Raw genomic sequence first — 57,671 nt, 5'->3', positions numbered from 1 at the left:
GGTGTGATCCAGACGCCTTCCCCGGTGTGCGGACGTCTCGGGCCTGACCGCCACACCGCGGTCACGAGCGGCGTGGCTGACCGCCCGGGCGGCTGTACACACGGGTTCAGCGCCGCGGGCAGGCCGTTCCTGGCGCCATCGACCGGATGGGCCTGGGCGACCACCGGACCATGGCCGCGACGATGAGCTCCACCGGCGTCGATGACGCGACGCCGAGGCGTGCAAGCCTCGGCCGCTTCCGCCCGTAGCGTCCCGGCCGACGCCACCTCTGCCACCGGGCAGGTCCGGACGTCGGCTCCCGTTCTCGCTGTGCGAGGCCGATCCCCGCCGTGGTGAAACGGCGCCGGCCATCCGCCTCGCCCGAACGACGGTGGCGCCTCCTCGAAGAAGCCGACCGAAGCCTCTGGCCCAGGCGTTACCGCATTGAGGAGGGCATGGTGTTACTGGAACGCAGGACTGAACTGGCGAAGGCGGCAGCCGCCCTGCGGCAGGCCGTAAGCGGAAGCGGATCGCTCCTTGTCGTCCGAGGCCCGCTGGGCACGGGCAAATCGTCGTTCCTGGAAGCTCTCGCCCAGCTGGCGCAGGAGGAGCGGACCGGGCTCCTCAGAGCCCAGGCGTCTGCCGCGGAGGAAGGCTTGGCGCTCGGCGTGGTGCGCCAATTGGCGGACTCCGGCCGCCATGGCGTCCCGGTGAGGTCCACGAGGCCACGGGCCACCCCGGCCATGGTGGCCAAGTCCGGTGGGAAAACAACGGCCCCCGGGCAGCTGCCCCGCACCACGCCCGAGCACACGCCGGACCTGATATCTCTCCTGGACACAGTGTCGGCGGACAGAGCCCTGCTCGTGCTGGTGGACGATCTGCACATGGCCGACACGGAGTCGTTGCGGGCGCTGGCTCGGGAAGTGGCCCGGCGGCACGACCGGCGGCTGCTGTTCGTGTTCTCGGTACTGCCGGGCGACGTGCGCGCCGAACGGCCCGCCATGAAGGACCTGCTCGGGACCGCGGACCGGACGGTCGTCCTGTCCGCCCTCGGCCCCATCGGCACACGGGCCCTGATCAGGGACGCGTTCGAGACGACGGCGGAAGAGGAGTTCGTCGGCGCCCTGTATGAGCGGTCCGGCGGCAATCCTCTGTTGACGCGGGTTGTGATGGATGAGGTGCGGTTCCGTGGGCTGAGCCCGACCGCCGCGAACGCCGACGCCGTCCGGGCGCTGCGCCCCGACCACCTGTACCAGCGCCTGGCCGGTTTCCTCCGGTCCCAGCCCGATCATGTACGACGCACGGCCAACGCGTTGGCCGTGCTCGGCCGGACCGTGGACCTACCGGTCACGGCCCAGCTCGCCGGGCTGGACGCGCACCGGCACGCGGAGGCGGTCCGTGTGCTGGGGCTCCTGGGCTTCCTCGACGAGCGGTCCGGTGCCCGGGCGGGCGGAACGCTCCTCTGGGACGCTCTGGTGGACAGCATTCCCACCGAAGAGCTCACCGCCCTGCGGAGCATGGCCGCAAAGCTCCTGCACCGAGCGGGGCATCCGGCCGAAGTCGCCGCGGAGCAGCTGCTGTCCGCCCCTGCCCCGCACACCCCCGAAGCCGTCCGCATCCTCCGCGAGGCCGCGGACAGCGCACTGCGCTGGGGCGCGCCCCGCGACGCGGCACGCTATCTGAGGCAGGCCCTGCTGGACAGCTCGGCCGTCGGCTCCGTCCGCACGGATCTGCTGACCGATCTGGCGTCGGCGGAGCGCAGCTTCGCCACCATGTCCGCGCTGCGCCACGTCGCCGAGGCCCTACCGCTGCTCGGCACCGCCCGGGATCGCGCGGCAGCCGTGACACGGCTGGGCCCGCTGCTGATGGAACCGGCGGAATTCACCATCGACTCGTTGCTGCGCGACATAGCCGATGGCCTGGACGGACCGGGCGCGGACGACCCTGTGACGAGCGAGCTGGCCCTGCGCCTGGAGGCCCGCAGACACGCCCTGGCCGCCCATGACCCCTCCCATGTCCCCGAGGCCATGCGCAGGCTCAGGGAGCTCGGCCCGCGCCCGCCGCTGCGCACAACCGGTCAACGGGAGCTGGTCGCCTCGCTGGCGCATATCGCGTTCGTCACCAACAGCACAACGGCCGGTCAATCGGCGGCCTTGTGCGCCCAGTTGCTGGAGCGGGAGCGGCCGGGCCCGGAGCACATCCACACCACGCTGCCGCTGGCCGTGAACGTCCTGGCCGCCGCGGGGCGTACGGAAGGGATGGCCGACTGGCTGCGCGTGGCCGGTCGACGGGCGCACCGTCAGGGCGGAGAGGTGGAGCGGGCGGTCATACGGGCCGAACAGGCCATGATCGCGCTGGCTGTCGGCAATGTGGCCGACGCCAAGCAGGAGATGCTGCGGGCCGATGTCCTCGCCGGTCCGGAGGCGAGCGGTCTGCCCGCGCTCTGCACCGCCATCCTCGCCATCGTCGCGCTGCACAGCGAAGAGCCGGAGTTGGCGGAGGAGTTCCTCACCCGTCATCGGCTCGGCCACACCAACCAGTATCTGGCCGCGCTGCTGCATATGGCGCGCGGCCTGCTCGCGGCCCGGCGCCACGAGCCGCGGAGTGCCCTCACCCACTTCCGCACGGCCGGCCAGCGGATGGAGCGGATCGGATGGCTCAACCCCGTCCTGCTGCCATGGTCCTCGTGCGCCGCCCTGATGCATCACCGCCTCGGCGAGCCCGACCAGGCGCTGAGTGCCGCTCGGCTGGAGGTGGAACGGGCACGTGAGTGGGGCACCCCGGCGGCGGAGGGCCACGCACTCGTCGCACTGGGCCGGATCATCCCCGGACGCCGGGGGGCCCACGTGCTGGAGGAGGCCGTCGCCGTACTGGAGAGGGGCAGTAACAGCCATGAGCTGTGCCGGGCGCTGTACGCCCTGGGAAGCCACGAGAAAACGAGCCGGATACGGTCGACGGACACTTTGAAACGGGCTTACGACCTGGGTATGGAATGCGGCGCCGACTGGATGGTGCAGAAAATCGGCGCCAAGCTGGAAAGGGAATACACCAGCACCAAAATGGAGGAATCCCGGCTGACCCGGGCGGAACTCAGAGTGGCGCGGCTGGCGGCCGAGGGCAGCAGCAACACGGAGATCTCGGAGCAGCTGGGCATATCATCCCGGATGACCGAGAAGCACCTTACGAATTGCTACCGCAAGCTGGGCATTCCGGGACGTCGCAGCTTGCGGGAGGCCCTCGACAACTCGGCGAGCGGGTACACCTGAAGCCCGAACAGGCGGTTGGCGCGGTGAGCCGTGGCGGCACGCGTGGGGGGGCACACCCGACGGGCGGGTGTGCCCCCCGCGCGCTCTCCGGCGTCGCTCAGCCGGCGGTGGTCTCCACCCGCACCAGCGCCATCGCCGTGTCCAGTGTGGCCTCCACCTCCTGCGGAGTGTCACCGACCGCGATGATGTGGCCGAGGCGGTCGTAGGCGTCCCTGGGCGGCCGGACCGCGCGGCCGGGCGTGCCGGTGGTGACGACGGCCACCACGCCGGGCACCCGTTCGGCGGCCGCGGTTCCCGTGATGGCCACCAGCCGGCCGACGTCCCCCGCGGTGAGGAAGCGCAGCCCCGCCTGGCGGGAACGAGCCGGCTCCAGGTACGTCGGCAGTCCGGTGGCAGCGCGGACCTGCTGTTCGAGGAGGTCGAGCCCGGTCGCGGCGCGGACGATCTCGGGGATCATGCCACCGGCGAGCCGCCCGTTGATCTCGATGACCACGGGTCCCACCGGGGTCAGCCGCATCTCGATGTGGGCGGGGCCGTGCTCGAACCCGACGGCCTTGAGCGCCTGCCGGGCGGCCTCCGCCAGTTCGGCCTGCCGCGCCGCTGGCAGACCTGCCGGAAAGAGGTGCCCGGTCTCCACGAAGTGGGGCAACGGGGTCATGGTCCGCCGGGTGACCCCCACGCACACGGCCTCGCCCCCGGTGCAGAACATCTCCACGCTGTACTCCGCACCGCCGACGAACTCCTCGACGAGCGCCTCTCCCGCGCTCTTCTGCCCGCGCACGTTCTCCGTGACGGCGAGGACGCGGGCGGCGTGCTCCACGGCGGTGGCCTCGTCCGGGCACCACCGCACGTCCTGTGAGCCGGATCCGTCGACCGGTTTGACGACACAGGGCACGCCGACACGCGCGACCGCCTCCGGGACCCCGGCGATGTCCGCGACGACGGCGTGTGCGGGCTGGGGCACACCCGCGTTCCGCAGGGCTGCCCTGGTCAGGGCCTTGTTCCGGCAGGCGGCCGCCGTCGCGGGAGCGTGGCCGGGCAGACCCAGCGAGCCGGCCAGGCGCGCCGTGTGCTCCAGATAGAAGTCGCTGGTCGTGGTGGCACCGGCGACGGTACGTCCGCCGGCGGCCCCGCGTACCGCGTCCAGCACGGCCGTGGGGTCTTCGGTGTCGCAGGTGACGGTGGGGCAGCCGGCGGTGCCGAACGCGGCGTAGCGGCCGGGGTCCGCCGTCAGGAGGACGGGTGCGAAGCCGAGCCGGGTCGCGGTGCGCAGAGCGAGCGTTCCCGTGCCGGTGGTGTTGGATTCCAGGAAGACCAGCACCGGACGGTCGTGGCGTGGGATGGACGCGTACGACCAACTGGTCACGGTCGTACCGAACGCCACCCGTGCGGGTGCCTGGGCGATCGGGCCGGACGGCTGGTGCCGGTAGACGCTATCGGCGTAGCGGTCGCCACGGTCAGGCATGATGCCGACCAGACGGGTGCCCGGTGCGGCACGGGCGGCCAGGTGGGACAGGACTCGGTAGACGGAGCCGGAGGTGTTGCCGGCGAAGATCTTCTGTTCCCGGGCGAGGCCGTGGGTGGCATCGAACGCCTCGTCGTCGGAGAGCCAGTGCACTTCGTCGATGAGCCGGTAGTCGATGTTGTCGGGGAACAGGCTGTTGCCGAGGCCGCTCTGCTTACGGGTCGCCATGTCGGGCTGGCCGAACAGGACGCTGCCGACACAGTCCACTCCGACGACCTTGAGGTCCGGGAGCCGCTCGAGGAGCGCGGCGGAGGTTCCGCACAGCGAACCACCGCTGCCGACGGAGCCGACCAGGACATCCACGGTCCCCAGGTCGTCCATGAGCTCTTCGGCGAGGGCGCGGTAGGCGGCGGGGTTGTCCGGGTTGCTGTACTGCCGCGGCCAGTAGGCGCCGGGCAGGTCCTGGACGAGCTCCGCGAGGCGTTCCAGCCGGGCGCTCTGCCATCCCTGGGACGTCATCGCCTCGACGATGTGGACCGTACAGCCCATCGCCGTCAGTTTGGCGAGGGTGACGGGGTCGATGCGGGGATCGCTGACGATGTGGACGGGATGGCCCAGGTAGGTGCCGACGAGGGCGATGCCGAGCGCCATGGTGCCCGAGGAACTCTCCACGATGGGCGCCCCGTCCGTCAGGGCACCCGTGCGGCGGGCCTGGAGGATCATGCGGCGGGCGACCCGGTCCTTCATCGCGTACGGGTTGTGCATTTCGAGCTTGGCGTAGACCTCCACGCCCTCCGGGACATCCATACGCAACCGGACGACCGGAGTGTTGCCGATGGCGTCGATGAGGGTGTCATGACGCATGCGTGCTCCCTGGGAAGGCGCCTGATGGGGTGGCGGATCGGTAGACGGACACGGTGCCGGGCAGCCGGGCACAGGCGGCCTTGACGGCGGCGAGCGTGTCGCGGTGGCCCGGGGCGGTGGCATCCAGCAGGACCCCGGCCATGGTGCCGCTGTGGGCGCACATCACTCCCAGGGCACCGAGGTCGTCGGCCATGCGGAGAAGAGCGTCGAGGTTGTGCTTGGGCAGCCATCGCTGGTTGAGCCGGGCGCTGCGGGTGGCGACGGCGCCGACGCCCTGGAGGTCGCTGTCGCGTACCGCCGCGGCGAGTTCGTCGACAAGGTGTGCGTACCCGGCTCTCAGCACGGGCGGGACCCGTCTGTCGCGCCGGTTGTAGGCCACCGTGTCGAGCCGGCCGCCCTCGTCGACCGCGACGACGGTGGTGGGCGGCAGGATTCCCAGGCGGGCGCGGAACCGGACGGCGCGGTGCTCGAACACGACGATCCCGGGGTGCATGACGCCGTCCGTGGGTTCGATGGGACGCAGCCAGTCCTCGACGGTGGCGGGCGAGGTGTCCAGACCGAGGACGGTACCCACGGCCCGGGCCGTCGCGACGAGGTCGGCGGACGAACTGGCGAGGCCCTTGCCGATGAGCAGATCGCTGTCGAGGACGAGGGATCCGCCGCCGTTCGCGCACCGGGCGTCGAGCATGCTCCGCGCCAGGCGGAGCGACTTGGTCTTGTGGGTGGGGTAGACCCGCAGCGGGCCGACCCGGTCGTACCGGAACCACGCACGGGTGCCGCGGGTGATGGGGAACGTGACCAGGAAGTCGGTGCCGTCGGGCAGGACGCCCTGGAGCAGTTCTCCGAAGGTGCCGCAGGCGGCGGCGGTGCCCTCGTTCAGGTCCACGCCCGCACGCCGGGCGACGAGTGCCGGTTCCGTCATGACGACCGCTGACCGAGGTCGGTGAGCAGGGTGCCGAGGCGGCCGGTGGCCTCTGCCCGACGGGCGGCACGCTCGGCCCAGGCGGAGCCGAGGACGTCGAGTTCGGTGTCCTGCCCGGCGAGCAGCTCTCGTACCCGGTCGGGGTGGGCGGAGCCCGCCGACCGCTTGGCGTGCAGTCCGCGGTCGACGTCGAAGGCCGCCGTGAGCAGGTCGCCGGCATCACCGATAGCACCCATGCCGTCGAGGTCATAGCCGGACTCGGCGGCACAGTCGCGCAGCAGCGCGGCGTCGGGCTCACCGGAGGTCAGGCCCTTGCGCACGGCGTGTCTGACGTACCGTCCGGCGATGATCTGGGCCGTGCGCCAGGGAATGCCCTGGTCGAGGGTGAGCCGGTTGGCGAGGGTGAATCCTCCCAGATGGTCCTCGGCACATGCGGCGCGCATGCGGTCGGCGCGGAAGGTGGCGCCGTCGACGACGGCGTGGGCCAGGCGCAGCACGGAGCGCATCGTGTCGACCTGGACCCGCAGCTGGCCGCCGGATTCCTTCGAGACCTCGACGGTGTTGGTGTACGGGGTGTTGCGCTGTCCGGAGGCGATGTCGGTGGCGCGGCCCACGACATGGGCACAGCGGCCGCGGATGCGTTCCAGGACGGGGAAGTTGCGCTTCTGCGGCATGGCGGCGGAGATGCCGGCCAGTTCGTCGGGCAGGTCCAGAAAGCCGAACCCGCTGCCGGCCCAGGTCATGAGGTCGGTGGTGAAGCGGCTGAGGACGACGGCGTAGTGAGCGAGGTCCCCCGCGATCAGGGTGGTCCAGGTGCGGGAGGCGACGGCCACCAGGGCGTGCGGCTGAGGACGTGCGAATCCGAGGAGATCGGCCATCCGGGCGCGGTCCCACGGCAGTTCCTGCCCGGCCATGGTGCCGGCGCCCAGGGGACAGGCATCGCATTCGTCGTAGGTGTGCAGCATGCGGCGCAGCGCGCCGATCGTCTCGGCGGCGAGCGCGGCGAGGTGGAAGCCGGGGCTGATGATCTGGGCGGCCTGGCCGTGGGTGTACCCCGGCATGGGGGTGTCGGTGTACCGACCGGCGAGGTCGAGGACCGCCCGTGCGAACGCGGTCAGGTCCTCCGCGACGGCCGCGAGGTCCTCGCGGGCGGCCATCAGCTGGGCGCATGCCTGGAGGTCGTTGCGGCTGCGGTCGACGTGCCAGGCGGGGAAGGGAGGGGTGTCACCGGTCTGGACGTGCCGTTCCACCGCGAAGGAGATATCGGACATGTTCTGTTCGGGGTCGGCGCGTACGGCGTCCGGACCCAGGGTGTCGAGCCGGGTGCCGAGGGCGGCCGCGTCCACGGCGCCGACCAGGTCCATGCGGACGTATTCCAGAAGGAGGACCTTCTCGATGGCGAGGTAGTGGCCGAGGAGATGTTTCACCTCGTAGGTGAACTGCGGTGCGAGCACTTCCGTGTGCCAGACGTCGTGGGGGATGCCGTCGATCCGGCCGGTCACTGCCATACCGTCCTCCCGGGGCACATGCGCTGCAATACGGTGGCGAGTCCGGCCACTGTCGGGTCGGCGAAAAAGGCCCGAAGCGTCGCCTCGGGGTCGTACGGGGCGATGCGGGACAACAGGCGCAGGGCCTGGAGCGAGTGGCCCCCGAGGCCGAAGAAGTCCTGGTGGACGTCGACGACCTCCACGTCCAGGAGATCCCCCCACACCGCGGCCACGTACTTCTCGGCCGGTGTCCGGGGGGCGGCCGCGGCAGGCCGTCCGGCCGGGGGGCGCGCCTTCGTCGCGGAGCGGCGGAGGCCGAGGACGGCTCCCAGCCCGGACAGCCGCATGCCCGGGGTGTCCAGTGCGGCGGGGAGCAGGCGCAGGTAGTCGGACAGCAGTGTCCGGGCGGTGGGACGGTCGAACAGGGCCACGTCGTAGACGATCCGGAGGGTGTCGTCGGTGATGTCCAGCAGCAGATCCTCCTCGCAGGAGGACACGGGCGCTCCCAGATCGCCCGCGGGAGCGTGGTTGAAGGCGAGTTGGTACAGGGGCGGGACTCCGGGCAGGCGCGGAGCGGGCAGCAGTTCGACGAGGGTCTGGAACGGAATGTCGTATCGCTCGTCGGCGCTGAGGGCGGCGTCCAGCCGGCGGACGAGCACCGTGATGTCGGGGTCGCCGGTGGCGTCGACGCGCAGGACACGCATGTTGACCAGGGTGCCGACCATGGGCAGTGTCTCGGCCTCGGCGCGCCCGGCCACGGGCAGGCCGAGGCTGATGTCCACGGCGCCGGAGTGGTGGTGCAGCAGGGCGGTGTACGCGGCGAGGAGCAGCACCACGGGGCGGGTGCCGTGGTGGCGTGCACCGGCGTTGATGGCGGCGAGGACACCGGCAGGCAGCGGGGCGCGCACCTCGGCACCGCGGAAAGTGCGAGTCGGGGGCCGGGGCCGGTCAAGCGGCAATGTGTGGACCGGTGGCAGCCCGGCGAGGCGGGAGCGCCAATGAGCGGCGAGCTCCGCGCGCCGGGCGGACGTGAGACGAGCGCGCTCGCGCCTGGCGTGATCGCTGTAGGTGCGCGGCAGGTGCGGGAGTTTGGGCTCACGCCCCTCCTCCACGGCGGCACAGATCTCGATGAGCTCGGCGTGCGCGTTGAAGCGGGAGGCGCTGTCGTAGACGGTGTGGTGGGCGGCGAGGATCACCGACCACGCCCCCTCCCCCAGCCCGAGGATCGCCGCCCGCCACAGCGGCGGCCGCTCCAGGTCGAACGGCCGGCGTGCCAGCGCGGCGCGCAGGGAGTCTCTCGCCTCCTCCTGTTCGGTGCGGTCGAGTCCGGTCAAGTCGACCCATTCGACGGGCAGTTCCACTCGAGGGCGCACATCCTGGGTCACCTGCCCGTCGAGGACGCGGAGTCCTGTGCGCAGCGGCTCGTGGCGTGCCGTCAGGAGGGCGAGGGCTTCGCGGATGTCGGACGCGGCGATGTCCGCGTGCAGGGGGAACTCCTCGACCACGCAGTACGTCGGTGGATCGTGGGTGAGCCGGGACGCGAACCAGGCACGCTCCTGGGCGTAGGAGGCCGGCGGCGGCCGGTCTTCGCCGGGGGCGGATCGGCCGCCACCGGTGACCACCGGCTCGCGTCCCGTCATCGGCGGCGCTCCGCGGTGCGGCGCTCCGGCACGGGCGCGAGGTCGTGCGGACCCGGCCTGGCGAGGTTCTCCGCGCGTGGCCGCTCGGCCCCGGTCCTGAACGAGGGCTGGTGGCCGAGCCGTCGGACGCCCTCGCGCGGCAGGTCGGTGGTGAGGCCGCCGAGGGCCGCGGCCGTGTCGGCGGCGAGGACGCCGCCGCTGTCGGGCGCGGCGTGGGCCGACAGACCGGGGCCGGCGAGGGCGGGGGTGCCGGCGGCCTGGGCCTCGTGGCCGGCCGCGGACAGCGACCGGGCCAGCGGGACCATCGGCAGCGGGTGAGAGCGGTCAGCCCGCGTCACGGATCGAACGCGCACGGTCGTCCTCCTTTCCTCGGGCGCCGGGCCCCCGGGCGCCGGGGCGGGGGCGTTCCGCCGCGCGCAGGGCGGTACCGACGATCTCCGCGATCCGCGGCTCATGTTCGCCGAGGAAGAAGTGGCCACCGTTGAAGACCCGGAGGTCGAAGGCGCCCGTGGTGTGGTCGCGCCAGTCCTCGGCGTCGGCGATCCCGACATGGTCGTCGCCGTCCCCGGTGAGCGCGACGATGTCGCAGTGCACGACGGCTCCGGGTCCGGCGTCATAGGTCTCGGCGGCCGTGTAGTCCGCGCGCAGCGACGGCAGGGCCAGCTCGACCAGGTCGGGGTCGTCGAGGACGAGGGCGTCCGTGCCCGCCAGCCGCCGCACCTCGGCGATCAGGCCGTCGTCGTCGAGGAAGCGGATCCCGCGGTCGGTGCCGCACGGTGGGGCGCCACGGCCGGAGAGGAACAGGGTGTGGGGCGCGCGGGCGCCCTCGCGCCGGCGGAGAAGTGCCAGTTCGAAGGCGACAGCGGCACCCATGCTGTGGCCGAACAGGGCGAAGGGCCGCCCCGCCACCAGTCGTTCCAGGTCCGCCGCGACCCCACGGGCGAGGTCCCGCACACTGTCCAGGCACGGTTCGTGCAGCCGGTCCTGGCGCCCCGGGTACTGCACGGCGAGGACGTCGGCGCTCGCGGAGAGACGCCCCGACAGGGAGAAGTAGCTGCTCGCGGATCCTCCCGCGTGCGGCAGGCAGACCAGAGCGACCTCGGCGTCCGGACGCGGGTGGAATCTGCGGAACCACGGACTGGCGGGGGTGACGGGCGGTGCCATGGCGGGGTCGGTGTCCCTTCGGCTTGTCGGTGCTGGCCGTGATGCGGCGGGTGCGCGTGGTTGTCCGGCTGGTATCCCCTCGTCACAGGCGCTCAGGGCGAATGCGTCCAGGGCGGTCCACGCCAGGACGAGGACGCCGAGGCGCGATCACGCCGGACGACGTCCTCGGGGGCCTCCGCCACGCCCCGCTCCACGCACGCGCGGGGCCGCGCCCTCGCCCCCACCGGCTCGCGACAGCCCGCGGCGGGTCCACTCGCGGCGGCCGTCGACACGGCCGGTCCGGATCTGCTCCTGATACCGCGTCAGCGGATGCTCGTCCATACGTCGCGGCCCCTTTCCGTGCGACGGCCTGGTACGTGGGACACCGGCCGTTCCTGGGTCAGGTGAGGTAGTCCTCGGGTCCGCCGTCGCGGACGGTGTCGAGGGTGAAGCAGTGGAAGCCGCCGCCGAACAGCCGCCGGTGCCGATGGCGTACCGGGACGACGGTGAACTTCGCGTCCTCCAGGGTCCGGACCAGTTCCGGGCTGGCCTCGTTGACCAGGACCGTCTCCGAGTCGACGGACAGCACGTTGAGGTCGATGAAGGGGCTGGTCAGGATGAGCGCGTCGGCCTCGTACCGGGGGAAGTTGTTCTGCCGGGGTGTGGGGGCGACGATCCGGTCCCAGCGGCGCAGCGCGGGCGGCAGCGCGTCGGCCACCGCGTCGGAGCGGACCAGCAGCAGACCGGGGCGCAGGGCCAGCACCATGCTGTCGATATGGCTGTCGCTCAGCTTGTGCACCCGGTGGACGCGGAAGCGTCCTTCGAGGTGGCGCTCCAACCAGGTGACGGCGAGCGCGTGGTGCTCGGTGGAGACGTTGGCGACGATGTCCCGCCCGAGCCGGAGGCACTGGGCCGCGTCGAACATCATCTCCACCCCCACGTCCCAGGGTGAGGGCCGCGGGTCCTCGACGGGCTCGGTGGGCCCGCCGGCAGTCGCGGTGCCCGCGTACGACAGGTCGAAGGAGGCATCGGTCATGAGCGGGCGCGGCATAACGGTCCAGCGGGCGCCGCGGCGGAAGTAGTCCTGGAAGAGCGGCTTGAGGAGTTGTGTCTCGAAGTAGCGGGAGCGGATCATCGGTGAGGTCTCGATGATCTCGTCGCCGACGATGAGCGTGTTGTCGCGGACGTTCAGCGGCGGGACGACGGACGCGGACCAGGCGGGGGTCGTGACCTCCGCGGTGTCCGCGGGCAGCGTGAGCGGCCGGTGGACGGTGACGCCGAGGGAGCGCAGGGTGTCGGCGAGCCCTTCCAGGTCCTCGTTCAGCTCGTCCACGTACCGTCGGGCCACCGGCGTGTGCCACCGGCCGGATTCGCCACGGCGGGCGGTCAGCCGAGGGTAGTACCACTCGGACCGTCCGGATCCCCGCTGTTCGGCATTGTCGTGCATGAGATTGTCGTGGAAGAAAAGGTCGAAGGAGAGTTCCCGCTCGTGGGAGACATAGTTCTCCGCGGATCCGACGACCACTTCCCGCAAGGGCGACCATTCGTCAAAGCTGTTCAAACGCACGCAGGGCACCGCCTACTCATCGGGGTATCCCCGATACTCCGGGAGAGCGCGGGCCCACCGCACCAGTACTCACCGCAGTTACGGACCTGGATGAGTCTCCGCCCCGGCTTTTCCTGGTATGAAGCCGAAGGGCTTTGCGAAAACCACCACCATGCGGAGGGTCATGAAGAACGAGCATGAAGACGACCCGGTTCTCGACCGGTTCCATTTCCTCGTCAACGCACCCGCACTGTTCAATGCCGTCACCACCGCCGCCGAACTGCGCGTCTTCTCCTTCCTGTCCGGGAAACCGGGGGCCCAGGCGGAGGAGATCCGCGCTTTCAGCGGGCTGCCCGCCCATCAGCTGCGCGTCCTGCTACAGGCGGTGTGCACGACCGGGCTGCTGGAACGCAGGGACGGCGGCTACCACAATTCCGCCGTCGCCGAGGAGTTGCTGGCCCCGGACGGGCCGGACAGCTGGCGCCACATCCTGACCGGCTGGAAGGAGGTGTACTATCCGGCGTTCGCCCATATGACGCAGGCGTTGCGGGCCGGCACCAACACCGCGCTGCACATCCACCCCGGCGACGAGCCGACCCTCTACGAGCGGCTTGCGCACAATCCACCGCTGGAGGAGGTCTTCCACCGGGCGATGACCGCGTTCACGCTCCGCTCGGTGGACGCGCTGATCGAGCAACCCGTGTTCGGGGACGTCCGGCACGTCCTGGACGTGGGTGGTGGCGACGGCAGCACGTCGGCGCGGCTGGTCGCGCGCCATCCGGGGATGCGGTCGACGGTGTTCGACATGCCGAGCGTGTCGCGACTCGCGGACGGCGCACAGGACGCCGGACATTCCGCCGGGCGACCGGACCGGGTGGACCTCCTCGCGGGCGACATCTTCACCGACCCGTTCCCGGACGGTCCGGACGCGGTGCTGTTCAGCCATGTCCTGGAGATCTTCGACGAGGAGGGCATCATGCACCTGCTGGGCAAGGCGTACGCGTCGCTGCCGCCGGGCGGGAAGGTGCTGCTCTACGGCTACAACGTCTCCGACGACGAGACGGAAGGGATCTTCGGCGCCCGGCTTGGGCTCTACTTCAACGTGCTCGCCAGCGGCCGGGGCATGGCCTACCCGGCCCGGGACTACGAACGGTGGCTCGGCCGGGCCGGGTTCGAGGAGGTCAGGACGGTCGGCGGGCTGCCGTACGAGCACGGGCTGAGCCTGGGCGTCAAGCGTTGACAGACGCAGACCGCAGGATGGCCATGGCACCCGCCTTGTCGGAGCCGGCCGCCCCCGTCTGACGAAGCGACGGCCGGCCGCCGGGGCCCGATCGTCGGCACTCGGTCGCCGGTCGCCGGTCGTCGGGTCATCAGCGCCAGTCTCGGCGCCGTGCGGTCGTCCTCCCGCTCGCCGCGCGGCGGAGGGACCGCCGTACGGCCGTAACTGTGGTGATTGTGGATGTTTCCCCACGACGACGACGGCAGGTTGGGGCGGTATCCGCCGCCTCTCGTTCTCATTTGAGGAGTGCCGTCATATGAGTGGCCAAGACCCGATCCTGAAGAAATGTCGCCCCGTGCCGCCTCCGGCCACCTGTGACGGTGGCGCAGGGGTGCCGAGCGACGTCCTCCCACGGGTCGGGGGGCGATGATGACGGAAGCACCGCGCCGGTATCGTTCGCCGCAACAAGACAGTGCCCGCTGGGACGACTTCCCGGTGCGCGCCGGTGACATCGTTATCAGCAGCCCGGCGAAGTCGGGTACGACGTGGGTGCAGATGATCTGTGCGCTGCTCATCTTTCAGACGCCTGATCTCCCGAAGCCGCTGTCAGCCCTGTCACCGTGGCTGGACCAAGCGTTCACCCCGCGGGAGAAGGTGTACGCGGAACTCGCCGAGCAGGAACACCGCCGCTTCATCAAGACGCACGTCCCGCTCGACGGTCTACCGCTCGACCCGCGCGTCAACTACCTTGTGGTCGCCCGGCACCCTCTCGACCGGGCACTGTCGCTGTACCACCAGGCCGCCGGCACCCGCGCCGAGTGGCTGCACGCCTTCCAGGACCACCCGGACGCACAGTCCTCCAGCCCCTCCTCGCTCACGCTTCCGCCGCCGCGCGAGTGGCTGCTGAAGTGGTGTCAGCCCGATCCGGCCGACGGCTGGGAACAGGACGTGGCCGCTGCCGAGCTCCACCATCCCCTCGACGCCTGGAAACGGCGGGCGCAGCCGAACGTCAGGCTCCTGCACTACGACGATCTGTGCACCGACCTCGCGGGCCAAATGGCCGCGCTGGCCGAGTGGTTGGGCATCACGGTGGACGAGGCGGTCCGGCCCGAGCTGGTGAAGGCCGCGACGTTCGACGAGATGAAGGCCCGCGCGGAGTGGCTGGCGCCGGACACGGAAATCCTCACGGATCCGGTGGAATTCTTCCGCGAAGGACGCTCGGGCGCCGGCCGCGAGCTCCTGACCGAGGACGACCTGGAGGCGTACCGGAAGCGGGTCGCACCCCTCGCTCCGCGGCCGTTCCTGGACTGGCTGCACCGCGATCCGCCCGCCGACGGCGGCGGAGCGAGCGCACTCGGATGACCTCCGGCGGCGGGCCTCAGCCGCTGCCCATGATCCCGCTGGACCGGTTCCAGCAGGTCGGCTCGGCACCCGGTCCGCGCTCCCACCGGGTGCCGGGGGCCGAGCCACCGCACCGCCACCGCCCTCCCTCGTACCTCGGCTCCCCTACAGATGAAGGAGACACCTCTGTGACGCAGTCCGCATCCCGGCAGCCCACCACCACCGCTCCGGCCGTCGCTTCCGCTTCCGGCGACGGCCTCGACATCCGCCTCGTCTCCGGCGCCCTCGGCGCCGAGGTCCGCGGAATCGATCTGAACGAGGTCACGGACGCGCAGTTCGACCGGATCCACGCGCTCATGCTCGAACACCTCGTGCTGTTCTTCCCGGACCAGCAGAACCTGACCCCGAAGGCGCACGTGGCGCTGGGCAGGCGCTTCGGCGACGTCAAGGTCCACCCGAACCTGCCCAGGCTGGAGGATTACCCCGAGGTCACGCTGATCGAGCCCGACAAGGGTGGGAAGGCCGACGAGTGGCACATCGACGTCAGCTTCAGTCCCAATCCGCCCATCGCCGCGATCCTGCACCTGATCACCTGTCCGCCATCGGGCGGCGACACCATGTGGAGCAACCAGTACCTCGCGTACGAGACTCTGTCCCCGACGTTCCAGGAGATGCTCGAGGGCCTCACCGCCGTCCACGTGCTGAAGGTACCGCCGGTCGTCGAGATGTCCGCCGAGCACCCCGTCGTGCGGGTCCACCCGGTAACCGGGCGCCGGTCGCTCTATGTCACCCGGATGTGGACCTCGCACATCCCGCAGCTGTCCCGGCACGAGAGCGACGCCGTGCTCCAGCACCTGTTCGAACACTCCGAGCAGCCGCGCTTCACCTGCCGGCATCGCTGGGACCCGCACACCGTGGCACTCTGGGACAACCGGGCCACCCAGCACGTCGCCATCAACGACTACCAGGAATACCGCCGCGGCCAGCGCGTCGTCGTCTCCGGGGACCTGCCCACGAGCGACACCCCGCGCAAGCCCGACTATGAGCAGATCGGCGACGAACGGTACTACCCGCGCCGCATCAACGCCCGCGTCGGCTACTGAGCGCTCCGCCGGAAGTACCCTGACCTGCCGCCGATCGTCCGCGGCACCGTCGTGGCCGGTCACGCGTCCCAGGTGACCGGGAGACTCTTCACTCCATAGACGTCCGCGATCTCCGCCTCCGGGCGGAGGGGGACCTCTTCGGCCGGTATGGCAAGGCGCAGTGTGGGGAAGCGGTCGAGGAGCGCGGGGAAGGCGACACGCATCTCCACGCGGGCCAGTTGCTGGCCCAGGCACTGGTGGACACCATGGCCGAAGGCCAGGTGCCCGCCGTCCTGCCGGTGAAGGTCGAGCACATGGGGGTCGGGGAAGCGCTCGGGGTCGCGGTTGGCGGTGTTGTACGACAGGATCACCGGCGAGCCGGCCTTGATGGTCCGGCCTCCGAGCTCGACGTCCTCCAGCGCGGTCCGCATGAACGTCTTGCCGACGCTCAGATACCGCAACAGCTCCTCCACGGCCCGGTCGATGAGCGTGGGGTCGGCGCGCAGCGCGGCCAGCTGATCCGGGTTGCGCAGCAGCGCGAAGGTGCCGAGCGCCAGCATATGCATGGTGGTGTCGAGCCCGGCCGCCAGCAGAAACAGGGCCATGCCCTTCAGCTCCTCATCGTCCAGATCGCTGTCGGTGAGGTCGCTGAGCACATCGTCGGTGGGGTGCGCGCGCTTGGCGGCCACCAACTCCGCGAGGTGGTTCCGAGTCGCCGTATAGGCCGCCATCACATCCTCGCCGTCGGCCTCCACGTCCCTGAACGCGTCGATCTGCTCCCGGAAGGAGTCCCGGTCCCGGTGCTCCACCCCCAGCAGCTCACACATCATGATGGCGGGGATGGGCTTGGCGAACGCGGTCACCAGGTCCGTCGGAGGCCCGGCCTTCTCCATGGCGTCCAGGTGGTCGGCGGTGATCTGCTCGACCCGCTCGGTGAGCAGTCGCATCCGCCGTACGGTGAACTTCCCCATCAGCGGTTTCCGATAACGGCTGTGCCGGGGGTCGTCCATGAAGAGGAACTCGCCGGGCGGCGCCGGGGAGACCTCGGCGTCCGTGTAGTCGATGGTCGGGTGGAGCATGAGCTCCTGGCGTGAGCTGAACCTCGAATCGGCCAGGACCGACTTGATCAGGTCGTATCCGGTGAGCAGCCAGCCGGGTTTTCCACCGGGGAAGATATAGCGGCTGATGGGGCCGTGCCGTCGGGCGTCGAGCAGCTCCGCCGGCGGGTCGAAGGGGCGGCCGGGCTGCCGCGCCGTCGGCATCGTGGTGACGGTGTGCGGGCATTCATCCATGGCCAAACCTCATCTCGCGACGGCATCTACGTGACGATGCTCGAAAGCTACTCGCATGCTGAATACGGGCCCGCCCACGTGCAGGCCGTCCCGGGGTCGCTCCGGATCCGCCGACCGCACCCGGTCCGGGCCGGACCGGGTGCCCCCGTCGGCCGGCGAACGCGTCACACCGTCGAGGACGTCACGCTCTTCTCCCAGTGCATGCCGTCCTGGCTGACGACCAGGCCGTCCGCGGTGAGCGGGGTGTCGTCGACCGCCTCGCCGAAAGCCGCCTGGAGCTGGATGCGGTGACCCTCGTGGTGGACGGCCCGGGACTGGTCGAGAAGGTCCTTCTTGCGCTTGTCGCGGTAGGACTCGGAGGTCAGCGCCGCCTCGTCCGAGGCGCCGCCGCCGACCAGCCCGACGAACGCCCCGGCGCCGGGCGCGGTGTCCCGGGTGACGCGCCTGGCCACCTCGAAGTACTGCTGCTCATCGCGGTTGACGTCGTAGAAGTTGACGAGGAAGTCGTGGAACGACTGGTACTCCTTGCGGTACCGGGCCTCGTACTCCGCGAAGCACTCGCGCTCCCCCAGGTCGCCGCGGAGCGCGGTGTTGAGGGAGCGGGCGGCCAGCAGGGCACTGTAGGTCGCCATATGGACGCCGGAGGAGAACAGCGGGTCGATGAAGCCCACGGAGTCGCCGACGAGGGCCATGCCCGGCTGCCAGAAGGTGTCGTGGAGGTAGGACCAGTCCTTGCGGACGCGGACCTCGCCGTACCGGCCGCTGGTCACCCGCCGGGCGTCGGAGAGGTAGTCGGCGATCAGCGGGCAGTCCGCGATCAGCGCGGAAAGGGCCTCGGCCCGGTCGCCGCGCACCTGGTCCGCGCACTCCTTGCGGACCACGGCGCCGACCGAGGTGAGGGTGTCGCTCAGCGGGATGTACCAGAACCAGCCCGAGGGGAAGGCCACACAGGTGATGTTCCCGCTGTTGGGCGAGGGCAGCCGCCGGCCGCCCTCGAAGTAGCCGAACAGCGCGATGTTCTGGAAGAAGTCCGAGTAGCGGCGCTGTCCGCCGATGTAGCGCTGAAGCCGGCTCTGGTTGCCGGTGGCGTCCACCACGAACTGGGCGTGCACCTCGCGCTCGGCACCGTCCGGGTCGGTGTACCGGACACCGCGGACCCGGCCGTCGTCCTCCAGGACGTCGCGCACCGCACACCGTTCGCGCACCTCGACGCCCTTGCGGCGGGCGTTGTCGAGGAGCAGCTGGTCGAACTTCGCGCGTTCGACCTGGTAGGCGTAGGAGGTCGGACCGGCGAACTTCTCGGAGAGCGCGAAGTCGAAGGACCAGGGCTCGGAGTTGGAGCCCCAGCGGAAGGTGCCGCCGCGCTTGCGCACGAACCCGGCGCTCTCCAGTTCCTCCGTGACGCCGAGCAGACCGCAGATCCCGTGCACCGTGGACGGCAGCAGGGACTCGCCGATCTGGTACCGGGGAAACTCCTCCTTCTCCAGCAGCAGGACCCGGTGGCCCTGCATGGCCGCGAACGCCGCCACGGACGAACCGGCGGGGCCACCCCCGGCGACCATGACGTCATAGACCTTGCCGTCGGTGGGATGTGTCATGAGGGATGGACCTTCCGCGCGCAGGGAACCCGGTCGGCGGCGCCGACCGGTGTGGTGGTCGCCGTCGGGCCACGGCGGGTCATGGGTGCTCGCCGTCACTCACCGGCAGCACATGGCCGGGCAGTTCGGTGGGGTCGCCCAGGACGACGGCGATGTCGCGCCGCCCTTCGTACGGTTCGCGGGCGTGGGCGGTGCGGATGTTGTCGACGAGGAGGACGTCGCCCTCCTGCCACGGCTCGCCGACGGTGAACCGGTCATAGACGGCGTTGATGCCGTCCACCGTGGCGGCGGTGACGGGGGTGCCGTCGCCGGCCGAGGTGTCGAAGGGGAGCCCGTCGGGGCCGTAAACATCGGTGAGGTAGTCGCGGACGGCCGGGTCCATGGTGAGCCCGTTGAGGAAGGCGACCTGGTTGAACCAGCCGGGCGCCCCGGTGCGCGGGTGGCGTACGACGGCGGTGCGACGCTGCCGGGTGGCGAGCCGGTCGTCGGACAGCCAGGCGTGCTCGATCCCGGCGGCGGCGCAGTAGGCGTCGACGGCCGAGCGGTCGGTGGTGCCGAACGCGTCGGCCCAGGCGACCCCCACGTCGTGGTACATGCGGCGCAGCAGCCAGCCGTGGCGCTCGAAGGGGGCGACGAGGCCCGGTGGCAGGGTGGCGAGGACTCGCTGGGAGTCGGCGACGGTGGTGCGGCCGCCGCTGCCGGGTGCGGTGAGGCAGCCGAAGAGGAGGGTGCCGGGGACGGTGGCGGCGTAGCTCAACTCGTGGTGCATGCACATCGGTTCGTCGGCGGGCCAGTGGCTGCCGGAGTAGACGCCCGGCGCATGGGCGGTGCGGGGCGCGAAGCCCTCGCGCTCCGTCATCGCCGCGATCCCCAGCGCCGCGGCGACGTCGGCGATGTCGCCGGGGGTGCGGACGCCCAAGCCGCGCAGCATGACGGCGCCGGACTCGGCGAGCACGGCGCGGGCCGCGGCGCGGTGCGCGGCGGCCCGCCCGGCGGGGTCCGGGCCGCCACGGGCGTCCAGCACGCGCAGCGGGGCGGGCGCGGCCGGGACCGGAGCGGGGGCAGGCGCGGGCGGGGCGGGGGCCGCCGGGGCCCCCGCCCCGGCCGTCGCGGATACGCGGTCGAGAAGGGCCGCGACGTCGGCGACCGTGGGGGTGTCCTTGAGGTCGGCGACGGTCACCAGGCGGTCCAGGGCTATGGACAGCCGGATCGCGGACAGCGAGGTGCCGCCGAGTTCGGCGAAGCGGGAGTCGCGGCCGATGCGCTCCTCGGGCACCTTCAGCAACCGGGCCCACAGGGCCACGACGCGGCGTTCGGTGTCCGTGGCGAGCCGCGGAGTGCCCGTACCGGCGACGTCGGCGCCGCCGGTGTCGCGGTCGTGGCCGGCCCGGGCGGTGAGGGCGATCTTGTCGATCTTTCCGTTGCCGGACAGGGGGAGTTCGCGCGTGTGGTACAGCCGGGGCGGCACCATGTAGTCGGGCAGGGCGGCGCCCAGGGCGCGGGCGACACCGTCGCCGTCGGGGGCGTCCTCGCCGGTGTAGTAGGCGACGAGTTGGGGATCGTCCTGGGTGCCGGCGACGACGACGGCGCCGTCGCGCACGCCGGGCACCTGGAGCAGCCGGTCCTCGATCTCGCCGATCTCGATGCGGAATCCGCTGATCTTCACCTGGGAGTCGCGTCGCCCCAGGTATTCGAAGTCCCCGGAGGGCAGCCGGCGGCCGAAGTCGCCCGAGCGGTAGAGGCGGTCGGTGGGGCGGTAGGGATCGTGCCCGTAGACGGCGGCCGTGCGGTCGGGGTCGTTGACGTAGCCCCGGCCGACGCAGACACCTGCCATGACGATCTCGCCGGGCGCGCCGATGGGCACGAGGTGGAGCTGTTCGTCCATCACATACACACGGCAGTTGCGGATGGTGTCGCCGAGCGGTATGGAACGGTGGCCGGGCAGCGCGTGCATGACGCCGTGGTTGGAGTCGTCGCTGACCTCGGTGAGCCCATAGCAGTTGACCAGGGGGACGCCGGGGAAGGCGGCGAACCAGCGGCGCACCAGCTCCTTCTTCAGCGCCTCCCCGGTGACGGCCATGACACGCAGGTCGGGCAGTGCGGCGCGGCCGTCGGGCGTCTCCGCGAGGAGGAGTTCGAGGTAGGTCGGCACCACCTGGGCGACCTGGACGCGGTGGCGGGCCAGCAGATCGACGAACCGGCGCACGTCGAGCACGGCCTCCTGCTCGACCAGCAGGGTGCGGCCGCCCAGCAGCAGCGGGGAGACCAGCTGCCACAGGGAGATGTCGAAGCACTGCGGCGCGGTCTGAGCGACCGTGTCACCCTCCTGGGCGCCGAGGTCCTCGATCTTGGCGTAGAGATGGTTGAGAAAGCCGTCGTGCTCACACAGGGCGCCCTTGGGTTCGCCGGTGGAGCCCGAGGTGAAGTACACGTACGCCAGTTGGTCACCGGCCACCGGCAGGTCCGGGTCGTGGCGGGGGCCGTCGGCGTCGATCACCTCGGTCACGTCCATGCGGTGCACCCCGTCGCGGCCGTCGAGTGCCTCGTCCAGAGGCGGTACGTCGCGGTCGGCGAGGACCCAGCGGCACTCCGCCCGGGTGAGGGTCCTGGCCATGCGCCCGGCGGGGAAACGGGGCTCCAGCGGCAGGTAGCAGCCGCCCGCCTTGAACACGGCGAGCACAGCGGCGAGCCAGTGCGGGGTGCGCTCGGTGACGACGGCGACCACGTCCTCCGGGCGCAGCCCCCGCCGGTGCAGCGCCCAGGCGATCTTGTTGGCGTCCTCGTTGACCTCGCGGTACGTCCGGGTGGCCGGGCCGTGCACAACGGCGACCGCGTCGGGGTGGCGGCGGACGCGCTCCTCGAAGAGTTCGTGGAAGCGGCGGCCGGGCAGCGGCCGTACGGGGCCGGAGCCGGCAGAGATGACCTCTTCGGCCTCCGCCGCCGAGAGCAGCCCGTGCCGGGTGTGCGGGGCGTCGGGGGCGCCGGTCAGCAGTCGCAGGGCGCGCCGGACATAGTGGTCCAGGCGCTCGGCGGGTATGTGGGGCTGTGCGCCGGCGCCTTCCCAGGCTTCCTCGGCTTCCTCACGCCCCTCCGCGGTGGCCACGCGCAGGATCAGGTCGCGCCAGGTGGCGCCGGGCGGCAGCGCGGGCGCCCCCAGGACCACCGAGGCGACCTTCAGCCGTGCGGCGCGCCACACCGCCTCGGCCTCGGCGCCGCACGAGCGGGCCAGGGCGGCGACTGCCTCCGGACGCTCACCGGGCGCCGCCCGTTCGGCGCCGAGGGCACCGGTGGCTGTGTCCTGCATGGGGGTCTCCTCCTGCTGATCGGTGAAACGGCGCGGGGCGGCTCCCCCGCGGATGGTCCCGGCGGGAACGAATCGGATCGGCGGAAGTCGGCTGCGGTTCGGTGGCGCCCCGAAGGGGCGCGGGGCTGTGTCGATGGGCGGCTCCGCCGCGGCTGTGTCGATATGCGGCTCCGTCGCGTGGGACCGGCCACGACGGCGCCGCGGACGGTCGACGGCGGATCAGGGCACTTCCGGCGGAGCGCTCAGTCGGCCCGCCCCCCGTCCAGCTCGGCGGCCACGATGTCCCAGATCCGCCGGGCGACTTCGGGGTTCAGCAACATCTCGCGGTGGGAGCAGTCGAGAGTGTGCTCCCGGACCTCGCCGGCGACGAAGGGATGCCACAGGTCGGCCTTCGGTTCCGCGTCGGCGGAGAGCAGCAGCAGGTCACCGGCCGTCTTCCGGGTCCGGTGTGCCAGCAGGATCTTCGTGTTGTTGCGCACGATCCGGATGTACGCCTCGTGTTCCTCTCCGGTGAGCGCCCCGGCCACCGTGTCCTCCTGCTCGACGAAGCCCGCCCGCTGCTCCGCGGTGGGGTCCCCGTCCATCGGGCTCGAGTCCAGTACGACCAGGAGCGACACCTCCTCGCCGGCATCCCGGAGCTGGGCGGCCATCTCCTGGACGACGTTCCCGCCGAAGGACCAACCGAGCAGCTGGTAGGGGCCCGTGGGCTGCACCGTACGGATCTGTGCGACGTAGTCGGCGGCCATCTGCGACAGCGAGTCGGGCAGTTCGGCCGTGCCCGTGTCCGTGCCCCGGGGCCGCAGGGCGTAGAGCGGATACCGGTCCGACACACAGTTGGCGAGCCAGCCGTATTCCCAGCCGAGCCCCAGCACGGTGTGTGCGCAGAAGATCGGCGCCTGGTCGCCGCTCGATCGCATGGGCACCAGCACATCCGTGTTCTTGCGCTGCCCGCCCCGGGCGATCCGGTCGAGGAGGCCGACGACGGTCGGCGCCTCGAACACCGCCCGTACCGGGATCTCCGCGTCGAGGACCGCCCGGATGCGGTTGACCAGCCGCACCGCCAGCAGCGAGTGCCCGCCCAGCTCGAAGAAGCTCTGCTCGACCCCGACGGACGGCACCTCCAGCACCTGCTCGAAGATCGAGCAGAGCAGTTGCTCCCGCAGTGTGACCGGGCCGCGGCCGCCCGATCCGGGGCCGGCGGAGTGGTCGGGGGCGGGGAGCGCGGCGCGGTCCAGCTTGCCGTTCGCCGTCAGCGGCAGTTTCTCCAGTACGACCACCGCCGCCGGCACCATGTACTCCGGCAGCCGGCTCGCCGCGAACTCCCGCACCGCCGCCGCCAGTCGCTCGCCGTCGGCATCGGCTCCGGCGTGGGCGACGACATAGGCCACCAGGCGCGGAGAACCGGGAGCCGCTTCCCGGACGACGACCGCCGCCTGCGCCACCTGTTCGTGCCCGGCGAGTGCCGCCTCGATCTCACCCGGTTCGATCCGGAAACCGCGGATCTTGACCTGCTCGTCGACTCGGCCGACGAACTCCAGCCGACCCGCGGCATCCCACCGGACCACATCGCCGGTGCGGTACATCCGCTCACCGGCCGGTCCGAACGGGCAGGCCACGAACCGCTCGGCGGTGAGTGCCGGACGCCCCAGATAGCCCCGGGCCAGCCCGTCGCCGGCCACGTACAACTCCCCCGCCACGCCCGGCGGCACGGGCCGGAGACCATCGTCGAGCACATAGGCCCCGATGTTCCAGATGGGCGCTCCGATCGGCACGGTCTCGCCGTCCCGCTCCGGATCGCACTCCCAGGAGGTGACGGCGACCGAGGCTTCGGTGGGCCCGTAGAGGTTGTGCAACGGCACGCCCAGCGCGGCTTGGCAGCGGTCGCGCACCGGTGCCGGCAGCGCCTCCCCGATGCAGAGGACCGTCCGCAGGCTGGTGCACTTCTCCATGGCCGCGTCTTCGAGGAACGCCCGCAGCACGGAGGGAACGAGCTGAACGACCGTCACCTGTGCCCGGTTGATCAAGTCGGTCAGGTATCGGGGATCCCGGTGCTCGCCCGGTCGGGCCAGCACCATCCCGGCGCCGGTCAGCAACGGCCAGAACAGCTCCCATACCGAGGCGTCGAACCCGAACGAAGCCTTTTGCAGGATCCGGTCCGCGGTTCCCAGCTGGAACTCCTGCTGCATCCAGGCCAGTTGGTTGACCACCCCGTGGTGCGGGACGGTGACGCCCTTCGGGGTGCCGGTGGACCCGGAGGTGTACATCACATAGGCCGGATGACCGGGCCGCAGTGGCGTTGTCCGGTCGGCGTCGGTGACCTCCCGGGCATCCGCCGCGGCCACCTCCGCCCGTACCTCCGGATCGTCCAGCCTGATCCACTCCGCCACGGCTTCCGCCGGCCGGGACGGGCCGGTGGGGCGCCGGAGCCGGGAGGCGACGGCCTCCGTGCTCACCACGGCCACCGGTGAGGCGTCGGCGAGCGAGCTGTTCACGCGCTGGAACGGCTGGTCGGAGTCGATGGCCAGGTAGGCGCCGCCGGCCTTGATGACGGCCAGGATCGCCACGACCTGTTCCACGGAACGGTCCATGACCACGCCGACCGGGGCTTCCGGCCCCGCCCCGCGGGCGATCAGATACCGGGCCAGCCTGTTCGTCCGCGCGTCCAGCTCGGCGTAGGAGACCCGCTCCTCCTCGGCGAGCAGGGCGATGGCGTCGGGGGTGCGTCGGGCCTGCTGGTGGAGCAGTTCGGCGAGGGTCGCGTCCGGCACCGGATGGGCGGTGTCGTTCCATTCCTCGAGCACCCGCCGCCGTTCAGCGCCGTCGAGCAGGTCGATGCCGTGCACCGGCGTGGTGGGGTCCGCGGTGACCGCCTCCAGGACCCGTACGAGCCGGGCCGTCAGGCGCTCCACGGTGGACTGGTCGAACAGCTCGGCCGCGAACACCACCCCGCCGTCCAGGCCCGCCGGGGCACCCGTCTCGTCGAACTGCTCGTGGACCTCGATGTCCAGGTCGAACCTGGCCGACGGCAGACCGGTGGAATCCTCGGTCACCCGCACGTCGGGCAGCTGCGGCACCGACCGGGGGTTGTTCTGCACGGCGAGCAGGACCTGGAACAGCGGGTGCCTGGCCATCGAACGGGCCGGTGCCAGCTCTTCCACGAGCCGCTCGAAGGGCACGTCCTGGTGCTCGAACGCCTCCAGGCCGGCGGCACGCACCCGGTGGAGCAGTTCCACGAAGTCCGGGTCGCCCGACAGGTCGGTCCGCATCACCACGGTGTTGGAGAAGAATCCGACCAGCTTGTCCAGGCCCTGGTCCATCCGCCCGGCCACCGGGCTGCCGATCACGATGTCCCGCCCGGCGCCGCTCTTCGAGAGCAGCACCGAGACCGCCGCGTGGAGCAGCATGAACATCGTCACGCCCTGGCCGAGCGTCAGTTCGGCCAGTCGCGCGTGCAGTCGCGCCGGTATCCGCAGCGGAACCCATCCGGCCCGGCGGCCGGCCACGGCCGGCCGCGCCCGGTCCACCGGAAGGGCCAGCTCCTCGGGTGCCCCTGCGAGCTGGGCCTTCCAGTAGGCCACCTGTCGGGCGAGCACACTGTCCGGGTGGTCCATGTCCCCCAGCAGGTCCCGCTGCCACAGTGTGTAGTCGGCATACTGCATCGGCAGCGGCTCCCAGCCCGGCTCGTACCCCGCGCACCGCGCCGCGTACGCCTCCGACAGATCCCGCCACAGGGGACCCATGGACCATCCGTCACCCGCGATGTGATGGACGACCAGCGAGAGCGCCCATTCCTCGCCGCCGGGTGACTCACCGTCCATGAGGCGGAACAGGTCGGCCTTCACGGGCAGTTCGGCGGCGAGGTCGAAGGCGTGGGCGGCCAGCTCGCTGCGGCGCTCCGCCAGCTCCGCCGCCATGATGGTGGTCGTCGGCAGGTCGACGGTCACCTCTTCGGCGGGGTGGACGAGCTGGGACGGCTGATCGCCCACCAGGGGGAAGGTGGTCCGCAGGCTCTCGTGCCGGGCCACCACATCGGCCAGGGCCGCCCGCAGGGCCGCGGTGTCCAACCGCCCGGACAGCCTCAGCAGCAGGCAGATGTTGTAGAGGTGGTTGGGGCCCTCCAGACGGTCCAGGAACCACAGGCGGCTCTGCCCGTAGGACACCGGCAGCACGGCGGGCCGGGGCATGGGCACCACCGGCGGCCGTACCGGGCCGACGGCCTGCGCCAGCTTCCGGGCGAGTCCGGCCACGGTCGGCGCCTCGAACACCGCCCGTACCGAGGTCTCCACCCCGAGGACGGCCCGGATGCGGCTGACCAGCCGCACCGCGAGCAGAGAGTGCCCGCCCAGGGCGAAGAAGTCGTCGTCGGGACCCACGCGCGGCACGCCGAGCACATAGGCGAAGACGGTGCACAGGAGTTCCTCCCGCGGGGAGGCCGGGGCACGTCCGGGGCCGGTCGCGGACAGGGGTTCGGGTTCCGGCAGACCGGCGCGGTCCACCTTGCCGTTCGCGGTCAGGGGCAGCCGGTCGAGCACCGTCACATAGGACGGCACCAGATGTTTCGGCAGCCGCTCGGCCACGAACTCCCGCAACCTGGAAGCCAGTTCGGCACCGTCAGTGGAGTCGGCGGGCACCACGTACGCCGCCAGGCGCTTGTCCCCCGGGCCGTACTCGCGGACGGTGACCACGGCCTGGGTCACGTCGGCGTGCGCGGACACGACGGCCTCCACCTCGCCGGGTTCGACGCGGAATCCGCCGATCTTGGCCTGGTCGTCGACGCGGCCGACGAACTCCAGCACCCCGTCGGCCCGCCACCGCACCAGGTCGCCGGTGCGGTACATACGGGCGCCCGCGCCCTCGAACGGGCAGGCGACGAAGCGTTCGGCGGTCAGTCCGGGGCGTCCGGCGTAGCCGCGGGCGAGCCCGTCACCGGCGATGTACAGCTCACCGGGCACACCGACGGGAGCCGGGCGCAGGGCGCTGTCGAGGACATAGCCGCGGGTTCGGGCCAGGGCGCGGCCGATGGGGATGTCCCGGCCGCTGTCGACGTCCGCGCGGCCGACGGGGTGGCTATGGGTGTAGGTGGTGCTTTCGGTGGGGCCGTAGCCATTGATCAGGACGGTGTCGGGCAGCGCGTCGAGCAGGGCGCGGCAGTGCTCGACGGAGAGCACATCGCCGCCGGTCAGCAGGGAGCGCACGCCGCGCAGCGCGTCGACGTCGAGGTCGACGACCTGGTGCAGCAGTCCGGTGGGCAGCACGGCGACGGTGACGCGGTGCGCGGCCAGGAAGGTGCGCAGCGAGGCGGCGGACGGCGTCCCGGCGGGTGCGACGGCGAGAGTGGCGCCGTTGAGCAGGGTGATCCAGATCTCGAAGGTGGTGCAGTCGAACGACACGGACGCCATGTGCGCCACCACGTCCCCGGCCCGGACGTCCGCGTAGTCGGCGGGGCGGACCAGCCGGTCTATGGCGCGATGGGTGACGGCGACACCCTTGGGGGTGCCGGTGGAGCCGGAGGTGTAGACGGTGTAGGCGGCCGCGTCGAGGTGCGGGAGCGGTGCCGGGGGCGTGGCGTCCTCGGCGTGCACGGCGGCTCGCGTGGCCGGGTCGTCCAGGACGAGACGGACCGGCACGGCGGTCGTCGCGGGCAGCCGGGCCGCGACGTCGGTGGTGGTGAGGAGGGCGACCGGGCCGGTGTCCCGGAGCATCAACTCGACGCGGGCGGCCGGGTATCCGGTGTCCACGGGAAGATAGGCGCCGCCCGTCTTCAGGACGGCGAGGAGGGCGGTGACCATCTGCGGTGAGCGGTCCATGACGACGGCGACGTACTTCTCCGGCCCGGCGCCGTGGCGCACGAGATACCGGGCGAGCCGGTCGGAGGCCGCGTCGAGTTCGGCGTACGTCATACGGGTGCCGTCGGCGACCAGGGCGGGAGCGTCCGGGGTGCGGGCGGCCTGCGCGCGGAACCGGGCGGGCACGGTCGCGGCCGGTTCGGACCGGTCGGTGGCGTTCCACTCGGTGAGGACGCGGTGCCGTTCGGTGGCGTCCAGGGGGTCGATGTCGCGGACCCGCAGCCGCGGGTCCGCTGCGACGACGCGCAGTACGTGCAGCAGCCGGGCGGCCAGGGTCTCGGCGGTGGCGCGGTCGAAGAGGTCGGCGGCGTAGGTGAGGCCGCCGTCGACACCGGCGGGCCGGCCCTCGTCGTCGAACCGTTCGACGGCCTGGAAGTCGAGGTCGAACTTGGCCCCGGGCACATCGGTGGGAACGCCCTCGACGCGCAGGCCCGGCAGGTCGATGGTGGCGGTGGGCACGTTCTGCACGGCCAGCATGACCTGGAAGAGGGGGTGCCGGGCCATGGACCGGGCCGGTGCCAGTTCCTCCACCAGCCGCTCGAACGGCACTTCCTGGTGGACCAGCGCGCCCAGCGCCGACCTCCGTACCCGGCCGAGGACCTCGGCGAAGGTGGGGTCGCCGGACAGGTCGGTGCGCAGCACCAGGGTGTTGACGAAGAAGCCGACCAGGTCGTCGGCGGCCTCGTCGGTGCGGCCGGCGACCGGGCTGCCGAGTGGGATGTCCTCGCCCGCACCGAGCCGGGACAGCAGGACGGCGACGGCCGCCTGCCACACCATGTGCATGGTGACGCCCTGCGCGGCGGCCAATTCGGCCAGCGCACGGTGCAACTCGTCCGTCGCCCGCAGCGGCACCCAGCCGCCCTCGCGGCTCGCGGCCGCGGGCCGGGGCCGGTCGGTGGGCAGCTCCAGCTCCTCCGGGATGCCGCGCAGCGCGTCCTTCCAGAAGGCGACCTGGCCGTTGAGGGGGCTGTCCGGGTCGTCGGAGTCGCCGAGGAGTTCGCGCTGCCACAGGGTGTGGTCGGCGTACTGCACCGGCAGCGGTTCCCAGCGCGGTGCGCTCCCGGCGCGACGGGCGGTGTAGGCGGTGGACAGGTCGCGCAGCAGCGGGGCCATGGACCAGCCGTCGGCGGCGATGTGGTGGGTGACGAGGACCAACACGGCCTCGGCCACTTCAGCCGGTACGGCTCCCTCCGCCGTTTCCGCCGCGTCGCCGACGGGCGGCCCGCCGAGGTCGAACAGGGTCGCCCGCACGGGAAGTTCCCCGGCGAGGTCGAAGACGTGGCCGGCCGCCTGGGCGATCCGCGCGTCGAGCGCGGCGCGGGAGACGGGCACGACGTCCAGGTGCGGACGGGCCTCGTCGGCGGGTACGACGTCCTGGTGGGGCCGGCCGTCCTGCTGCGGGAAGCGGGTGCGCAGGCTCTCGTGCCGGGCCACCACGTCGGCCAGGGCGGCGCGCAGCGCACCGATGTCGAGGAGGCCGGTCAGCCGCAGCACAAGAGGGATGTTGTAGAGCGCGCTGGCGCCTTCGAGGCGATCCACGAACCACAAGCGGCGCTGGGCGTACGACAGCGGCAGCCGCTCCGGCCGCGGCCGGGGCGTGAGGGCGGGCCGGGCCGGGAGGGCGCCGGTGGCGTCGATCGCCGCGGCCAGTCCGGCGACGGTGGGCGTCTCGAAGACGGCCTGTACGGGGATCTCCGCGCCGAGCACGACGCGGACGCGGCTGACGAGGCGTACGGCGAGCAGCGAGTGCCCGCCGAGCGCGAAGAAGTCGTCGTCCACACCCACCCGGGGCACGCCCAGCACATGGGCGAAGACGGAGCAGAGCAGCTCCTCGCGCAGCGACGGCGGGCGGAGCAACGCACCGGCGGCGACCGTCTCGGGGGCGGGCAGGGCGGCCCGGTCCACCTTGCCGTTGCCGGTCAGCGGCAGCCGGTCCAGGGTGACCACGGCGCTCGGCACCAGGTAGTCCGGCAGTCGGGCGGCGACATGGTCGCGGAGCGCGTCGCCCGATTCAGCGGCGTCGGCCGCCGGTACCACGTACGCCACCAGGCGTTTGTCGCCCGGAGTGTCCTCCCGGACGACGACCACCGCCTGGCCCACGGCCGGGTGCGCGGCGAGCAGTGACTCGGCCTCCGCGGGCTCCACCCGGAACCCGCGTATCTTCACCTGGTCGTCGACGCGACCGACGAACTCCAGCACCCCGTCGGCCCGCCACCGCACCACGTCACCGGTGCGGTACATGCGTTCGCCGACCCCGTCGAACGGGCAGGCCACGAAGCGTTCCGCGGTGAGTCCGGCGCGGCCGACGTAGCCACGAGCCAGACCGGCCCCGGCGATGTACAGCTCTCCGGCGACTCCCGCCGGGACCGGGTCCAGGGCGTTGTCCAGGACGTACATCCGGGTGTTGTCCATGGGCCGGCCGATGGGGACGCTCTGGCCGATCCCCTCGGGGTCGGTCAGCGGAATCTGGGTGCCGATGACGGTGACCTCGGTGGGGCCGTAACTGCTGCGGACGACGATCCCGGGGACCGCCTCGAGGATCCGCCGTACGGCGGCCTCGGGGACGACGTCGGCGCCGGTGAGCACGTCGGACACGCCGGCGAAGGCGGACGGGTCCTCCTCCGCGATGACGCGGAACAGGCCCGCCGTCATATGTACATGCGTCAGCCCGTACTGGGCGACGAGGGACCGCAGCCGGGCGGCGTCGAGGCGGCCGGGCGGGGCGATGACGAGTTCGCCGCTGTTGAGCAGCCGCACCCACAGCTCCACGGTGGAGCCGTCGAAGGTGTGCGGTGCGGCGAACAGGCCGCGGGCGGTGCCGGGGGACTGCCAGCAGCGGTCCCCGGCGAGGTCGACGATGTCCCGGTGGGTGGTCGCGATGCCCTTCGGTTCGCCGGTGGAGCCGGAGGTGAACATGATGTAGGCGAGCTGGTCGGGCAGGCTGCGCCCGGTGACCGCGGTGGCCGGGCGGTCCGCCCAGGCGGTGCCGCCGTCGTCGGCGACGACCACGGTGGCGACGTCGTCGCGCACGTCGTCGGCGTACCTGCCGTCGGCCAGGCACACGCCGACCCCGGCGCGGGAGAGCACCTCGGCGATCCGGGGGGCGGGCTGGTCCGGGGCGACGGTGACGTAGGCGCCGCCGGCCTTGAGGATCGCGAGCAGAGCGGTGACGAGGTCGGTCGAGCGGTCCATGACCACGCCGACCGGGGTCTCGGGGGCGACGCCGAGGTCGACCAGGTGGTGGGCGAGCCGGTTGGAGCGGGTGTCCAGTTCGCCGTAGGTGAGCTGTTCAGTGCCGGAGGTGAGGGCGACGGCCTTCGGGGCCCGGGAGGCGCGGATGGCGAACAGTTCCGGGACGGTGAGCGCCAGGGTGTCGCTGCGGGTGGCGTTCCACTCGGTGAGGAGGCGCCGCCGTTCGGTGTGGTCGAGGAGGTCGACGCGGGCGACGGGCTGGTGAGGGGCGGTGGTGACGGCGTCCAGGACGCGCAGCAGGCGCGCGACAAGGGTCTCGGCGGTGCCGGGGTCGAAGAGGTCGGTGGCGTAGGTGAGGCCGCCGAGCATCCCGTCCGGTTCACCGGCGTCGTCGAAGAGCTCGATGACCTGGAAGTCGAGATCGAACTTGGCCAGGGTGGGCGGGCCCGGACGGGCGTCCACCTCGAGGCCGGGCAGCACCACGTCGCTCTGCGGGATGTTCTGCACGGCCAGTATGACCTGGAAGAGAGGGTGGCGGTCGGTGTAGCGGGTGGGGGCGAGTTCCTCCACGAGGCGGTCGAAGGGGATGTCCTGGTGTTCCAGGGCGCCGAGGGCGGCCTGCCGCACCCGGGCCAGCACCTCGGTGAAGTCCGGGTCGCCGGACAGGTCGGTGCGCAGCACGACGGTGTTGACGAAGAACCCCACCAGGTCCTCCACCGCCTCATCCGTACGGCCCGCCACCGGACTGCCCAGGGGAATGTCCTCTCCCGCACCGAGCCGGGACAGCAGCACGGCCATGGCCGCCTGCCACACCATGAACATCGTCACGCCCTCGGCCCGCGCCAACTCCACCAGCCGACCGTGCAGTTCGGTGGGTACGGCGATGTCCGCCCAGCCGGCGCCGCGTCCGGTGTCCGCGGTACGGGGGCGGTCGAGCGGGAGCGTGAGTTCCTGGGGGGCGCCGTCGAGTGCGGCCCGCCAGTACTCGACCTGCCCGCGCAGCAGGCTGTCGGGGTCGTCGGAGTCGCCGAGGAGGTCGCGCTGCCACAGCGCGTAGTCGGCATACTGCACCGGCAGCGGCTCCCACACCGGCGCCCGACCCCCACACCGCGCCGCATACGCCGCCGACAGATCCCGCCACAACGGACCCATCGACCACCCATCACCCGCGATGTGATGCACCACCAGCACAAGAACCGAACTCTCCGCCCCATGGGTGAACAGGGCCGCCCGAAGAGGAAGTTCAACAGCCAGATCGAAGACGTAGCCCGACACCTCCGCGATCCGCGCCTCCAACTCCGCCGGATCCACCTCCGTCTCCGGCAGATCCACCACGGCCTCATCAGCGGGCACGATCTCCTGGTACGGCTCGCCGTCCACCTCCGGGAACCGGGTACGCAGCGTCTCGTGCCGGGCCAGCACATCCCCCAGGGCCCTACGCAGCGCACCGACATCGACACGCCCGGCCAACCGCAACACCAGCGGAATGTTGTACAGCGCGCTGGCACCCTCCATGCGGTCCACGAACCACAGACGGCGCTGCGCGAACGACAACGGCAACCGCTCCGGCCGCACCCCCGCCGTCAGCTCCGGACGCACAGGGGTACCGCCCGACCCGGCCAGCAGAGCCGCCAGCCCCGCCACGGTCGGCGCCTCGAACAGGGTGCGGACGCGAAGTTCGACACCGAGGACGGCGCGGATCCGGCTGGCCAGGCGCACCGCTTGGAGCGAGTGCCCGCCGAGCGCGAAGAAGTCGTCGTCGACACCCACCCGGTCCACGCCGAGGACCTGCGCGAACACCGAGCACAGCAGCTCCTCGCGCAGACTCACCGGGCGCCGCGCGGGCACCCCGGCGGCGGTGTCGTCGGCGGTGTGGCCGGGCTCCGGGTCGAGCGGGTGCAACCGGCCTTCGCGGTCCCAGCGGGCGCGGCTGCCGGTGGGCCGCATGAGGCTCCCGTCGTCCGTGAACGGGCAGGGTACGGAGGCGTCATCGTCCCGGGCCGCGCCGTCGATGACGTACACGTCGCCGGGTACGCCCGGGGCCACGGGGGCGAGGTGGGCGTCCAGGACATAGACGCGGGCGTCGGGGCCCGCGTAGTGCGGCTGCCGACCGGGCCACTCCGCCACGACGTGCCGCCGTTCGACCGGTTCGAGGACGTCGACCGTGTGCACGGTGCGGCCGGGGTCCCGTGCCATGCCGTCGAGGACGCGCAGCAGGCGCGCGACAAGGGTCTCGGCGGTGCCGGGGTCGAAGAGATCGGTGGCGTAGATGAGCGCGCCCGCCATGCCCGCGGGCCGGCCCCCGGCGTCGAAGTTCTCCGCGATCTGGAGGTCCAGGTCGAACTTGGCGTCGCTGGTGCCGTACGGGAGCGGTTCGACGTCGGCGCCGGTCAGTTCGGGGGCGGTGAGCGGGGTGGACCGCACCTCCAGGACGACCTGGAAGAGGGGGTGGCGGCCCATGGAACGGGTCGGTGCCAGCTCCTCGACCAGCCGCTCGAAGGGGATGTCCTGGTGTTCCAGGGCGCCGAGCGCGGCCTGCCGCACCCGGGCCAGCACCTCGGTGAAGTCCGGGTCGCCGGACAGGTCGGTGCGCAGCACCAGGGTGTTGACGAAGAAGCCGACGAGGTCCTCGGCGGCCCCGTCGGTGCGGCCCGCCACCGGGCTGCCCAGCGGAATGTCCTCCCCCGCACCGAGCCGGGACAGCAGGACGGCGACGGCCGCCTGCCACACCATGAACATCGTGACGCCCTCGGCCCGCGCCAACTCCGCGAGCCGCCCGTGCAGTTCGGCGGGTATGTGCAGCGGCACCAGGTCACCGGCGTGGCTCTCCACGTCCGGTCGGGGCCGGTCGGTGGGCAGGGCGAGTTCCTGGGGGGCGCCGGCCAGTGCCGCGCGCCAGTAGGCGAGCTGGCCGGAGAGGAGGCTGTCGGGGTCGTCGGGATCGCCGAGGAGGTCGCGCTGCCACAGCGCGTAGTCGGCATACTGCACCGGCAGCGGCTCCCACACGGGCGCCCGACCCCCACACCGCGCCGCATACGCCGCCGACAGATCCCGCCACAACGGACCCATCGACCACCCATCACCCGCGATGTGATGCACCACCAGCACAAGAACGGAACTCTCCGCCCCATGGGTGAACAGGGCCGCCCGAAGGGGAAGTTCAACGGCCAGATCGAAGACGTAGCCCGACACCTCCGCGATCCGCGCCTCCAACTCCGCCGGATCCACCTCCGTCTCCGGCAGATCCACCACGGCCTCATCAGCGGGCACGATCTCCTGGTACGGCTCGCCGTCCACCTCCGGGAACCGGGTACGCAGCGTCTCGTGCCGGGCCAGCACATCCCCGACGGCCATACGCAGCGCACCGACATCGACACGCCCGGCCAACCGCAACACCAGCGGAATGTTGTACAGCGCGCTGGCACCCTCCATATGGTCCACGAACCACAGGCGGCGCTGCGCGAACGACAACGGCAACCGATCCGGCCGCACCCCCGCCGTCAGCTCCGGACGCACGGGGGTACCGCCCGACCCGGCCAGCCGGGCGGCGAGCAGGGCGACCGTGGGCAACTCGAAGACGGCCTGCACGGGGATCTCCACGCCGAGGACGGTGCGGATCCGGCTGACGAGGCGGACGGCGAGCAGGGAGTGCCCGCCGAGCGCGAAGAAGTCGTCGTCGACACCCACCCGTGGCACGTCGAGGACCTGGGCGAACACCGAGCACAGCAGTTCCTCGCGCGGGTCGGCCGGACGGGTGGCGGGGCCGGTGCCGTGTTCGGGCGAGGGCAGAGCGGCGCGGTCGAGCTTGCCGTTGACCGACAGCGGCAGCCGGTCGAGGACGACGAAGGCGGACGGCACCAGGTGGGCGGGGAGCCGGGACGCGAGGTGGCCGCGCAGGGCGGCGGGCAGGTCCGGTCCGGCGGGCCCGGCGGGGACGACGTATGCGGTGAGCCGTTTGTCGCCGGGGGTGTCCTCGCGGACGACGACCGCCGCCTGGGCGACTCGTACGTGGTCGGCGAGGTGGGCCTCGATCTCGCCCGGCTCGATACGGAAGCCACGGATCTTGACCTGGTCATCGGATCGGCCGACGTACAGCAGACGGCCTTCGGGGGTGCGGCGGACGGTGTCGCCGGTGCGGTACATGCGCGTGCCCGGAAGCCCGAACGGGTCGGCGACGAATCGCTCCGCGGTGAGGCTGTGCCGGTCGAGGTAGCCGCGGGCCACCCCGCGTCCGGCCACGTACAGGTCGCCGTCCACGCCGTCCGGTACGGGATGCAGATGGGCGTCGAGGACGTAGAGGCGCACGCCGGGCAGCGGGCGGCCGATGGTGGGGGCGTCGCCGGGGCGCAGCGGGCCGTCCGCGGCGGCGATGACGGTGATCTCGGTCGGCCCGTACGCATTGCCGAACCAGTGGTCGGCGCCCCACCGGTCGACGAGTGCGGAGCCCAGGGCCTCACCGGCCACGAGCAGGGTCCGTACGCAGGCCAGCCGGTGCGGCTCCGCGACCATGCCGAGGACGGTGGGCGGGAGTTGCAGATGGGTGACGCCGTGCCGGGCGACCGTCTCCTCCAGACCGGCGCCGGGCAGGAGTTCGGCGGCGGGGGCGACGACGAGGCAGGCACCGGCGGCGAAGGCCGTCATGATCTCCCAGGTCGCGACATCGAAGCCGATCGAGGCGAACTGGAGGAGCCGGCCGCCGGGCTCCAGGTGCGGCCACCGGAAGGCGAGCAGGTTCACGGCGCCGGCGTGCGGGACCACGACGCCCTTGGGGGTGCCGGTGGAGCCGGAGGTGTAGATGACGTACGCCGGGTGGTCGGGGCGCAGCGGGGTGGTCCGGTCGGCCTGGGCGAGGGGGTGGCCGGGGAGGGCGGCGACGGCGGCCTGGACGGCGGGGGCGTCGACGACGATCGGGGCCGGTCCGGGCAGCGGGGTGGCCGCCGCGGCCGCGGTGGTGGTGAGGATGGCCACCGGGGCGGCGTCGGCGCACAGGTGGGCGATGCGTTCGGCGGGCTGGTCGGGGTCGATCGGCACATAGGCGGCGCCGGACTTCAGCACTGCCAGGAGCGCGGTGATCAGGTCGGGTGAGCGGTCCATCAGAAGCACGACCCGGCCTTCGGGTCCGACGCCGTGGCCGACCAGGTGGCGGGCCAGCCGGTTCGCGCGCTCGTCGAGTTCGGCGTAGCGGAGGCGTTCGGCGCCGAAGGCGAGGGCGTCGGCTCCGGGGGTGGCGGCGGCCCGGTCGGCGAACACGTCGGCGAGGGTGGTGGCGGGGTGGCCGGAGTGGCCGGTGTCGGGATGGCTCGTGTCGGGATGGCCCGTGTCGTTCAACTCGACCAGGATGCGGTGCCGTTCGCCGGGCGGCAGCACGTCGATGTGGGCGAGCGGGCTGTGCGGGGCCCGTTCGAGGGCGGTCACGACGTGGTCGGTGGTGGCGAGCAGCAGTCCGGTGACGGCGTCGGGGTCGATCCCCGCGGCGGCCTGCACGACGTAGGCGATCTCCTGGCCGTGGCCGTGGTCGTCCACGGAGACGAGCAGCGGGTAGTTGGTGCGTTCCCGGAAGGCGAGCACGTCGGCGCCGGCGGGGAGGACGGTCTCGGGGTCGCCGGAGAAGTTGTGCCGGTAGTTGAGAACGGCGGTGAACAGCGGGGCGGGCACGCGGACGCCGCTGGCGCCCTGGGCGGCGGCGAGCGAGGCGTGTTCATGCACCATCAGGTCGGCCAGCTGGGTGTGCATCGCGCGCACCGCGTCGGCCACGCCGGTGCCGCCGGTTCGGGCCCGCACCGGCAGGGTGTTGATGAACATGCCCGGAACCCGGTCGGCGCCGCCGCCGGCCTGCATACGGCCGAAGAGGAGGGTGCCGAACACGACGTCGTCACGGCCTGCGAGCGCGGCCAGTACCCGGGCCCAGACGATGTGCAGGACGGTGGCGGCGCCGACTCCGGCGCGGCGGGCCTGTTCGCGCAACCGGGCGGTGACGAGCGGGTCCAGGACGGTGCGGCGCTCGGTGACGTCGCGGCCGTCGCCGCGGACCTGGAGCACCCCGAAGGGGGCGGTCGGCTCGGTGACGTCGCCGAGCACGCGCGCGAAGTACGCGTCGTGTTCCTCGGCGGGCGTGCCGAGCAGGGCCTGGCCGACGAAGGTGCGGTAGGGCAGCGGGGCCGGCAGGTCGTCGCCGCGGCCGGCGAGGAGAGCGGTGACCTCACGGAGGACCAGTTCGAGGGTGGTGTGGTCCTGGGTGATGTGGTGCATGCGGACGACGAGCAGCCAGCGGTCGGTGCCGGGTTCGGTGGCTGTACGGATGTCCATCAGAGGGGCGCGGCGCAGGTCCATCGGATCGTCGGCGCGGGCCAGGAGCCGTTCGACGAGTTCGGCGTCGTCGGCCGGGGCGCCGGGAGCGCCGGGGGTGTCGGGGCCGAGATCGACCTCGGTGACGGGCAGCTCGACGTGCCGGTGCACGACCTGCACGGGATGCGGGAGCCCTGCCCAGGCGAGGCCGGTGCGCAGCACCTGGTGCCGCTCGATGACGCGTGGCCAGGCGTCGAGGAAGGCGTCCAGCAGCGTCCGGGTGTCGAACCGCATGATGTACCGCACGATGTACGGGTCACCCGCGTCGGTGCCGCTCTCGGTGTGCAGCCGGTGGTGGAAGAACAATCCTTCCTGGAGCGGGCCGAGCCGGTAGACGTCGGCCACGTTGGCGGCGCCGCCGGGGACGGCGGCCGTGACGGTGTCCAGTTCGGCGGCGGTGAGCCCGGCCAGCGGCACCATGTCCGGGGTGATCCGGGTGGCGCCGGACGGTACGGTGCCCTCCGGGATCTCGACGGGCTCGTGGCCGGCGACGGCGGCGAGCCTGGCCGGTGTGGCCGCGGTGAACAGGGTCCGGATGTCGACCAGCACGCCGCGGTCGCGCAGGTGCTCGACGAGTTGCACGGCGAGCAGGGAGTGCCCGCCGAGAGCGAAGAAGTCGTCATCGACACCCACCCGGTCCACGCCCAGGACGGCTGCGAAGACGGCGCAGAGGATTTCCTCGCGGACGGTGGCGGGGCCACGGCCCTCGGCGGGGCCGGGGGTATGGGCGGGCGCGGGCAGGGCGGCCCGGTCGAGTTTGCCGTTGACGGTGAGCGGCAGCCGTTCCAGCGGGACGACGGCCGCGGGCACCAGGTGGGCGGGCAGCAGTTCGGCGACGGCGGCGCGGACCAGCTGGGCCAGCGCGGTACCGCTCTCCCCGGTGGCGTCGGCGGGACGACGGGATACGACATAGGCGGTCAGCCGCCGGTCGCCGGGGGTGTCCTCGCGGACCACGACCGCGGCGTGCGCGACGCGTTCATGGGCGAGCAGGGCGGCCTCGACCTCGCCGGGTTCGATGCGGAAGCCTCGGATCTTGACCTGGTCGTCGGATCGGCCCAGGTACTCCAGGGTGCCGTCGGGCGTCCACCGGGCGATGTCCCCGGTGCGGTACATGCGGGCGCCGGCGGGCCCGAAGGGGCAGGCGACGAAGCGGTCCGCGGTCAGGGCGGGCCGGTTCAGGTAGCCGCGGGCGACGCCGGAGCCGCTGACGTACATCTCGCCGGGTACGCCGGGCGGTACGGGGCGCAGATGGGCGTCGAGGACATGCACGCGGGTGTTGTCCAGGGGCCGGCCGATCGGGCTCGCGCCGTGCGGACCGGGGCCCGCACCGGTGTCGAGGGTGAGGTGGGTGACGTGCACGGTGGTCTCGGTGATGCCGTACATGTTCACCAGCAGCGGAGCGCCGGGGTCATGGCGGGCGTACCAGTCGGCGAGCCGGGCGGTGTCCAGTGCCTCGCCGCCGAAGACGACGAGCCGCAGCCGGGTGCCGAGGCCGGTGCCGGGTTCCTGGGCGTCGGCGTGTGCCAGCTGGTGGAAGGCGGCGGGGGTCTGGCTGAGGACGGTGACGTCTTCACGGACGAGGAGACGCAGGAACTCCCGCGGGGAGCGGGAGGTTTCGTGGTCGACGACGACGAGCCGGCCGCCGGTCAGCAGGGCGCCCCACAGTTCCCACACCGAGAAGTCGAAGGCGTGGGAGTGGAACCAGGTCCACACGTCCCGGCCGTCGAATCCGTATCGTTCGCGGGCGGTCCGCAGCAGGTCGGTGACCTGGGCGTGGGCGACGACGACGCCCTTCGGGGAGCCGGTGGAGCCGGAGGTGTGGATGACGTACGCCGGGTGGCCGGGCAGCAGCGGGGCGGAGCGCTCCTCCTGGGTGAGCGGGTCCGGGGCACGGGCGGCGACGGCGGCGCGGACGGCCGGGCGGTCGAGCAGGACGCGGGGGGTGTCCACGTCTTCGGGGAGGCGTCCCGCGAGGCCGCTGGTGGTGAGCAGCACCGCGGGGGTGGCGTCGGTGAGGAGGGTGGCGATCCGGCCGGCCGGATACGCGGGGTCGACGGGCAGGTAGGCGCCGCCCGCCTTCATGACCGCCAGCAGCGCGGTGACGAGGTCGGGGGTGCGGTCCATGGCAACGGCGACCCGGGTCTCGGGGCCGACGCCCTGCCCGATCAGATGGCGGGCGAGCCGGTTGGCGGCGGCGTCGAGTTCGGCGTACGTGAGGCTCGTGCCGTCCGCGGTGACGGCGACCGCGTCGGGGCGGGCGGCGGCCTGCTCGGCGAAGAGGTCGGGGAGGGTTGTCCCGGGCAGGGCGCGAGCGGGGCCGGTGGCCGCTTGGCGGAGCACGCGGTGTTCGGCCGGGTCGAGGACGTCGACGGCGTGCAGCCGGGTACCGGGGTCGGCGGCGACGGCGTGCAGCACGCGCAGCAGGCGGGCGGCGAAGGACTCCACGGTCGTGTGGTCGAACAGGTCGGCGGAGTAGGTGATCTCGACGTCCTGCCCGGCGGGCCCGCCCCGCGCGTCGCGGCGTTCCAGGACCTGGAAGTCGAGGTCGAACTTGGCGAGCGGCAGCTCGGCGGTGTGCGCGGTGGCCGTCAGACCGGGCAGCTCGACGGTGGCCTCGGGGGGCTTGTGGAGGGTCAGGTTGATCTGGAACAGAGGGTGGCGGGTCAGGGACCGGTTCGGGGCCAGCTCCGCCACGAGCCGTTCGAAGGGCACGTCCTGGTGTTCCAGGGCCGCTACGGTGGCCTGCCGGACCCGGCCCACGATCTCGGTGAACTCGGGGTCGCCGCTCAGGTCGGTGCGCAGGACGAGGGTGTTGACGAAGAACCCGACGAGGTCCTCCAGATCGACCTCGTCACGTCCGGCGACGGGGGTGCCGACGGGGATGTCCTCGCCGGCGCCGAGCTTGGACAGCAGGACGGCGATCGCGGCCTGCCACACCATGAAGAGGGTCGCGCCCTCGGCGCGCGCCAGCTCCGCGAGCCGTCCATGGAGACCGGCCGGCACATCGAGGCGTACGGTGCCGCCGGCGCGTGCCGAAGTGGTGGGGCGGGGCCGGTCGGTGGGCAGGGAGAGTTCCTCGGGGGCGCCGGCCAGGGCCGTGCGCCAGTGAGCGAGCTGGGTGGCCAGCACGCTGCCGGGGGTTTCGGCGTCGCCGAGGAGTTTGCGCTGCCAGAGGGTGTAGTCGGCGTACTGCACGGGCAGCGGTTCCCAGCGCGGTGGGCTCCCGGCGACGCGCGCGGTGTAGGCGGCGGACAGGTCCCGCCACAGCGGGGCCACCGACCAGCCGTCGGCGGCGATGTGGTGCAGCACCAGCACAAGGACGGACTCCTCGTCGCCGGCGGTCAGCAACCGGGCGTGGCACGGGAGGTCGTGGGCCAGGTCGAAGACGTGGCGGGCGGCGCGGGCGATCTCCGCCTCCAGCCGGTCCGGGGGCACGGGGGTTACGGTCAACGGGTCGCCGATGCCGTCGGGGGGCACGATCTCCTGGACGGGCTCGGCGTCGTGCTGCGGAAACCGGGTGCGCAGGCTCTCGTGCCGGGTGAGCACATCGGTCAGCGCCGCCCGCAGCGCGGCCACGTCGAGCCGGCCCGACAGCCGGAGGACGAGCGGAACGTTGTAGAGGGCGCCGGCCCCCTCCAGACGGTCCAGGAACCACAGCCGACGCTGCGCGTACGACGCAGGAATCACGTGCACTCCTTAGTGCAGTGCGGGCACATCCGTCTGTGCGAGCGCATCCGGTGAGGGACGGACAACGGGTGTCCGGGCGGAACGCGGGGCGGTCGCCGGTCCGGTCCGCGGCGGCAGGCCCGGCCGACGTGTCCGGCTCCACTCCGACGGTTGTGATCGTGCTGGGCCACGCGGGTGGCGGCATCGGTGGGAGCCACAGTTACGGGCCGCCCGCGCGACGCGCCCGGCGCCGACGGCACTCCGGGTACCCGTGTGGAGCGTGCCGCCCAGGGCCGCGGCGACCGTAACGGCGGGGGTCGCGGATGCCCGTCCGCGCGGGGCGCCGAATCATGGCGCTGGACAGATCGGGTGCCGGGCGCGGGCCGCCCGGCGGGCAGAACCGCGTCGGCGGACGGTTGGCGACGCGGAGCGGCCCGGCGCGCACCGCCCTCCTTCGAGACATACGCCCTTCGCACCTTCGGGAGTGACGCATGAACAGGACCGACTCCGCCGAGACCGCCGCGGATCTCGCCGCCGAGGCGGCGCTCTTGGAGATCGCCGAGGAGCTTGGGCTGTCCGACCTACTGGACCGTGCCGAACCCTTCACCCTGCGGCAGGCCACCGACCTCGCGGCGGTGCCCGCACCGGGCGCGGCGGCGTATCTGGGTGCCCTGGTCTCGGCGGGCCTGGTCGAACAGGCGGCGCAGGACGGGCCGTACACGCCCGTCGCCGATCTGGCCGACCGCCGCTACCGGGCCGGCTATCTGTCCTGGGCGCTCAACGCCAACCGCCCCTACATCGACCACGCGGCGCTGTTCCTGCGGGATCCGGAGACAGCGGGCGAGAAGTACGCGCGGGACGGGCGGAAGGTCGCGGTGTCCTCACGGTGGATCGGTTCGCGGGGCTTCTACCCGGGCGTGATCCAGGAGATCACCTCGGGTGCGCCACGCCGCGTCGTCGACCTCGGGGCGGGCGCGGGCGGGCTGCTCATCCGGCTGCTGCGCGACCTGCCCGACAGCACCGGTCTCGCCCTCGACCTCAGCGCCGCCGCCTGCGACGAGGCCCTGCGGGCCGCACGGCGGGCCGGTGTGGCCGACCGGCTGGACGTGGTGCACCGCTCCATCGAGTCGATCGCCGAGGACCCGGCACCGGTGCGGGGCGCGGACGTGGTGCACGCCGGATTCGTCCTGCACGACGTGGTGGCCAGGCCCGATGTCCTCGACGCGGTGCTGCGCGCCTGCCGGGAGTCGCTGGCGGAGGGCGGCCGCATGATCGTGACGGACGCGGTGCCGTATGTGCCGGACCCGCGGGAGCGGGCCTTCAGCGCGCTCTTCAGCTATCTGCACGCCTCCTCGATGGAGGTGAACCTGCCACCCACGGAGGTGTGGCACGAGGCGTTCCGCCGCGCCGGGTTCACCGACGTATCGAGCACCCCGCTACGGATGCCCGGCAGCCGCGTCTTCCAGGCCGCCGGATGACGCCGGCCGGGCCGCCGTCGGACAGGAGCCGCTCGGCGATGCCGGACCAGGACACCGCGCCCCGGGCACGCGCCCTCTACGAGGCGCGGGCCCGGCGCGTCCCCGTGCCGCCGTTCACCGACAGCGACCCTTCCCTGGGCATGGACGACGGCTACGCCGTACAGCGGGAGCTGGTCCGGCTGCTGCTCGCCGACGGCGACCGCGTCGTCGGCTACAAGGCGGGGCTGACGTCCGCGCCGATGCAGGAGATGTTCGGCGTCGGCACCCCGGACTACGGGCCCGTGCTGGCGTCCACCGTGTACGCGGACGGGGCGCATGTGCCGTTCGGGGCGTTCATCGCGCCGAAGGTGGAGGCGGAGATCGTCTTCCGGCTCGGCGCCCCGCTGAAGGGCCCGGGCGTCACGGTGGAGCAGGCGCGCGAGAGCGTCGCGGAGGTGTCGGCGGGCCTGGAGATCGTCGACTCGCGGATCGAGGACTGGCGTATCCGGCTCGCCGACACCATCGCCGACCTCGCGTCGAACGGCGCGGTCGTCCTGGGCCGCCCGCTCGCGCCACCCGCGGGCGCCGACCTACGGCTGACCGGCATGGTCTTCCGACGCGGCGGCGAGCTGATCGCCACCGGGGCGGGAGCCGCGGCGCTCGGCGACCCGTACGCCGTCGTGGCCTGGCTGGCCAACACCCTCGGCGAGCGCGGAGTGGCCCTGGAACGGGACCAGTTGATCATGACGGGCGCGTTGCACGCGGCGGTCCCGATGCGGCCCGGCGACACCTTCACCGCGGAGTTCGACCGGCTGGGCACCGTCACCCTGCACGTGGACGGCGCGTAGAAGCGACGCGCGCTCTCGCCGAGGCGAGAACGGGCGACGGGAAAGGCGATACAGCCATGAAACGAAACGGACGACTGTCCGTGGCCGTGCTGGGTGCCGGGCTCATCGGGATCGACCTGGCGGCGAAGGTGGCGCGCTCGCGCGCACTGGACTGCCGGCTCGTCGTGGCGCGTGCCGCGGACACCCCGGGCCTGCGGCAGGCGAGCGCGATGGGCCTGCCAACGGCGACCGACGGCATCGGCTCGCTGCTGGCGGCCGACGAACCCTTCGACGTGGTGTTCGACGCGACCAACGCCATGGCGCACGCCGAACACGCCGCGCTGCTCGGCCCGTTCGGCACGACGCTCATCGACCTGACGCCGAGCCAGGTCGGGCACATGGTGGTGCCGACGGTGAACGGCGCCGAGGCGGTCGGACACCGTGACATCAACATGGTCAGCTGCGGCGGCCAGGCGTCGATCCCGCTGCTGCACGGCATCACCCGCCGGCACCGGGTGGACCACGTGGAGGTGGTGACCACCGCGGCGAGCCGGAGCGTGGGCCGGGGCACCCGGCTCAACCTCGACGAGTACGTGGAGACCACCCAGGACGCCGTCCGTGACTTCACCGGTGTGAAGGACGTCAAGGCGATCCTCAACATCAGTCCCGCCCGGCCCCCCGCGACCTTCCGGGTCGCGATGTCGATGGTGGGCCAGGAGCTCAACCCCGAGTCGGTGCGCGCCGCCGCCGAGGAGGCGGCCGGCCGAGTACGGACGTACGCCGCCGGGTTCGAGGTCACGGCGTGCGTCGCGGAGGGCGAACGGGCCTTCGTCGCCGTCGAGGTCGCCGCCGGCGGCGACCGCATTCCGCGCTACGGGGGCAATCTCGACCTCATCAACTCCGCCGCGCTCCAGGTCGCGGAGGTGATCGCGGACGCCTCCGGGCCCGGCCCGGCCGACACCCCGCCCGCAAAGCCCGGCCACACCACCCTCGCCGTTCCCACCGGCGGTACGGAGACGTCATGAGCCAGCAGACCACCGGCACGGACGACACCACCCGCGGGCACGTCCTCGTGCACGACCCGACGCTGCGCGACGGCCACCACGCCGTACGCCACCAGCTCACCACGGCACAGTTGCGCGGATACGCCGAAGCGGCCGACGCGGCGGGCGTTCCGGTGGTCGAGGTCGGGCACGGCAACGGCCTGGGCGCCTCGTCCCTGCAAGCGGGGCGGGCACGGCTGAGCGACGACGAGATGCTGTCGGTGGTCCGCGAGGCCCTCTCCAACAGCCGGATGGGCGTGTTCATGCTGCCCGGCTGGGGCACCATGCGCGACCTGCGGCGCGCGATGGCGCACGGCGCGGATGTGGTGCGCATCGGCACCCACTGCACCGAGGCCGACCTCGCCGAGCGCCACCTCGGCCTGCTGCGCGAGGCGGGCGTCGAGGCGCACGGCGTGCTGCTGATGAGCCATATGGCCTCGCCCGCGCAACTGGCCGACCAGTGCGCCCGGCTGGTGGAATACGGCGCGCAGGGCGTCGGCATCCTGGACTCCGCGGGCCACTACCTCCCGTCGGACGTGAGCGCCCGGATCGCGGCGATGCGCGCCGCGGTGGACGTACCGGTGATGTTCCACGGCCACAACAACCTGGGTATGGCGGTCGCCAACTCGGTGGCCGCGGCCGAGGCGGGCGCGGACATCCTGGACGCCTGCGCCCGCGGCTTCGGCGCCGGGGCCGGCAACACCCAGCTGGAGGTGCTGGTCCCGGTCCTGGAACGGATGGGCTGGCGTACCGGCATCGACGTCTACCGGCTGCTCGACGCGGCGGACATCGCGGAGCGCGAGCTGATGCCGAAGCCGCCGACCATCGACTCGGTGGGCGTCGTCAGCGGCCTGGCCGGGGTGTTCTCCGGGTTCAAGAACCGGGTCCTCGACGTCTCCGGACGGCAGGGCGTCGATCCGCGCGACGTGTTCTTCGAACTCGGCCGGCGGCAAGCCGTGGCCGGCCAGGAGGACCTGATCGTGGACGTCGCCTTCGCCCTGAAGGAGGAGCCCGCCGGAGCGGGACGAGGAACGGGACGAGAAAGAAGGCCACAGGTGTACGAGGAACTCAAGGGCATCCTGGTCGACGACCTTCAGATGCGGGCCGAAGACGTCGTTCCGACGGCCGGCCGGGAACAGGTCGGCCTGGACTCGCTCGCGGCGGTGGAGCTGGCGACCCTGCTCGGCGACCGGTACGGCGTGGAGATCCACGACTACGAGCTGCTGGAGGCCGACACCGTCGCGGACATCGCCGACCTGGTGGCCGAGCGGCGCGCGGCCGCCCCGGGCGCCACCGCCGCCGCCCCGGCCCCGGGCGCCTCATGACGCTGCCCCGGCCCCGCCGCACCGCAGAGGCGGTGACCGGGACATGAGCGAGCTGACCCATCAGGCCGTGCCGGGGCAGCGGATCCATCGGCCCGACGCGAGTTCGCTGCGCCGCGAGGTCCTCGTCTCGCCCGGCATGTGCGGCGCCGGTTCGCTGGTGTTCGGACAGATCGGCGACTGGACCTGGGAGGCGGTCGCCGCGGCCTGCGGCACGAATGTGCACGCCGCGCGCACCGCCGACGGCCGTCCCGCCTATCTGTCGTTCTACTACTACCGGGTGCGCGGCGGCCGCACCCTGCATCCGCACGGCCTCACCTTCGGCGACGAACTGCGGGTCGACTCCCGCGTGTTCCAGTACGGCGGTCAGTCCGCCGTCACTCTGCACCGGCTGGCCCCGGCCGGACTCGACCTGCCCGACGGGCCGCTGGACCCGGCGGAGGTGTTCGAGCGGCCCCATCCGGACTGCCTCTACGCGGAGAACTTCAACCGCTGGATCGCCCGCTCCCGCCCCGGCAGCAACGAGAGCCTCGCGCGGACGGCCCCGCCAGGCTTCGCCCACCGGCATCTGCCCCGGCTGCCGAACGCCCACTCACCGCGCTCCCCCGTCGGCCGGGCCCGGGAGGCCGGCACCTTCCACGCCGTTCCCCCGCCCGGCTTCGCTCCGGCGGGCCCCGGCTTCAGCTGCGGTTACGAACTCGACACCGTCCGGGACCTGAACGGCGCGGGCCTGGTGTACTTCGCCGCCTACTTCGCCATCTTCGACACCGCCCTGTTGCGGTCGTGGCGCTCGCTGGGCCGGTCCGACGAGCAGTTCCTCCGCCGTCGCGTGGTGGACGAGCGGATCGGCTTCTTCGGCAACGCGGACCCCGGTACCATGCTCCGGATCGAGGTGCGGCGCTGGCGCGGCGCCGGGTCCGAGCGGCCCGGCGCGGAGATCGCCGACATGGCACTGCGGGACGCGGCCTCCGGGCGGCTGCTGGCGGTGGCGTCCATCGAGACCGGCCCGGACGGCGACGCCGCGGGGGACGGTCAGGCGAGGTAGTCCTCGGCGCCGCCGGTGCGCACGGTGTCCAGGGTGAAGCAGTGGAAACCGCCGCCGAAGATCCGCCGGTGCCGGTGCCGGACCGGGACGGCGTCGAAGCCGTGCCGCTCCAGGGTGGCGATGAGCGTCTTGCAGGCGTCGTTGACCAGGACGGTGCGCTCGTCCACGGAGAGCACGTTCAGGTCGATGTACGGGCTGGCCGGGATCGGGTCGCCGTTCTCGTACTGCGGATAGTCGTCGATGCCGGGCGGCGGCGGCACGATGGTGTCCCAGCCGCGCAGGGCCTTCGGCAGGTAGTCGATGACGCCCGGGTCACGCAGCAGCAGGGTGCCGGGGCGCAGCGGGACGACGACGCTGTCGATGTGGCTCTGGGTGAGCCGGTCCATGCGGTGCACACGGAACCGCCCGTCGAGGTGGCGTTCCAGCCAGTCGTGGGCCAGCGCGTGGTTGGCGTTGGATACGTTGACGATCAGGTCGCGGCCCAGGCGCAGGCAGTTGGCGCCGTCGATCATGAGTTCCAGGCCGACGTCGTAGAGCGAGTCCCGGGGATCGAGGGGGACTTCGATGTTCGGGGCGGCATGGGCCACGTTGGCCGGGTCGAAGGAGTGGTCGGTCATCATGGGGCGCGGCATGGTCGTCCAGCGGGCGCCCTGCCGGAAGTAGTCCTGGAAGACCGGCTTGAGGAACTGCGTCTCGAAGTAGCGGTCGCGCAGCATGGGCGGGGTCTCGATGATCTCGTCACCGAGGACGAGGGTGTTGTCGCGGACGTTGAGCGGCGGCGTGACGGTGGCTTCGAAGGCAGGGGTGGCGACCCGGGTGAGGCCGGGGTCGGGCTGCCGGGGGCGGTGCACGGTGACCCCGAGCGCGGTCAGCTGGGCGGCGAGGCCCTCGACGTCCTCGACGAGTTCGCCGAGGAACCGCTCCTTCATCGCGAGCCGGTGCGGGGAGTTGCGCTCACGGCGCTCCTCGCTGTCCCGCCAGGTGGAGAGGGAGGGGTAGTAGCCGCGGGCGCCGGAGAGGTTGTCGCTGATGAACATGTCGAAGGACATGTCACGGACGCGGTCGAGGTAGCCGTCCGCGGAGCCGAGGACGACCTCCTTCAGCGGGGTGAAGTCATCGTAGCTGTTCAGGCGCATCGGCGGGGGCCTTTCGGGTCGGTGGCCGTCACCAGGTGACGGGCGGGCGGTGGACTCCGCGAACGGTCCTGTCGCGGCGGTCGGGGGCGTCGGGGAACCGTTCTCGGTCACGGTCGGCGGCGGGTGGCGACGCGCTGTCGGAGTCCCCGGCGGGTGGCAGCGGGCCGCCGGACCCGACGTCCCCGGCGGGCTGCTCGAAGGGCCCGGACCGCTCCGTGAGGTGGGGTGCCGAGGTGTGGGTTGTTCCGCCCTTCATGCCACCGCCTCCTTCCGGAGAAAGGTCGCGAGCCGCCGGACGCCCGTCTCGATCCGGTCGGGGTCCAGATAGCTGCACGACAGCCGGAGTTGCCGGTCGCAGCGACCGGTGAGGGAGAACTGGCTCATCGGCGTCCACAGCACGCCGTACTCGGCGGCGGACACCTCCAGCAGGTCGATGTCGGCGGGGACCGGGAGGTCGACACGGACGAAGAATCCGCCGGCGGGCCGGTGCCAGGCGATGCCGGGCGGCAGGCCGTCGGCCAAGTGCCGGTCCAGGGCGTCGAGCAGGCAGTCGAGGTTGCGCCGGTAGCGCTCCGCCTTGCGGCGGGCGAGCGCGGTCAGGGAGCGCCCGTGGTCCAGCAGCAGGCCGCCGACGACCGCCTGGGCCAGCGGTGCGGTGTTGACGGTGACCATCGTCTTGAGATCGGCCAGCTCCTCGGCCAGCAGCCGCTCCCCGTCCGGGTGCCCGACGCGCTGGTCGGCGACCGCGTAGCCGACGCGGGCACCGGGGAAGCCCACCTTGGCGAAGGTGCCGACGTGGATGACGCGGCGCCGGGTGTCGAGGGCCTTGAGGCCGGGCAGGGTGTCGTCCTCGGGCGCGGTGAAGCCGTACGCGTTGTCCTCGATGAGCAGCAGATCCTCGCGGGCCGCCAGGTCGAGCAGCCGGTGTCGCGAACCGAGGGGCATACGAGCGCCGCCGGGGTTGGAGAAGTCGGGGGCGACGTAGCAGGCACGGACCCGGCGGCCCTCCCGTCGGGCCTCGCCGCACCGGGCGGCGAGGTCGTCGATGTCGAGTCCGGCAGCCCCCTCCCGGATGGGCACCACGGGGATGTCGAGCAGCCGGGCGGCGCCGGTGATGCCGACGTAGCAGGGGTCGACGACCGCGAGGACGTCACCGTCGCCGGGGTGGCGGAACAGGGCGCGGAGCGTCAGCAGCAGCGCCTCCTGGGCACCGACGGTGATGATGATCTCGCGGGGGTCGGCGTGGATGCCCTGGTCACCGCTGAGTGCCTGGGCGACCAGGCCGTTGATCAGCCCCTGCGCGGGCCCGTACTCGTAGAGGACGCGCTCCGCGCGGGCCGGGTCCAGGCCACGGTCGGCGACGAGGTGGGCGACGAACCGGTCGGCCAGCACCCGGGTGTCCAGGTCCCGCACGAACTCCGGGTGCGGGGCGCCGGGCGCGAAGGAGATGGCGTCGGGGTACCGGCCCATCACCTCGTTGAGGAAACCGATGGAGCCGAGGACCGGGTCCTGGAGCGAACCGTGCAGGTCCCGCACGTACAGGTCGGGCGTGGCGGTCATGACCCGCTCCTCTCCACCGCGCGCCGCCGCTCCCGCTCCCGCCATCTGCGCTCGACCTTGGCCAGGACGTCCGGGGCGTAGGCGCGTTCCGCCTGGGCGACGGCGAACTCGGCGAGGTAGGCGCGGAACAGGTCGAGGGGTTCCTCGGCGACGGTGAGCATGTGCCGGTTGGCGGCGACGGCGGGCGCGGACAGGGTCCGTACGGCCCGGTCGACGGCCTCGTCCACGCCGTGCGCGGGGACGATCTCGTCGCAGACGAGCCGGGCCTCGGGGTCGGTCGCCGCTATGCGCCGCCCGCCGAGCACCACCTGGCGGGCGAGGCGGGCCCCGGTGTGCCGGGTGAGCCGGAGGTTGCCGAGGCCGGGCACGATGCCCTCCTCGGCGGCGGGCAGGCTGACGTAGGCGTTCCGCCCGGCGATGACATGGTCGAGGACGAGGAGGAGCTGCATTCCGCCGCCGATGGCGAAGGTGTCGACGGCGCCGATCCACGGTTTGCTCGTGGCCCGCTCGGTCCACCCGCCGGGCTCCGGGTCGGTCAGCAGGCCCCGCAGGATCTTGTGGAGGTAGCCGAGTTCGCGGCCGAGGAGGAACTCGACGAACGGGATCCGCCCGTCGCGCAGGTCGGTGAGGTCGATGCCCGCGCTGAAGACGCGCCGCCCCTGGTACTTGGGGTGGTCGACGGTGCCGCCGCGCAGGACGCCGACCGTGACCGCGTCGTCGAGGAGGGCCAGGTCCACGGCCGTGTCGAGATCGCCGATCAGCCGCTCGTCCTCGGCGTTGAGCCGCCCGGTGTTGCGGAACTCGACGTGCGCCGCCGTGCCGCGGCGTGTCACGAGCACCGTGTCCAGCTCGGCCCGGCCGTCGGCGCGGAAGGCGTCGAGGAGAGCGAGGGCACGCGGGGTGGGCCGCAGCATCGTCTCGACGAGGTGCCGGCCGGCGGTGGGCGAGCGCAGCACGGCGCCGCAGAACAGTCCCTGGTCGATCTCGCGGCCTTCCTTGTGGGCCTGGACGAGCGCCCGTTCGGCGGCCATCTGGTCACGCGTCGGCACCAGGCCGGGGAAGCGGTCGGCGGCCTGGTACACGAGGTCCGGCAGTCGGACGGAGCGGGTCAGCCCATCGGTGAGCAGCCCGTAGACCGTCTCGGTGTGGCGGGCGAGGAAGGCCCGGCGGGCCCGTCGGGCGGCCGCGTGGACGGCGGCGGCCCGGTTCCGGTCGGCCGGGCTGCGGTCGGGTGCGGGCGGCAGCGCGGCCAGCCGCTCCTCTCCTTCCTGGATGTACGTGGTGAGGAGGACGGTGTCCAGCCCGAGGTCGCCTTCGAGGACGAGAGGGACGAGGGGGACGGCGGTCATCCGGCGGCCTCCGCTTCCGGCGCGGTCGGCCCGTCCGCGGCCGGCCCCTCCGCGGTGCGCAGCCGCCGCAACTCGCGGTCGCAAGCGGCGAGATGGGCGCCCAGCGCGTCGTCGTACTCGGCGGACGCGGCTTCCTCCAGGAGGCGCCGCCGGATTCGGGTCTCGTGGTCGGACAGCCGGCCGCGCAGCACGGCGGCGGCGTGCACGGCCTCCGTCAGGTCGCCGCTGACCTGGTCGATGATGCCGAGGTCGGTGGCCTCGGCCACCGGGATGTCGGTGCCCCACAGCACAAGGCGGCGAGCTCGGGCGAGGCCGATGTGGTGCACGAGGCGGTAGAGCGACATGCCCGGCCAGAAGTGACCGTCGTTGATCGGCAGCATGAGGGTCAGATCGGGGGTGCCGATACGGAAGTCCGCGGCGAGCAGCAGATCGAGGACCGGCCCGCCGCAGGTGCCCTCGGCGACGGCGATGTTGACGACGTCGAGGCGTTCCAGCCGGCGGACCGCGCGTTCCCATCGGTTGACCTCCTGGATGGAGACCTCGCCGGGCCACTCGCGCGGCTGGGCCGGGGCGGGCGGGAACCACAGGACGACAACCGTCCGCGCGCGCAGGTCCTCCACCTCCTCGCACACCGCGTTCACCATCGCGGTCAGCTCGGGTAGCGGACTGCCGCCGTCCAGCCGGGCGGAGACGCCCAGTCCGTCGGGCAGCCCGGTCCGGTCAGGCTTCGTCTTCATGTCGGCAGCGATCCCTTCCGTCACCAGCCCACCAGGGCCGTCGATGGTCGACCCCGGCCCCATGTCCAGCCGCCGGCGGGACGGCTCGATGCCGAGGTCCTTGATGAGCAGCGCCGAGAAGCCCGGTTGGGTGTACATGTGATGCTCCATGAGGGCGTCGTGCACGGCACCAGTGCTCGCCGCAGTTACGGGAGCGGCCCGAGTCGGCACGTGGTGCCCACGACGAGGGCCCGGGGCGGGCGTCCTCGGCCGCCGCGAACCGGTACTGACGACATGTCCGCCCTCGTTCGGCGCACTGTCAGTCCCGGCCGCGGGGGCGCAGCCGTGGGCGCTCCCGGGGGCGCGGGGCGTCGTACAGGCCGAGCAGATGCGCGGCCAGGGTGTCCGGGGTGGGGTGGGCGAAGACGGTCGCGGCGCTGACCTGGAGGCCGGTGGTGGCGGCAAGCCGGTTGCGCAGCCGGGTGGCGGTGAGGGAGTCGAAGCCCATCTCGACGAAGCCACGGCCGGGGGCGATGACGTCCGGGGTGCCGTGCCCGAGGACGACGGCGGCGTGGGTGCACACGACGCGCAACAGCTCCGCCTCGCGCTCTGCCGGGGCCAGGGCCTGGAGCTGTTTCCCGAACTCCTCCGGACTGTGCGGGCTCGGGGACGCCGCGGCCGTGGCCGCTTGGCGGACAGCGGGGATACCGTCGAGGAGCCGGGCGAGGGGGCGGGCCCCGGGGTCGTCGGCGAGGTGTCCGGCGAAGCGCGGCCAGTCGGCGTCGAGGACGGCGACACGGCTGTCCCCGGCGGCCACGGCACGCTCCAGCGCCCGCAGGGCGAGATCGGGCTCCATCGGGGTGAGACCGCCGTGTCCGACGGTACGGCCGCCCGCACCGCCCGCGTCCGCCATGCCGGTGTCGGCCCACGGTCCCCAGGCCACACAGGTCACCGGCAGTCCCGCGGCGCTCCGCTCCTCGGCGAGGGCGTCCAACAGGGCGTTGGCGACCGCGTAGCCGGCCTGCCCGGCGGCGCCGACGGTGCCGGTGAGGGACGAGAACAGCACGAAGGCGGTGAGGTCGCGGTCCCGGGTGAGGTCGTGCAGATGCCGGGCGCCTTGCGACCTGGCCCGTGCCACCGCCTGGAACCGTGCCGTGGTCAGCTCCGTGAGATGGCCGTGGTCGATGGCTCCCGCGGTGTGCACCACAGCGGTCAGCGGCCGCTCGGCCGGGATACCGTCCAGCAGGGCGGCGACGGCGGCGCGGTCGCCGACGTCGCAGGCGGCGAGGGAGACTTGGGCGCCGAGGGCCTTGAGTTCGTCGCGCAGCGCGGCGGCCCCGTCGGCGGCCGGGCCGCGCCGCGAGGCGAGCAGGAGGTGTCCGGCACCGGCGCGGGCCAGCCGCAGGGCGACCTGCCGACCGAGGGCACCTGTGCCGCCGGTGATCAGGACGGTGCCGGTGGACGGCCACGGCCGGGCGGCGGGGGCGGCGGGCGCGGAACCCGGGACGGGGGCGGTGGCCGGGACGACGCGGCGGGCGAAGACTCCCCAGCCGCGGATGGCGATCTCGCTCTCTCCGACGCCCTGCGCCAGGACGGCGCCGAGCCGATCGCCCACCCAGCCGTCGAGGTGCTCGGGCAGATCGACGGTGCCGGCCCACCGTTCGGGCGTCTCCAGGACGGCGACACGTCCGAGGGCCCGTACGCCGAACTGCTCGGGCCGGCGCACCCGTTCGCCGCCGCCGACGGCGGCGGCGGACCTGGTCGCGTGCCACACGGGGGCGCGCACTCCGGTCTCGTCCAGGGCCCGCGACAGCGCCAGGGTGAGTGCCACGCCCTGGGGCACCGCGTCGTGCTCGGGGTCGGTTCCCGCGGCGAGGGCGAGCAGGGACAGCACCCCGGAGACGGGGCCGGCACCGGCCATCGCGTCGCCGAGTTCCCCGGCGAGGCCGCCGGGGTGGGTGACGGGCACGGTCACCGGAGTCGCGCCTCCGGCGGACAGCGCCTCGGTGACCCGGATGACCCAGGGGTCGGCGGCGAGCCGCTCGGGGACGGCGACGAGCCAGGTGCCGGCCGGCTCGGCGGCCGGGACGGCCACCGGTGTCCATGTGGTGCGGTAGCGCCAGCCGTCGACGAGCGCGTCGTCGCGGCGGCGGCGTCGGTAGGCGGCGAGCAGCGGCAGCAGCGCGGCCGTGCTCTCCGCGTCGCCGAGAGCCAGCTCGGCTGCGAGTGCCGCGTCGTCACCGTGCGCCGCGGCGTCGCGTAGGCGGCCGTCGGGGGTGTCGTCGCGGTGCGCGGCGACACCCGTGGAGGGCAGCCAGTAGTCCGCGCGCTGGAAGGCGTACGTCGGAAGGCGTACGGGGCGCGGCGTACGGCCGGGTACGCGGGCGACGGCGGACCAGTCGACGTCCGTGCCCCGCACGAACAGGTGGGCGAGCGCCTCGGTCAGGGACGCCGTCTCGTCGGCGTCCGCGTGCAGCGAGGGCAGGAACTCCGCGTCGGGCGCGCAGTCCTGGCCGAGGGCCGACAACACTCCGTCCGGGCCGAGTTCCAGGAAGGTGGTGACCCCCTGGGCGGCGAGCGCGGTCACACCGTCGCCGAACCGGACCGGTTCCCGTATGTGCCGCACCCAGTGGTCGGCACCGCACGGCCGGTCCGCGGGCAGCGGCTCGCCGGTCAGATGGGACATCACGAGCAGTTCGGGCGCGGCGAAGGCCAGTCGGCTCACCTCGTCCCGGAACGCGGTGAGTACGGGTTCCATGAGCGGCGAGTGGAAGGCGTGCGACACATCGAGCCGCTTCGTCTCGGCGCCGCGTTCGCGCAGTACGGCGACGACCCTCTCGACGGCGTCGCGCGTGCCCGAGAGGACGACGGCCTCGGGCCCGTTGACGGCGGCCACGCCCACCGCGCCCTGGTGGTCGGCCAGCAGCGGCAGGACATCGGCCTCGGCGGCCCGGACGGCCACCATGACGCCGCCGTCCGGCAGCTCCTGGATGAGCCGGCCGCGCGCCGCGACGAGCGCGCAGGCGTCGGGGAGCGTGAGCACACCGGCGACATGCGCGGCGACGACCTCACCGATGGAGTGCCCGGCCACGGCGTCGGGCCGTACGCCCCAGGACTCGACGAGCCGGTAGAGCGCGGTCTCCACGGCGAACAGCCCGCACTGGGCGTACAGGGTGCGGGACAGCTCGCGTTCCGCACCCTCGTGCTCGCCCAGCACGACGTCACGCACGGCCGGTCGTCCGGGCAGAAGCGCGTCGAAGTGGGCGCAGGCCGCATCGAAGGCGTCGGCGAAGACGGGGTAGGCCGCGTGCAGCGTGCGCCCCATGCCGACGCGCTGGCTGCCCTGGCCGGTGAAGAGCACGGCCGTCCTGCCGGTGGTGGCGGTGCCGGTCACCAGGCGCGGCGCGGGCCGGCCGACGGCCAGCGCGGCGAGCCCCGTGGTGAGGTCCTCCTGCCGCTCGCCGAGCACGGCGGCCCGGTGCTCGAACACCGACCGCTGGGTCGCCAGGGCCGTCGCGACGTCCGCCGCGTCGGCGGGCACGCCGGTGCGCACCACGTGCCGCCCGTGCCGCAGGTGGATGAGCAGCTGGCGGGCCTGGTCCCGCAGGGCGTCCGCGGACCGCGCGGAGACGATCCACGGCACGGTCGTCCCGGCCTGGGAGGGCGAGGGCGCCGGGGCCGCCCCGTCCTCGGGCGGAGCCTCTTCGACCATCCCGTCCGCGGGCGGAGCCTCTTCGACGATGACGTGCGCGTTGGTGCCGCTGATGCCGAACGAGGAGACGCCGGCGCGCCGCGGCCGGTCCGCCGCGGGCCAGGCCACGGGCTCCCGCAGCAGTGCGACGTCACCGCTGGACCAGTCGACGTGCTCCGAGGGGCGGCGGAGGTGCAGTGAGGCGGGCAGTACGCCGTGTTCCAGCGCCTGCACCATCTTGATGACGCCGGCCACTCCGGCCGCGGCCTGGGTGTGCCCGATGTTCGCCTTGATCGAGCCGAGCCACAGCGGCTGTCGTGCGCCGCCGCGGTCCTGTCCGTACGTCGCCAGTACGGCCTGGGCCTCGATCGGGTCGCCGAGCCTGGTCCCGGTGCCGTGCGCCTCCACGGCGTCCACGTCCGCGGGGCCGAGCCGGGCATCCGCGAGGGCGGCGCGGATGACGCGCTGCTGAGCGGGTCCGTTCGGGGCCGACAGCCCGTTGGAGGCGCCGTCCTGGTTCGTCGCCGTACCACGTACGACGCCCAGGACGCGGTGCCCGTTGCGGCGGGCGTCCGACAGGCGCTCGACCAGCAGGACGCCCGCGCCTTCGGCCAGGGAGGTGCCGTCGGCGTCCTCGGAGAACGCCTTGCAGCGTGCGTCGGCGGCCAGGCCGCGCTGCCGGCTGAAGCCGATCAGGGCGCCGGGTCCGGGCATCACGGCGACGCCTCCGGCCAGGGCGAGGTCGCACTCGCCGGTGCGCAGCGACCGTACGGCCATGTGCAGGGCCACGAGGGAGGACGAGCACGCGGTGTCCACGGTGACCGCGGGCCCTTCGAGGCCGAGGACGTAGGCGACCCGCCCGGACACGACGCTGCCGGCGGTGCCGGTGAGCAGATGCCCCTCGGCGCCCTGGCCGGCCTCGTGCAGGCGGGGGCCGTACTCCTGGTAGTGGGAGCCGACGAACACACCGGTCCGGCTGCCGCGCAGCGCGGCCGGGACGATCCCGGCCCGCTCGACCGCTTCCCAGCTGGTCTCCAGGAGCAGGCGCTGCTGCGGGTCCATGGCCAGCGCCTCGACGGGCGAGACACCGAAGAACTCCGCGTCGAAGCGGCCCGCGTCATAGAGGAATCCGCCCTCGCGGACATAGGTCCGGCCAGGTGCGTCCGGGTCGGGGTCGTGCAGAGCGTCGAGGTCCCAGCCACGGTCGGTGGGCAGTCCGCCGATCGCGTCCCCGCCGGAGGTGACGAGCCGCCACAGGTCCTCGGGGGTGGTGACGCCGCCGGGGTAGCGGCAGGCCATGCCGACGATGGCGATCAGGTCGTGGTCGTCGGGGCTGCCGGTGGCGTCGGCGGGCCCCGGGTCGGTGGTGGCCGGGAGGACCTCGCCTTCCGCCCCGAGGGCGTGCGCAGCAAGGGCGTCCGGGCCGAGGATCTCCGTGAGGAGGTGCCCGGCGAGGGCGCTGCTGCTCGGATGGTCGAACGCGAGTGTGGCGGGCAGTCGCAGTCCGGTCGCGGTGCTGAGCCGGTTACGGAGGTCGACGGCCGTCAGGGAGTCCAGTCCGAGGTCCTTGAACGCCAGATCCGGTGCGACGGCGCCCAGGTCGTCGTGGCCGAGGACGGCCGAGACCCGGGTGCGTACGAGATCGAGCACCGTGTTCCGGCGGTCGTCCGGCCGCTGGGCGAGCAGTCGCCGCCGCAGCGCGGTCGGCCCGTCGGCCTCGGTACCGGCCTCCGGACCGGCCTCCGGTGCGGCGAGGGCTCGGCGGCGGGGGGCCACGGGCCGTCGGACAAGGGTGCGCAGCATGGGGTGCACAGGAGCGTTCGGGTCGGCCGTGCCGAGGGCGCGGGGGTCGAGGCGGGCGGCCAGGAGGAGGCTCTCGGGAGACTCGGTCGCGCGGTCGAACAGTTCCAGGCCATCCTCGGTGGAAAGTTCCTGGAATCCGGTGCGGGCGATGCGGGTGAGGTCGATGTCGTCCAGTCCTTCGGTCATCACCGAACGCTGTTCCCACAACCCCCAGGCAACCGACACACCCGGCAACCCACGCGACCGACGAAACGCCGCCAGGGCATCCAGGAACGCGTTCCCCGCCGCGTAGTTCGCCTGCCCCGCCGCCCCCAACACACCAGCCGCGGAAGAGAACACCACGAATGACTGAACGTCGTGGCCGAGGGTGAGCTGATGCAGGTTCCAGGCACCTGTCACCTTCGCCGCCAGCACCCCCGCCAACCGCTCGGCACTCAACGACTCCACCATCACGTCATCCAACACACCCGCCGCATGCACCACCCCCGACACCCCACCCTCCAACGACGACAACACCCCCGCCAA

26 protein-coding genes and 1 pseudogene are annotated in these 57,671 nt (G+C 72.8%); 10 read left to right on the top strand and 17 right to left on the bottom strand.

Translation table 11 applies throughout. The annotated features are described in order from the left end of the window. Positions 1-434: 434 nt before the first annotated feature. A complete protein-coding gene (locus tag AB0E24_RS41720) occupies positions 435-3,245 on the top strand; it encodes a helix-turn-helix transcriptional regulator (protein ID WP_359384961.1) in 2,811 nt (936 codons plus the stop codon). Positions 3,246-3,342: 97 nt separating this feature from the next. Here AB0E24_RS41720 and AB0E24_RS41715 read toward each other — a convergent pair whose 3' ends face one another. The 7 genes from AB0E24_RS41715 to AB0E24_RS41685 form a co-directional block, all read right to left on the bottom strand. Further along, entirely contained in the window at positions 3,343-5,574 is a 2,232-nt protein-coding gene (locus AB0E24_RS41715; protein WP_206334270.1) for a pyridoxal-phosphate dependent enzyme, read from the bottom strand. Further along, on the bottom strand, positions 5,564-6,496 hold the full coding sequence (locus AB0E24_RS41710) for a GHMP family kinase ATP-binding protein (RefSeq protein WP_099016246.1): 933 nt from the start codon (positions 6,494-6,496) through the stop codon (positions 5,564-5,566). Before AB0E24_RS41710 ends, AB0E24_RS41715 begins: the two co-directional genes overlap by 11 nt. Continuing rightward, positions 6,493-8,004, bottom strand: coding sequence for an argininosuccinate lyase (locus tag AB0E24_RS41705; protein ID WP_359384957.1), 1,512 nt, complete (start codon positions 8,002-8,004; stop codon positions 6,493-6,495). Before AB0E24_RS41705 ends, AB0E24_RS41710 begins: the two co-directional genes overlap by 4 nt. Continuing rightward, positions 7,995-9,623: a condensation domain-containing protein gene (locus AB0E24_RS41700; RefSeq protein ID WP_359384955.1), complete on the bottom strand. Its 1,629-nt coding sequence runs from the start codon at positions 9,621-9,623 to the stop codon at positions 7,995-7,997. Before AB0E24_RS41700 ends, AB0E24_RS41705 begins: the two co-directional genes overlap by 10 nt. Further along, positions 9,620-9,976 carry a hypothetical protein gene (locus tag AB0E24_RS41695; RefSeq protein ID WP_359384953.1) on the bottom strand — a complete coding sequence of 119 codons (357 nt, stop codon included), beginning with the start codon at positions 9,974-9,976 and terminating at the stop codon, positions 9,620-9,622. The genes AB0E24_RS41700 and AB0E24_RS41695 overlap by 4 nt, the downstream gene beginning before the upstream one ends. Then, complete coding sequence (locus AB0E24_RS41690; protein WP_359384951.1) at positions 9,948-10,787, bottom strand: thioesterase II family protein; 840 nt, start codon at positions 10,785-10,787, stop codon at positions 9,948-9,950. Before AB0E24_RS41690 ends, AB0E24_RS41695 begins: the two co-directional genes overlap by 29 nt. Positions 10,788-11,166: 379 nt before the next feature. Then, positions 11,167-12,333 (bottom strand): glycine amidinotransferase, encoded by a 1,167-nt coding sequence (locus tag AB0E24_RS41685; RefSeq protein WP_069868567.1) that lies wholly within the window; start codon positions 12,331-12,333, stop codon positions 11,167-11,169. Positions 12,334-12,496: 163 nt separating this feature from the next. Between AB0E24_RS41685 and AB0E24_RS41680 the strand changes: the two genes are divergently transcribed. The 3 genes from AB0E24_RS41680 to AB0E24_RS41670 all read left to right on the top strand — a co-directional run bounded on the left by AB0E24_RS41680 (position 12,497) and on the right by AB0E24_RS41670 (position 15,975). Further along, the gene (locus tag AB0E24_RS41680) at positions 12,497-13,552 is read left to right on the top strand and encodes a methyltransferase (RefSeq protein WP_359384948.1); all 1,056 of its coding nucleotides are present in this window, start codon (positions 12,497-12,499) and stop codon (positions 13,550-13,552) included. 474 nt (positions 13,553-14,026) lie between these two features. Beyond that, on the top strand, positions 14,027-14,893 hold the full coding sequence (locus AB0E24_RS41675) for a sulfotransferase domain-containing protein (protein WP_251772007.1): 867 nt from the start codon (positions 14,027-14,029) through the stop codon (positions 14,891-14,893). Between the two features lie 167 nt (positions 14,894-15,060). Beyond that, the gene (locus tag AB0E24_RS41670) at positions 15,061-15,975 is read left to right on the top strand and encodes a TauD/TfdA dioxygenase family protein (RefSeq protein ID WP_359384945.1); all 915 of its coding nucleotides are present in this window, start codon (positions 15,061-15,063) and stop codon (positions 15,973-15,975) included. 59 nt (positions 15,976-16,034) lie between these two features. Here the strand turns inward: AB0E24_RS41670 and AB0E24_RS41665 are convergent, their stop codons facing one another. The 4 genes from AB0E24_RS41665 to AB0E24_RS41650 form a co-directional block, all read right to left on the bottom strand. Next, positions 16,035-17,246, bottom strand: coding sequence for a cytochrome P450 (locus AB0E24_RS41665; protein WP_359384943.1), 1,212 nt, complete (start codon positions 17,244-17,246; stop codon positions 16,035-16,037). Between the two features lie 164 nt (positions 17,247-17,410). Next, on the bottom strand, positions 17,411-18,844 hold the full coding sequence (locus tag AB0E24_RS41660; RefSeq protein ID WP_359384941.1) for an FAD-dependent oxidoreductase: 1,434 nt from the start codon (positions 18,842-18,844) through the stop codon (positions 17,411-17,413). A 79-nt stretch (positions 18,845-18,923) separates the two neighbouring features. Next, positions 18,924-22,148, bottom strand: a complete 3,225-nt coding sequence (locus AB0E24_RS41655; protein ID WP_359384939.1) for a non-ribosomal peptide synthetase family protein — start codon at positions 22,146-22,148, stop codon at positions 18,924-18,926. Between the two features lie 242 nt (positions 22,149-22,390). Then, the gene (locus AB0E24_RS41650) at positions 22,391-41,218 is read right to left on the bottom strand and encodes a non-ribosomal peptide synthase/polyketide synthase (RefSeq protein WP_359384937.1); all 18,828 of its coding nucleotides are present in this window, start codon (positions 41,216-41,218) and stop codon (positions 22,391-22,393) included. Positions 41,219-41,688: 470 nt separating this feature from the next. On the opposite strand from AB0E24_RS41650, the gene AB0E24_RS41645 reads away from it, so the two are divergent. From AB0E24_RS41645 to AB0E24_RS41620, 6 genes and pseudogenes are all read left to right on the top strand, one after another. Beyond that, positions 41,689-42,675, top strand: a complete 987-nt coding sequence (locus AB0E24_RS41645) for a class I SAM-dependent methyltransferase (protein WP_069868579.1) — start codon at positions 41,689-41,691, stop codon at positions 42,673-42,675. A 38-nt stretch (positions 42,676-42,713) separates the two neighbouring features. Further along, on the top strand, positions 42,714-43,502 hold the full coding sequence (locus tag AB0E24_RS41640; RefSeq protein WP_069868581.1) for a 2-keto-4-pentenoate hydratase: 789 nt from the start codon (positions 42,714-42,716) through the stop codon (positions 43,500-43,502). A 56-nt stretch (positions 43,503-43,558) separates the two neighbouring features. After that, the gene (locus AB0E24_RS41635) at positions 43,559-44,506 is read left to right on the top strand and encodes an acetylating acetaldehyde dehydrogenase (RefSeq protein WP_359384934.1); all 948 of its coding nucleotides are present in this window, start codon (positions 43,559-43,561) and stop codon (positions 44,504-44,506) included. Next, positions 44,503-45,555, top strand: a pseudogene (gene dmpG / locus AB0E24_RS41630) (4-hydroxy-2-oxovalerate aldolase); the annotation flags it as partial. The gene AB0E24_RS41635 and the pseudogene dmpG, both read left to right, overlap by 4 nt. A 24-nt stretch (positions 45,556-45,579) precedes the next feature. Then, positions 45,580-45,849 carry an acyl carrier protein gene (locus tag AB0E24_RS41625; RefSeq protein ID WP_269462930.1) on the top strand — a complete coding sequence of 90 codons (270 nt, stop codon included), beginning with the start codon at positions 45,580-45,582 and terminating at the stop codon, positions 45,847-45,849. 43 nt (positions 45,850-45,892) lie between these two features. Further along, positions 45,893-46,891, top strand: coding sequence for an LnmK family bifunctional acyltransferase/decarboxylase (locus tag AB0E24_RS41620; protein WP_359384932.1), 999 nt, complete (start codon positions 45,893-45,895; stop codon positions 46,889-46,891). Here AB0E24_RS41620 and AB0E24_RS41615 read toward each other — a convergent pair. From AB0E24_RS41615 to AB0E24_RS41590, 6 genes are all read right to left on the bottom strand, one after another. Further along, the gene (locus tag AB0E24_RS41615; protein WP_359384930.1) at positions 46,879-48,027 is read right to left on the bottom strand and encodes a glycine amidinotransferase; all 1,149 of its coding nucleotides are present in this window, start codon (positions 48,025-48,027) and stop codon (positions 46,879-46,881) included. The two genes, AB0E24_RS41620 and AB0E24_RS41615, sit on opposite strands and share 13 nt — an antisense overlap. Positions 48,028-48,055: 28 nt before the next feature. Continuing rightward, positions 48,056-48,283 carry a hypothetical protein gene (locus AB0E24_RS41610; RefSeq protein WP_359384928.1) on the bottom strand — a complete coding sequence of 76 codons (228 nt, stop codon included), beginning with the start codon at positions 48,281-48,283 and terminating at the stop codon, positions 48,056-48,058. Continuing rightward, positions 48,280-49,587 carry an aminotransferase-like domain-containing protein gene (locus AB0E24_RS41605; RefSeq protein ID WP_102936210.1) on the bottom strand — a complete coding sequence of 436 codons (1,308 nt, stop codon included), beginning with the start codon at positions 49,585-49,587 and terminating at the stop codon, positions 48,280-48,282. Before AB0E24_RS41605 ends, AB0E24_RS41610 begins: the two co-directional genes overlap by 4 nt. After that, positions 49,584-50,936: a (3,5-dihydroxyphenyl)acetyl-CoA 1,2-dioxygenase DpgC gene (dpgC, locus tag AB0E24_RS41600; RefSeq protein ID WP_147967794.1), complete on the bottom strand. Its 1,353-nt coding sequence runs from the start codon at positions 50,934-50,936 to the stop codon at positions 49,584-49,586. The genes AB0E24_RS41605 and dpgC overlap by 4 nt, the downstream gene beginning before the upstream one ends. Then, on the bottom strand, positions 50,933-51,811 hold the full coding sequence (gene dpgB, locus AB0E24_RS41595; RefSeq protein WP_231981126.1) for an enoyl-CoA-hydratase DpgB: 879 nt from the start codon (positions 51,809-51,811) through the stop codon (positions 50,933-50,935). The genes dpgC and dpgB overlap by 4 nt, the downstream gene beginning before the upstream one ends. Positions 51,812-51,971: 160 nt before the next feature. Continuing rightward, positions 51,972-57,596, bottom strand: a complete 5,625-nt coding sequence (locus AB0E24_RS41590) for a type I polyketide synthase (protein WP_435865385.1) — start codon at positions 57,594-57,596, stop codon at positions 51,972-51,974. Positions 57,597-57,671: the final 75 nt, after the last annotated feature.

The sequence above is a fragment of the Streptomyces malaysiensis subsp. malaysiensis genome (assembly GCF_040653035.1).
In the GTDB taxonomy this organism is placed as follows: domain Bacteria; phylum Actinomycetota; class Actinomycetes; order Streptomycetales; family Streptomycetaceae; genus Streptomyces; species Streptomyces malaysiensis.
This window is presented reverse-complemented; position numbering and strand designations above follow the sequence as displayed.

Coding starts and splice junctions, on each gene's coding strand:
- AB0E24_RS41720 (WP_359384961.1), top strand. CDS start 435: ATGGTGTTACTGGAACGCAGGACTGAACTGGCGAAGGCGGCAGCCGCC.
- AB0E24_RS41715 (WP_206334270.1), bottom strand. CDS start 5,574: ATGCGTCATGACACCCTCATCGACGCCATCGGCAACACTCCGGTCGTC.
- AB0E24_RS41710 (WP_099016246.1), bottom strand. CDS start 6,496: ATGACGGAACCGGCACTCGTCGCCCGGCGTGCGGGCGTGGACCTGAAC.
- AB0E24_RS41705 (WP_359384957.1), bottom strand. CDS start 8,004: ATGGCAGTGACCGGCCGGATCGACGGCATCCCCCACGACGTCTGGCAC.
- AB0E24_RS41700 (WP_359384955.1), bottom strand. CDS start 9,623: ATGACGGGACGCGAGCCGGTGGTCACCGGTGGCGGCCGATCCGCCCCC.
- AB0E24_RS41690 (WP_359384951.1), bottom strand. CDS start 10,787: ATGGCACCGCCCGTCACCCCCGCCAGTCCGTGGTTCCGCAGATTCCAC.
- AB0E24_RS41680 (WP_359384948.1), top strand. CDS start 12,497: ATGAAGAACGAGCATGAAGACGACCCGGTTCTCGACCGGTTCCATTTC.
- AB0E24_RS41665 (WP_359384943.1), bottom strand. CDS start 17,246: ATGGATGAATGCCCGCACACCGTCACCACGATGCCGACGGCGCGGCAG.
- AB0E24_RS41660 (WP_359384941.1), bottom strand. CDS start 18,844: ATGACACATCCCACCGACGGCAAGGTCTATGACGTCATGGTCGCCGGG.
- AB0E24_RS41655 (WP_359384939.1), bottom strand. CDS start 22,148: ATGCAGGACACAGCCACCGGTGCCCTCGGCGCCGAACGGGCGGCGCCC.
- AB0E24_RS41645 (WP_069868579.1), top strand. CDS start 41,689: ATGAACAGGACCGACTCCGCCGAGACCGCCGCGGATCTCGCCGCCGAG.
- AB0E24_RS41640 (WP_069868581.1), top strand. CDS start 42,714: ATGCCGGACCAGGACACCGCGCCCCGGGCACGCGCCCTCTACGAGGCG.
- AB0E24_RS41635 (WP_359384934.1), top strand. CDS start 43,559: ATGAAACGAAACGGACGACTGTCCGTGGCCGTGCTGGGTGCCGGGCTC.
- AB0E24_RS41620 (WP_359384932.1), top strand. CDS start 45,893: ATGAGCGAGCTGACCCATCAGGCCGTGCCGGGGCAGCGGATCCATCGG.
- AB0E24_RS41615 (WP_359384930.1), bottom strand. CDS start 48,027: ATGCGCCTGAACAGCTACGATGACTTCACCCCGCTGAAGGAGGTCGTC.
- AB0E24_RS41610 (WP_359384928.1), bottom strand. CDS start 48,283: ATGAAGGGCGGAACAACCCACACCTCGGCACCCCACCTCACGGAGCGG.
- AB0E24_RS41605 (WP_102936210.1), bottom strand. CDS start 49,587: ATGACCGCCACGCCCGACCTGTACGTGCGGGACCTGCACGGTTCGCTC.
- dpgC (WP_147967794.1), bottom strand. CDS start 50,936: ATGACCGCCGTCCCCCTCGTCCCTCTCGTCCTCGAAGGCGACCTCGGG.
- dpgB (WP_231981126.1), bottom strand. CDS start 51,811: ATGTACACCCAACCGGGCTTCTCGGCGCTGCTCATCAAGGACCTCGGC.
- AB0E24_RS41590 (WP_435865385.1), bottom strand. CDS start 57,596: ATGGTGGAGTCGTTGAGTGCCGAGCGGTTGGCGGGGGTGCTGGCGGCG.